General features: G+C 55.6%; 42 protein-coding genes (1 of these 42 running past the window's edge). 19 read left to right on the forward strand and 23 right to left on the reverse strand.

Annotated elements, in window-relative coordinates:
• The 5 genes in view from ACR0EL_RS08610 to ACR0EL_RS08630 are tightly spaced (at most 11 nt apart) and all read left to right on the forward strand, a layout consistent with a single transcriptional unit that may run on beyond the window.
• Nucleotides 1-665 carry the 3' portion of a sugar ABC transporter ATP-binding protein gene (locus ACR0EL_RS08610; protein ID WP_480499408.1) on the forward strand. Its footprint begins 868 nt before the window's first position, so the window shows 665 of its 1,533 coding nt (coding positions 869-1,533); its start codon lies beyond the left edge, outside the window; it ends in the stop codon at nucleotides 663-665.
• Between the two features lie 11 nt (nucleotides 666-676).
• Nucleotides 677-1,660, forward strand: coding sequence for an ABC transporter permease (locus ACR0EL_RS08615; RefSeq protein WP_480499410.1), 984 nt, complete (start codon nucleotides 677-679; stop codon nucleotides 1,658-1,660).
• Nucleotides 1,657-2,640 (forward strand): ABC transporter permease, encoded by a 984-nt coding sequence (locus ACR0EL_RS08620; protein ID WP_480499411.1) that lies wholly within the window; start codon nucleotides 1,657-1,659, stop codon nucleotides 2,638-2,640. Before ACR0EL_RS08615 ends, ACR0EL_RS08620 begins: the two co-directional genes overlap by 4 nt.
• Nucleotides 2,640-2,954 carry an L-rhamnose mutarotase gene (gene rhaM, locus ACR0EL_RS08625; RefSeq protein ID WP_480499412.1) on the forward strand — a complete coding sequence of 105 codons (315 nt, stop codon included), beginning with the start codon at nucleotides 2,640-2,642 and terminating at the stop codon, nucleotides 2,952-2,954. Before ACR0EL_RS08620 ends, rhaM begins: the two co-directional genes overlap by 1 nt.
• Nucleotides 2,951-4,333 (forward strand): FGGY-family carbohydrate kinase, encoded by a 1,383-nt coding sequence (locus tag ACR0EL_RS08630; protein ID WP_480499414.1) that lies wholly within the window; start codon nucleotides 2,951-2,953, stop codon nucleotides 4,331-4,333. The genes rhaM and ACR0EL_RS08630 overlap by 4 nt, the downstream gene beginning before the upstream one ends.
• Before the next feature lie 64 nt (nucleotides 4,334-4,397).
• On the opposite strand, the gene ACR0EL_RS08635 is transcribed toward ACR0EL_RS08630, so the two are convergent.
• The 5 genes from ACR0EL_RS08635 to cuyA form a co-directional block, all read right to left on the reverse strand.
• Nucleotides 4,398-5,150 carry an alpha/beta fold hydrolase gene (locus ACR0EL_RS08635; RefSeq protein WP_480499415.1) on the reverse strand — a complete coding sequence of 251 codons (753 nt, stop codon included), beginning with the start codon at nucleotides 5,148-5,150 and terminating at the stop codon, nucleotides 4,398-4,400.
• A complete protein-coding gene (locus tag ACR0EL_RS08640) occupies nucleotides 5,147-6,691 on the reverse strand; it encodes an ABC transporter permease subunit (RefSeq protein WP_480499416.1) in 1,545 nt (514 codons plus the stop codon). Before ACR0EL_RS08640 ends, ACR0EL_RS08635 begins: the two co-directional genes overlap by 4 nt.
• Complete coding sequence (locus ACR0EL_RS08645) at nucleotides 6,688-7,743, reverse strand: quaternary amine ABC transporter ATP-binding protein (protein ID WP_480499417.1); 1,056 nt, start codon at nucleotides 7,741-7,743, stop codon at nucleotides 6,688-6,690. Before ACR0EL_RS08645 ends, ACR0EL_RS08640 begins: the two co-directional genes overlap by 4 nt.
• Before the next feature lie 68 nt (nucleotides 7,744-7,811).
• Nucleotides 7,812-8,771 carry an ABC transporter substrate-binding protein gene (locus tag ACR0EL_RS08650; RefSeq protein WP_353012577.1) on the reverse strand — a complete coding sequence of 320 codons (960 nt, stop codon included), beginning with the start codon at nucleotides 8,769-8,771 and terminating at the stop codon, nucleotides 7,812-7,814.
• A 31-nt stretch (nucleotides 8,772-8,802) separates the two neighbouring features.
• Nucleotides 8,803-9,816 (reverse strand): D-cysteate sulfo-lyase, encoded by a 1,014-nt coding sequence (gene cuyA, locus ACR0EL_RS08655; RefSeq protein WP_480499460.1) that lies wholly within the window; start codon nucleotides 9,814-9,816, stop codon nucleotides 8,803-8,805.
• A gap of 194 nt (nucleotides 9,817-10,010) precedes the next feature.
• On the opposite strand from cuyA, the gene ACR0EL_RS08660 reads away from it, so the two are divergent.
• Nucleotides 10,011-10,913: a LysR family transcriptional regulator gene (locus ACR0EL_RS08660; RefSeq protein ID WP_480499418.1), complete on the forward strand. Its 903-nt coding sequence runs from the start codon at nucleotides 10,011-10,013 to the stop codon at nucleotides 10,911-10,913.
• A 440-nt stretch (nucleotides 10,914-11,353) separates the two neighbouring features.
• Here the strand turns inward: ACR0EL_RS08660 and ACR0EL_RS08665 are convergent, their stop codons facing one another.
• The 10 genes from ACR0EL_RS08665 to ACR0EL_RS08710 all read right to left on the reverse strand — a co-directional run bounded on the left by ACR0EL_RS08665 (nucleotide 11,354) and on the right by ACR0EL_RS08710 (nucleotide 18,403).
• Nucleotides 11,354-12,013, reverse strand: a complete 660-nt coding sequence (locus ACR0EL_RS08665) for a DUF2461 domain-containing protein (RefSeq protein ID WP_480499419.1) — start codon at nucleotides 12,011-12,013, stop codon at nucleotides 11,354-11,356.
• Nucleotides 12,014-12,025: 12 nt separating this feature from the next.
• Complete coding sequence (locus ACR0EL_RS08670) at nucleotides 12,026-12,370, reverse strand: TfoX/Sxy family protein (protein WP_480499420.1); 345 nt, start codon at nucleotides 12,368-12,370, stop codon at nucleotides 12,026-12,028.
• Nucleotides 12,370-12,768, reverse strand: a complete 399-nt coding sequence (locus ACR0EL_RS08675; protein ID WP_480499421.1) for an MAPEG family protein — start codon at nucleotides 12,766-12,768, stop codon at nucleotides 12,370-12,372. The genes ACR0EL_RS08670 and ACR0EL_RS08675 overlap by 1 nt, the downstream gene beginning before the upstream one ends.
• Nucleotides 12,769-12,792: 24 nt before the next feature.
• Complete coding sequence (locus tag ACR0EL_RS08680; RefSeq protein WP_480499422.1) at nucleotides 12,793-13,179, reverse strand: VOC family protein; 387 nt, start codon at nucleotides 13,177-13,179, stop codon at nucleotides 12,793-12,795.
• Between the two features lie 68 nt (nucleotides 13,180-13,247).
• Nucleotides 13,248-14,483, reverse strand: coding sequence for an RNA polymerase sigma factor (locus ACR0EL_RS08685; protein WP_480499423.1), 1,236 nt, complete (start codon nucleotides 14,481-14,483; stop codon nucleotides 13,248-13,250).
• Nucleotides 14,484-14,486: 3 nt separating this feature from the next.
• Nucleotides 14,487-14,858 (reverse strand): YciI family protein, encoded by a 372-nt coding sequence (locus tag ACR0EL_RS08690; protein WP_480499424.1) that lies wholly within the window; start codon nucleotides 14,856-14,858, stop codon nucleotides 14,487-14,489.
• Between the two features lie 121 nt (nucleotides 14,859-14,979).
• Complete coding sequence (locus ACR0EL_RS08695) at nucleotides 14,980-15,345, reverse strand: VOC family protein (RefSeq protein ID WP_353009464.1); 366 nt, start codon at nucleotides 15,343-15,345, stop codon at nucleotides 14,980-14,982.
• A 267-nt stretch (nucleotides 15,346-15,612) separates the two neighbouring features.
• Entirely contained in the window at nucleotides 15,613-16,227 is a 615-nt protein-coding gene (locus ACR0EL_RS08700; protein ID WP_480499425.1) for a GntR family transcriptional regulator, read from the reverse strand.
• A 59-nt stretch (nucleotides 16,228-16,286) separates the two neighbouring features.
• Nucleotides 16,287-17,318 (reverse strand): Gfo/Idh/MocA family protein, encoded by a 1,032-nt coding sequence (locus ACR0EL_RS08705; RefSeq protein ID WP_480499427.1) that lies wholly within the window; start codon nucleotides 17,316-17,318, stop codon nucleotides 16,287-16,289.
• Nucleotides 17,315-18,403, reverse strand: a complete 1,089-nt coding sequence (locus tag ACR0EL_RS08710; RefSeq protein WP_480499428.1) for an isocitrate/isopropylmalate dehydrogenase family protein — start codon at nucleotides 18,401-18,403, stop codon at nucleotides 17,315-17,317. The genes ACR0EL_RS08705 and ACR0EL_RS08710 overlap by 4 nt, the downstream gene beginning before the upstream one ends.
• A 135-nt stretch (nucleotides 18,404-18,538) precedes the next feature.
• Here ACR0EL_RS08710 and ACR0EL_RS08715 point away from each other — a divergent pair, with 135 nt between their 5' ends.
• The 7 genes from ACR0EL_RS08715 (at nucleotide 18,539) to otnC (ending at nucleotide 24,874) form a co-directional block, all read left to right on the forward strand.
• Nucleotides 18,539-19,546 carry a Bug family tripartite tricarboxylate transporter substrate binding protein gene (locus tag ACR0EL_RS08715; protein ID WP_353009457.1) on the forward strand — a complete coding sequence of 336 codons (1,008 nt, stop codon included), beginning with the start codon at nucleotides 18,539-18,541 and terminating at the stop codon, nucleotides 19,544-19,546.
• 69 nt (nucleotides 19,547-19,615) lie between these two features.
• Complete coding sequence (locus ACR0EL_RS08720) at nucleotides 19,616-20,365, forward strand: hypothetical protein (RefSeq protein WP_480499429.1); 750 nt, start codon at nucleotides 19,616-19,618, stop codon at nucleotides 20,363-20,365.
• 4 nt (nucleotides 20,366-20,369) lie between these two features.
• On the forward strand, nucleotides 20,370-21,881 hold the full coding sequence (locus tag ACR0EL_RS08725; protein WP_480499430.1) for a tripartite tricarboxylate transporter permease: 1,512 nt from the start codon (nucleotides 20,370-20,372) through the stop codon (nucleotides 21,879-21,881).
• A complete protein-coding gene (locus ACR0EL_RS08730) occupies nucleotides 21,881-22,168 on the forward strand; it encodes a putative quinol monooxygenase (RefSeq protein WP_480499431.1) in 288 nt (95 codons plus the stop codon). Before ACR0EL_RS08725 ends, ACR0EL_RS08730 begins: the two co-directional genes overlap by 1 nt.
• Nucleotides 22,165-22,962 (forward strand): N-acyl homoserine lactonase family protein, encoded by a 798-nt coding sequence (locus tag ACR0EL_RS08735; RefSeq protein WP_480499432.1) that lies wholly within the window; start codon nucleotides 22,165-22,167, stop codon nucleotides 22,960-22,962. The genes ACR0EL_RS08730 and ACR0EL_RS08735 overlap by 4 nt, the downstream gene beginning before the upstream one ends.
• Nucleotides 22,959-24,236 (forward strand): 3-oxo-tetronate kinase, encoded by a 1,278-nt coding sequence (gene otnK, locus ACR0EL_RS08740; protein WP_480499433.1) that lies wholly within the window; start codon nucleotides 22,959-22,961, stop codon nucleotides 24,234-24,236. Before ACR0EL_RS08735 ends, otnK begins: the two co-directional genes overlap by 4 nt.
• Complete coding sequence (otnC, locus tag ACR0EL_RS08745) at nucleotides 24,233-24,874, forward strand: 3-oxo-tetronate 4-phosphate decarboxylase (RefSeq protein ID WP_480499435.1); 642 nt, start codon at nucleotides 24,233-24,235, stop codon at nucleotides 24,872-24,874. Before otnK ends, otnC begins: the two co-directional genes overlap by 4 nt.
• 219 nt (nucleotides 24,875-25,093) lie before the next feature.
• Here otnC and ACR0EL_RS08750 read toward each other — a convergent pair whose 3' ends face one another.
• Both ACR0EL_RS08750 and ACR0EL_RS08755 read right to left on the reverse strand, forming a co-directional pair.
• Nucleotides 25,094-26,773: a BCCT family transporter gene (locus ACR0EL_RS08750; RefSeq protein WP_353009442.1), complete on the reverse strand. Its 1,680-nt coding sequence runs from the start codon at nucleotides 26,771-26,773 to the stop codon at nucleotides 25,094-25,096.
• 161 nt (nucleotides 26,774-26,934) lie between these two features.
• Nucleotides 26,935-28,587 carry an ABC transporter substrate-binding protein gene (locus ACR0EL_RS08755; RefSeq protein ID WP_480499437.1) on the reverse strand — a complete coding sequence of 551 codons (1,653 nt, stop codon included), beginning with the start codon at nucleotides 28,585-28,587 and terminating at the stop codon, nucleotides 26,935-26,937.
• Nucleotides 28,588-28,680: 93 nt separating this feature from the next.
• Between ACR0EL_RS08755 and ACR0EL_RS08760 the strand changes: the two genes are divergently transcribed.
• A complete protein-coding gene (locus tag ACR0EL_RS08760; protein WP_480499438.1) occupies nucleotides 28,681-29,613 on the forward strand; it encodes a LysR family transcriptional regulator in 933 nt (310 codons plus the stop codon).
• A 380-nt stretch (nucleotides 29,614-29,993) separates the two neighbouring features.
• Here ACR0EL_RS08760 and ACR0EL_RS08765 read toward each other — a convergent pair whose 3' ends face one another.
• The 6 genes from ACR0EL_RS08765 to ACR0EL_RS08790 all read right to left on the reverse strand — a co-directional run bounded on the left by ACR0EL_RS08765 (nucleotide 29,994) and on the right by ACR0EL_RS08790 (nucleotide 37,938).
• A complete protein-coding gene (locus ACR0EL_RS08765; protein WP_480499439.1) occupies nucleotides 29,994-31,394 on the reverse strand; it encodes a TRAP transporter large permease in 1,401 nt (466 codons plus the stop codon).
• Between the two features lie 11 nt (nucleotides 31,395-31,405).
• Complete coding sequence (locus tag ACR0EL_RS08770; protein WP_480499440.1) at nucleotides 31,406-32,038, reverse strand: TRAP transporter small permease subunit; 633 nt, start codon at nucleotides 32,036-32,038, stop codon at nucleotides 31,406-31,408.
• Nucleotides 32,039-32,105: 67 nt separating this feature from the next.
• Nucleotides 32,106-33,116, reverse strand: a complete 1,011-nt coding sequence (dctP, locus tag ACR0EL_RS08775) for a TRAP transporter substrate-binding protein DctP (protein WP_480499441.1) — start codon at nucleotides 33,114-33,116, stop codon at nucleotides 32,106-32,108.
• 125 nt (nucleotides 33,117-33,241) lie between these two features.
• Nucleotides 33,242-34,582, reverse strand: a complete 1,341-nt coding sequence (locus ACR0EL_RS08780) for a sigma-54-dependent transcriptional regulator (protein ID WP_480499442.1) — start codon at nucleotides 34,580-34,582, stop codon at nucleotides 33,242-33,244.
• Nucleotides 34,579-36,309, reverse strand: coding sequence for a sensor histidine kinase (locus ACR0EL_RS08785; RefSeq protein WP_480499443.1), 1,731 nt, complete (start codon nucleotides 36,307-36,309; stop codon nucleotides 34,579-34,581). The genes ACR0EL_RS08780 and ACR0EL_RS08785 overlap by 4 nt, the downstream gene beginning before the upstream one ends.
• Nucleotides 36,310-37,308: 999 nt before the next feature.
• A complete protein-coding gene (locus ACR0EL_RS08790) occupies nucleotides 37,309-37,938 on the reverse strand; it encodes a LuxR C-terminal-related transcriptional regulator (RefSeq protein ID WP_480499444.1) in 630 nt (209 codons plus the stop codon).
• 218 nt (nucleotides 37,939-38,156) lie between these two features.
• Here ACR0EL_RS08790 and ACR0EL_RS08795 point away from each other — a divergent pair, with 218 nt between their 5' ends.
• Genes ACR0EL_RS08795 through ACR0EL_RS08815 form a run of 5 tightly spaced genes read left to right on the forward strand, consistent with a single transcriptional unit; the run spans nucleotide 38,157 to nucleotide 45,114 of the window.
• Nucleotides 38,157-39,398 carry a pyridoxal-phosphate-dependent aminotransferase family protein gene (locus ACR0EL_RS08795; RefSeq protein WP_480499446.1) on the forward strand — a complete coding sequence of 414 codons (1,242 nt, stop codon included), beginning with the start codon at nucleotides 38,157-38,159 and terminating at the stop codon, nucleotides 39,396-39,398.
• A 28-nt stretch (nucleotides 39,399-39,426) separates the two neighbouring features.
• Nucleotides 39,427-40,623 carry a malate--CoA ligase subunit beta gene (locus tag ACR0EL_RS08800; RefSeq protein WP_480499448.1) on the forward strand — a complete coding sequence of 399 codons (1,197 nt, stop codon included), beginning with the start codon at nucleotides 39,427-39,429 and terminating at the stop codon, nucleotides 40,621-40,623.
• The gene (gene sucD / locus ACR0EL_RS08805; protein WP_480499450.1) at nucleotides 40,623-41,513 is read left to right on the forward strand and encodes a succinate--CoA ligase subunit alpha; all 891 of its coding nucleotides are present in this window, start codon (nucleotides 40,623-40,625) and stop codon (nucleotides 41,511-41,513) included. Before ACR0EL_RS08800 ends, sucD begins: the two co-directional genes overlap by 1 nt.
• On the forward strand, nucleotides 41,513-42,484 hold the full coding sequence (locus ACR0EL_RS08810; protein WP_480499451.1) for a 2-hydroxyacid dehydrogenase: 972 nt from the start codon (nucleotides 41,513-41,515) through the stop codon (nucleotides 42,482-42,484). The genes sucD and ACR0EL_RS08810 overlap by 1 nt, the downstream gene beginning before the upstream one ends.
• Nucleotides 42,484-45,114 carry a phosphoenolpyruvate carboxylase gene (locus tag ACR0EL_RS08815; RefSeq protein ID WP_480499453.1) on the forward strand — a complete coding sequence of 877 codons (2,631 nt, stop codon included), beginning with the start codon at nucleotides 42,484-42,486 and terminating at the stop codon, nucleotides 45,112-45,114. The genes ACR0EL_RS08810 and ACR0EL_RS08815 overlap by 1 nt, the downstream gene beginning before the upstream one ends.
• Nucleotides 45,115-45,249: the final 135 nt, after the last annotated feature.

Consider the following 45,249-nt stretch of genomic DNA (forward strand, 5'->3'; position numbering starts at 1 on the left):
TCACTCTGCGCCGCGGAGAAATTCTGGGCTTCTACGGCCTGGTTGGCGCGGGCCGTTCAGAGTTTATGCAATCGCTATTTGGAATAACGCGCCCCTCAGCAGGTAAGGTGACAATCGACGGCAAACGCGCGGTCATCCGGTCGCCTGCCGACGCCGTTGGCAAGGGCATCGTCTACGTGCCTGAAGACCGCGGCCGACAGGGCGCAATCACAGCGCTTCCGATTTTCCAAAACGTCACCCTGCCCTCGCTTGGCCGCACCTCAAAGAACGGATTTCTGAGGCTGGCCGAAGAGTTCAAACTGGCTCGCGAATACACCGAAAGGCTCGATCTTCGCGCGGCCTCTCTGGACACTGACGTTGGCAATCTCTCGGGCGGAAACCAGCAGAAGGTGGTCATAGCCAAATGGCTCGCCACCCAACCAAAGGTTATTATTCTAGACGAGCCAACCAAGGGCATCGACATCGGCTCGAAGGCCGCAGTTCACGAATTCATGGCGGAGCTGACTGCTCAGGGATTGGCGGTCATTATGGTCAGTTCGGAAATCCCAGAAATCCTGGGCATGTCCGACCGCGTTATCGTGATGCGCGAAGGTCGGATAGCGGCAGAACTATCAGACGACAAGATGACCCCAGAAACGCTCGTACGATACGCAGCGGGAATTTAGGAGGGACAAGCATGTCGAAGCAAATCCTCATGTCCCGCGAAGTCCTGCTGACCGGCGCAATACTTCTTCTTCTCATAATTATCTCCTCTCGGTTCCCGGCTTTCATTGCGCCATCGAATCTTGCGAACGTGTTTAATGACACTGCACCTTTGATCCTATTGGCCATCGGTCAGATGATCGTGATCCTGACGCGGTGCATCGATTTAAGTGTTGCCGCCAACCTAGCCCTCACAGGTATGGTCGTGTCCATGATCAATGTCGCTATGCCTGGGCTACCGGTACCAGCGATCATAGTCATCTCAGTTGTCTTTGGCGCGCTGCTCGGGATGGTGAATGGTATCCTTGTCTGGAAACTGGCGATCCCCCCTATCGTTGTCACCCTGGGGACGATGACGATTTTCCGCGGCACCATCTTCCTGCTTTCCGAGGGGAAGTGGATCAACGCACATGAGTTTAGCGATCCGTTCAAGGCATTCCCTCGAACAGTGCTTCTTGGGCTGCCACTGATGAGCTGGATTGCCATCGCCGCCGTTGTCATTTTCTCGATCATCATGTCGCGAACCACCCTTGGCCGAGCGTTCTATGCCGCTGGTGGAAACCCACATGCGGCGACTTATGCCGGCATCGACGTAGGTCGCACTCAGTTCTGGGCATTCACGATATCAGGGGCGCTGGCGGGTTTGACTGGATACCTGTGGGTATCGCGCTTTGCGGTCGCCTTCGTTGACCTCGCTGGAGGGTTTGAACTTAGTGTTGTTGCCGCCTGCGTGATTGGCGGAGTTGCCATCATGGGCGGTATCGGCACGGTTGTCGGGGCAATGCTTGGCGCATTGTTCTTGGGCATTATCAGTAACGCATTGCCGGTCGTGAACATCTCGCCCTTCTGGCAACTGGCGATCTCCGGCAGCGCAATCATTATCGCGGTTGCTCTCAATGCGCAGGCAAACCGCGAGAAGGGCCGGATCATCCTCAAACGCGCAGAGCATGCCACATGACCGACACCACACGCTTCATTCCGGATCGTCTTCAATCGCCGCTGGAGCGACGCCTGAAAAGCTGGGAGACCCTGCTTCTGGCTGTCGCCGTCGCGATCTTCATCGTGAACAGCTTTACATCGCCCTATTTCCTAAACGCTTGGAACCTGAGCGATATGACGTTCAACTTTACAGAAAAAGCGATGATCGCCTTTGCAATGGCGCTTTTGATCATAGCAGGCGAGATCGACCTTTCCGTGGCCTCAATCATTGCGCTCGCGTCCACGGCGATGGGCGCCGCTGTGCAGATCGGCTTGGGTACTGCGGGGCTTGTGCTGATTGGGCTGTGTGTCGGACTGATCTGCGGGGCGTTCAACGGATTTCTTGTGACAAAAATGAGGTTACCATCCATTGTTGTGACCATCGGTACGATGAGCCTCTTTCGCGGGATCAGCTACATCGTTCTCGGGGATCAGGCCTATCGCGGTTACCCGTCGGATTTCTCTTTCTTCGGACAGGGCTACGTCTTCTGGGTGATTTCTTTCGAGTTCGTGCTGTTCGCGATTATCGCACTGATCTACTTCGGACTTCTGCACAAGACGAACTTTGGGCGGGCGGTCTATGCCATCGGGAACAATCCGATCGGTGCCGAATTCTCGGGCATTCGCGTCGCTCGTATAAAATTCATCCTGTTCCTCCTGACTGGGCTCATGTCCGGCGTGGCAGCAATTTGTCTGACTTCAAGACTGGCCTCGACGCGCCCGTCTATCGCCTTCGGCTGGGAGCTCGAGATCGTCACTATGGTGGTTCTTGGTGGGGTGAGCATACTCGGAGGCTCGGGCTCGATCCCCGGTGTTGTGATCGCGGCCTTCGTTATGGGGCTCGTTACCTTCGGGCTCGGTCTTCTCAACGTGCCGGGCATCGTAATGTCCATCGTTATCGGCCTACTGCTGATAGGGGTCATTGCACTACCGCGCCTTTGGGAAAAGTGGAGGGCGTGATGGAAAAGTATGCGTTCAAGATGCGCCTCAATCCCGGTATGAAAGACAAATACAAGAAACGGCATGACGAGATATGGCCCGAACTTGTGACACTTCTGAAGGAGGCAGGTGTAACGGACTATTCCATCCACCTCGACGAGGAGACGAGTATCCTGTTCGGTGTTCTCTGGCGCCGGGATGACCACGGTATGGACGATCTTCCATCCCATGAGGTCATGAAGCAGTGGTGGGCGCACATGGCCGATATCATGGAAACCCACGACAATAACGAGCCCGTAGCCGTGCCGCTAACCACCGTCTTTCATATGCCATGACCAGTGGCAATATCGCCGTCATCGATATCGGCAAGACGAATGCCAAGCTGGCGCTGGTACGTCGTTCCGACCAGTCCGAGATCTCGGTAATCACGCGGCCGAATGCGGCCCTGCCCGGCCCACCCTATCCGCATTTCGATGTTGAAGGGCATTGGCAGTTCATTTTGGACGGGCTCGCATCCTTCCATACCGAGCACGGTGTCGCAGCAATCACAATCACAACGCACGGCGCAGCAGGCGCTCTCATTGCCAAGGATGGATCGCTGGCAGCTCCCATCCTTGACTATGAACACACAGGTCCAGACGATCTTGCGTGCGAGTACAATGCGATCCGTCCGCCATTTGCCGAAACCGGGTCACCCCGATTATCGATGGGTCTGAACCTCGGTGCGCAACTTCATTGGCAGTTTACGAATGACCCGTCGCTCCGAGAACGGGTTTTCCATATCGTGACCTACCCGCAATTCTGGGCGCATCGCCTGTCGGGCGTCCTCGCTACAGACGTGACATCTCTGGGGTGCCACACGGATCTTTGGAACCCGTTTCAGCATCAGTTTTCTTCCTTGCCTCAAACGCTTGGGATCGCTGAAAAGATCGCACCGCCTCGCAAGCCCGGTGACGTTCTTGGGACCATCACATCAGAGGTCGCCCAGCGAACGGGGTTATGTGTGGAGACGCCCGTTTTCTGCGGCATACACGATTCCAATGCCTCGCTATTGTCGCATCTCGTCACCCGAAAACCTCCTTACAGCGTGGTGTCGACCGGCACCTGGGTGATCGCAATGGCCGTCGGCGGTAAACCCGTCACGCTCGATCCTGCGCTTGATACGCTGGTCAACGTCAACGCCTTTGGCGATGCGGTGCCCTCAGCACGTTTTATGGGGGGGCGAGAGCACGATCTTGCCCTTGGTGGACCGGCTGTTCAGGCTAAGGCGTCTGATATGCTTGAGGTGTTGAGCAACGGCAGCATGCTTTTGCCTGCTGTAATATCAGAGACAGGGCCGTTCGCCGGACACCAAACGCATTGGCTTGGTGGGGAACCGCCGAAAGGGTCGGGCCAACGGAGTGCTGCAGTCGGGTTTTACCTTGCATTGGTGACGTCTCATTGTCTTGATTTAATTGGCCATAGAGGCCCTGTGATCATTGAAGGACCGTTCGCACGGAATGCAGCGTATCTTAAGATGCTCGGAGTGGCAGCCTCCTCTCCTGTTGTCCCAACAGAAAGCTCGACGGGAACGAGTCAGGGAGCAGCTCTGCTCGTGGCGCCCGTTGAAGCTCAACGACACCAGATACCCGCGCTTCCAGCCCTTGACAAAAAGGTGAGCGATACGTTTTTGCGTTATGCGACCGAGTGGATTAGTAACTTAATCAAGGATTGAATGGACGGCTTCCGTAGGTGCGCAACCAACCTTGGAGACAACGCAGCAGTGACCGAATGAAAAGTCACTTTGTCCACATGACAGGCCGTAGCGGACAGCGGTCCAAAAAGTCGGAGATTAAACGTATGAATAACTCAGGTCTCTCGGCATGTAGAGCGTGAGCGCAGCCTGGCACAACTGCTAACGATGTATTGGGAATTGCTTCCCAAAGTATTTGAATTTGGCTCCACGAATAGGTCCGATCTCGATCGCCCCAAAGTACAAGTGTTTCCTGCCGGATTCGGCTAAGGTTCTGCTCCCCTGACCAGGATTGCATCGCTTCAAGCCCAGCATTTATGGAGGCCAGTTTGGTCTGAGCGGCGATCCCAGCGCAGTGTTCGTATCCTGGCGCAGCTTCGCAATCCAGAAACCAAGTCGCTGCGATCCGACGTGCGGTGGTCGCCGGGCCGTCTTCCGCAGCGCGCTTTTTACTGTGCTCAATGGTCTCGAACCGCCCCGGCAAGACACCGACCGCGCCAGTTGCATATAGCACAAGACGGTCAATCCTTTTACCGTCGCGCAAGGCAATTTCCTGAGCGATCATGCCACCCATGGAGTGACCCAGCAGATGATATTTCTCGACTCCAAGGCCGCGAAGGTGCCGGACGACCCAATCTGCATATCCGCCAATACTGTCGATTGGCGGCAGATGTGCGTTTGCTCCGAAACCGGGCAGGTCAACTGCAATCACATCAGCATGCTGTTGCAGGGTATCGCGACACCCATCCCATTGTGCACTGCCCCCCATGAAACCATGAACAAGGACGAGTGGGATCACTTTCGCTGACCTTGAACGATCCTATCAAGGATCATCGCGCAGAAGAGAATGGCAAAGCCTGCGAGGATACCCTGGCCCACATTGGCATATTGCAGCGCCTCGAGGACGTCTTCGCCCAGCCCTTTCGCGCCAATAAGTGAGGCCACCACGACCATGGCAAGTGACAGCATGATTGTCTGGTTGATGCCTGCGCGAATCGAGGGGCTGGCGAGCGGCAGATCGACCTTGGTGAGAAGATACCATTTGTTGGCGCCAAAACTTATCGCAGCTTCACGCACGCTTTCAGGAACACCACGCAGGCCCAAAACAGTAAGGCGTACCACGGGTGTCCCGCCGAAGATCATAGTGACAATGACTGCCGCTGGCTTGCCAACCCCGAAAAAGGCAATCACAGGCACCATGAAGACAAAGGCAGGCATGGTCTGCATGAAATCCATGATTGGCTGGATGACAGCGTAAAACCGAGGTCGGCGCGCCGAGAACATGCCCAAGGGAATGCCAATCACGATGGAAAGCAGCGCCGCGGTGCCGAGAAGCGCCAAAGTGGTCATAGCTTTTTCCCAGAAGCCGAGAAGGCCCATGTAGGCCAGAAAGGCACCAGACCAAATAGCCATGCGCAAGCCAGCTGTGAGCCAGGTCAACAGAACGATCAGCGCGGCCACCACGATCCAAGGGGTCTGAACCAATGCAACCTCCATGGCATCCAGCAACCAGCGAATGGCTGCGGTGAGCCCATCAAAGAACGCCACACTGTTGGCGACGCACCAGGCGATAAATGCCTCTACGCCGTCAATACTGGCCAGGCGAATTGAGTTATCTGTCGGGAATTCGCTAAGAAATGAAAAACGACCCGGGAAACTGTAGTGGATCATTGCGGTCGCGACCAACAGGATCATGAAACCCGCGCTGAAGACAATCTGGCTGACCGGCATGCCAGAGCGAATGGTGCGATCTGAGAGCCAGTCAGAAAACCGGGCCTCCAGTGCCCAGTTTGCGGCCACAGCCTGTATGAGCTTGGCCACAAGCAAGATGGCAACACCGGTGAGTGCAATCGACGGACCTTGCGCAGCGAGCAACTCAGCCTCGGCGCGGAAGCCTTCTATGTTGGCCTCCAGCCCTTCGATCTGGCGTTGGATGGCCGCGGCTCGATCCGAGCCGCTCTCTTGGGCTGCCGCGAGCTGCTGGTAGCGCAAATCGAGCGTGCCTTCGATCGAGGTCACACGAGCCAGTGCGTCCGCTCCCAGATCTCCGAACAAGCCCCGCGCGATCTGCACAAAGCCGATCGCTTCGACGACAAGAAAGGCCAATGCCCATGACCAAAGCCCGCGCGCGCCGAACCAGATCGGACCAAAGAGCCCGGCCATCAAGTTGAAGGTTGCCGTAAAGCGTGCGGACGCCCCGATCTTGTCGAAATTGCGGATGTAGTAATCGTGGCTTGTGCGCACAAAAGTGCGGATATTCTCGCGGCGTTCCTCGGCGTAGGCCTGCGCGGCTTCGCTTTCTGTGTCTTCAAGGGGGTTCACACCAAGATCTTCGCTCATGACATTTCCGTCCCTTCAATCACAGTGCGCAACAGATCTGCGCGAGTGATGACACCTCTGTCCTCGCCACCTTCGGACACCAAAACCGGCCGTTCGTCGTCGATGGCACGCGTTATTAGTGCGGAAAGTGTCTCATTGTGGTCCACCCGGTCGATGTCAGTCGGCAGTGGGCCGTGCGTAGCGAGATAGCTGTCCAAGGGCTGCATCGCCGCGTGAGCATGCACCACCTTCAGCCGCGATATCCCGGCCACAAATTCAGCGACGTAGTCATCAGCGGGATGCATGACAATGTCCTCAGCCGAGCCGATCTGCACCATCTTGCCGTCACGCATGATCGCAATCCTGTCTCCGATGCGGACAGCCTCATCAAGGTCATGGGTGATGAAGATCGTTGTTTTCTTGAGGATTTTGGAAAGCCGGATGAACTCATCCTGCAACTGCCGTCGGATCAGGGGATCAAGTGCGGAAAATGGCTCATCCATCAACAGAACATCAGGATTGGCCGCGAGCGCACGGGCAAGCCCCACACGTTGCTGCATGCCCCCAGAGAGTTCGTGAGCGAATTTCGACCCCCACGCCCCCAATTCGACAATGTCGAGAATGGCGGCTGCCTGTCGCATACGCTCGTTCTTGGCGACCTGACGGATTTCCAGCGGCATTGCTACATTATCAAGGACCGAGCGGTGAGGCATCAGCGCAAAATTCTGGAACACCATCCCGATTTTCCGGTTGCGGAAAGCCTGAAGATCCTTGGTGCCGAGCGCCATGACGTCCGTGCCCTCGATCTCGATCTTACCAGCCGTTGGTTCGAGTAGCCGATTGAAGTGGCGCACGAGTGTGGATTTGCCGCTCCCTGATAAGCCCATGATACAGAAGATCTCACCGCGATTGACGTTGAGGCTGACATCGGCCACGCCCACCACCGCGTTGAACTCAGCAAGGACTTCAGCCTTGGTCAGCCCCCGCGCACGAATGGCTTCCAAAGCGGCCTCAGGTTTTGCCCCGAAGATTTTCCAGATGTTGGAAATTTCGATTACAGTCTCGTCGCTCATCCGCCCACCCGTACGTGCCTTCAAATGGGGCGGCACCGCTAGGTGCTGCCCGTTGTTTTAGGTCTGGCTCAGAGACCCAGCATCGAGTCTACACGCTCGGAATTGGCGTTAACCCATTCGGCCGCAACTTCCTCAGCATCGCGACCATTGGCACTGATCTCGAAGGCCAGCGAGCTCACGTCATCGGCGGTCAGGGAGAAGTTTGCAAAGAACTCCGCAATCGCCGGCGAGCGATCCCCTAGCGAGTTGGACCAGGCGATCTGCACTTCCTTCAGGGCGTCCTTGCTGGCTACCATCGACTTGTTGTACCAGTCAGGATCGTCGGAGGGCTGCACCATGACGTATTTTTCAGGGTCATAAGTCGGCTCTGTCAGCATCACCACGTCAAACATGTACCAGACAGCATGCGGCTCGTAGCAGTAGAAGGCATATCCTTCTTTTTTGGCGATACTGTCCTTGATGCGCGCGGTCTTCACAGCTTCCTCGGCGCGGATCGGATCGATGAAATCCAACAGGCCATAGTCGCGTACCTTCACCTCGTTCACATTGGCCGAGGCCCAGCCGGGGGCACCGATCCACATCTCACCCTTGCCATTGCCATCGCTGTCCATCGCAGCCGCCACATCGGGGCGTCCAAGATCCGCGATGTCGGTGATATTCATCTCTGCGGCAAAGTCTTTGGAGACGCAGAAACCCTGATTGCCCTGATAAGGGTTCGATGACAGCGTCACTGTGCCAGCACCATCAACGTATTGATTGGTGAACGCCTCCTGGTTTGGCAACCATACATCGGGGTGCACATCGATATCACCCTTACCCTGATCCATCGCTTGAAAGATCGTGGCATTGTTACCGGGCACATACTCCACCGTGCCGCCAATGCGGGTGGTCACGATCTCACCTAAGACATGGGCAATGGCCTGTGCTCCGGTCCAAGTGGGAACACCGATCTTAACCTCTTCAGCGGCGAGTGGCGCGCCAAGAGCTGAAACCAAAGCCGCGCTGATCAAGTATTTTTTTAGTTTCATTTGATATCTCCTTGTTGGTTTGTTGTAGATTTCAGGCCACGTAGCCAGGAAGTTCAAAGGTTTCGGGATAGCCAAACAGGGCTGCGCTTCCGCCGGTGTGCAGAAACACGACATTGTCCATGCCGTCGAAATAGCCTTTGCGGGTTTGGTCGATGAGACCATCCAACCCTTTACCCGAATAGACCGGGTCGAACAAAAGCCCTTCGGTGCGGGCCAACAGCTTAAGCGCGTCGATCATCCCTTTGGTCGGAAGACCATATCCTGCACCAACGTAGTCGCAATTTGCGCGCACATTTTCGCGCGCAATGGGCGTACCCGTTTCCATATATTCGACAGTGCGCACAGCCAGATCATGGACCATGCCTTCCTGTTTGTCCTGTGGGGCCCGCACGCCGATGCCCAGAAGGTGAATGTCACTTTCAAGGGCGGCAAGACCCGCGACCAATCCGGCTTGCGTGCCTGAGCTGCCGGTCGCATGTACCAACGCATCAATTTTCAACCCGGCATTGGCGGCCTGTTCGCATAACTCGCGCGCGCAATTCACATAGCCCAAAGCCCCGATTGGGTTCGATCCACCGCCCGGAATGATGTAGGGGTTTTTGCCTTCTGTCTTCATCCGCGCAGCGCAGGCTTCCATCTCGGCGTTCATGTCCGCACCACCGGGACGCTTGGAGACACTAGCGCCATGCAATCGATCTAACAGGACATTTCCATTCAGAATATAGTTCGGATCATTGGAACCCGTACGATCCTCAAGCAGGATGTGACACTCGATGCCAAGTTTTGCGGCCGCCGCTGCTGTTTGACGCGCATGATTGGATTGCGTCGCCCCCTGCGTGATGATTGTATCTGCGCCTTTATGGACCGCGTCAGCCATCAGAAATTCCAGCTTACGAGTCTTGTTCCCACCCGACGAAAGGCCGGTACAATCATCCCGTTTGACCCATAAACGCGGACCACCCAAAACCTCGCTCAGGCGATCCATTGGTTCCAAAGGCGTAGGAAGATGGCCAAGCGATACCCGAGGAAATTTCGCCAGCGTCAGCGATAACTCCTTGCACAAGCTCAAAACCAACTCCGGCCCGACCATCGCGTCACTGTCGGTCATTTGAATTGTCTCAGCCACCACACTCTCCCAACTTTTGCCTACAGCCAAACACTTTCAAAAGCAAAAGAAGAAAAACAGTGCATATTTCGCAGGCTGCCCATACATTTTCTTTGGGTACTGGGGAGGTGCGGATGAATATGCTGTGGTTTGATGATGTTCTGGCCCTTCTGGAAGAGCGGAACATGACGCGGGCCGCGGCCCGCAGAAACATCACCCAACCCGCGTTCTCAAGGCGTATTCGCAGTTTTGAGGAGTGGCTGGGGATTGAAGTTCTTGATCGCAAATCGAACCGGGTCGAGATCAGTCCGGCACTGGCCTCAAACGAAGCTGAAATCCGCTCTTTAATCGCAAGGCTAAATGACCTACGCACAAAAATTGCGCAACATGGCCCCACCGTTTCGATTGTAACTATCGCCGCGACACACGCGTCGGTCGTCTCCACCTTCCCCGATATGGCATTGCGTGCACGTGCCAGGTTCAAGGGGCTCCGGTTTCGGCTCAGAACTGCCAATCTGAACGATTGTGTCACTCTGTTCCTGCGCGGCGACACCAACATGCTGCTATGCTATGAGGCGCAAACCGTCGCCCCAATGCCGTTCGGAGCAGGCATTCGTCGCGGCACTTGGGGTCACGACTACCTCATTCCGGTCATTGGTGGCGGATTGCGCTATGCAGTGCGCGGAAACGGTGACTTGCCTTTGGATACCCCGGCGATCGTCTATCCCGAAAACAGCTACTTCGGCGAAGCATTGAACAAAAGCAAACTCCCTTTCGGAACCGCCGATTTCAGCAAATACCCCGTTTGCCAGACGGCCTTTTCAAGTGGTGCAAAGGAAATGATCCTGAACGGTCTCGGTGTTGGTTGGTTGCCGTTCAGCATGGTGCATAAGGAAATTGAAAGCGGCGAGTTGATCTCCCTACGCAACCAATTGGGTCAGGAGAAGCTCGACGTGGTGGTCTATGCTCACCACCAGACCGAGATAGCGAGAACGTTGCTTAATTTTTGGACAAACAAACCGCTTTCAAAGTCTTGAGCTGAAAAAACGCCAATCAGTGCAAAAGTCTATAGCCATCTGTCGGAACCAATTCTTGACTGCGGAAGGCTGTGCGAAATTGCCATGCTTCCTGCAGATTCCTATTCCTTAGCTGTCCCGATTTCTTGAATATTCAATGATCGCCTTGGGCTCTCTGCGATCATTAGATCGGTCGCTGCAAGCCGCCAGTCAGGCTAAGGCAGGGAACGGCCCATTGCGGTCGTTCGACTTTGACTATTGTTTCTGCGGTGTAGCCCGTCGAAAGAGACCTTCGCTGCACCAGTGAAGCTAGAAGACGGACGCAGTTCCGAGGGGCGGGCTCCGCAGCGGTTCACTTATCCGCACCAACAAGGGTGGCCCATTCCTGCCGTTCATCCAACCAGAGCCAAGTAGCGGTGCGCTCTTCAAAGCGGCCATATGCTGCGTTCGCAATGGTGGGGTCACTTGATCCGTGAAAGCAATTGAAACACCGGCATTAGTTCAGCCAGCTTGGTTGCTGTTCGTTCCGTTAGGTCTGGTTCGTGAACAAAGTTAGAGGACATGGCATCCATCCAAACCGCAAAGCCTTTGCGCCGCAACGCTTCCTCATGGGGATGATCTTTGTCAAAACCGGGCGGGATGCGCTTCAACTGTGGGTCACCGATCCGGAAACCCTGTTTCCGCATCTCTATGGTGGTCTGGGTTAACTCTGCGCCCAGAGGACCCGCCATCGCATCGCGGAAAACGCCCAAAGCCCCTTTGTCGTACTGGAACACCCCACAACCGAGGGACAGCTTTTCTGGGGAAAGGCCGAAGAACCACATTGGCGGCTGAACCGCCTGTCCTGTCGGTAGGAACGCAAGGTGCAGATGCGCGTTGTAGGGTGTCTTGTCTTTGGAAAACCGAACATCGCGATGAATCCGAAAGATCTTACTGCTATGATCCTGACCGGTCAGGTCACGTAGTGCCAACGCCATATCTTCGGCGAACAGCTTGCTGGGTGCCTTGATGTGGCTCTCATACGTCACCTTGTTCGCTGCAAACCAGTCCTTGGTGTTGTTGGCCTTCAGTTCTTTCAGGAAGTCTACTGCCTCGGCGGTAAAACAATCGAATTGGGCCATAAGATCCTCCGTTCAGTCTTTCTTGGGCAACGCCGCGGCGTGTTCGAGGCACAAGTTCAGCCACCGTAGCAACGCTGCCCCATCGCAATCTGTTTCGTCCACACGGACAAAACCACCCAGCTTGCGGATGCCGTGAATCACAGCGCGGGCCGTGGGGTCCTGCAATGCCGTGGGCTCGTTCACCTTTCCCACCCTGAACATGAACCGACCCACGCCATCCTGATGTCGGCGCGCACCACAAAGCATGTTGCCGTTCAAAAAGAAGCACGTACCACCCATCATTCGTTTTTCGGAAATGCCCACATGCGCGGCCAGAGCGTCTCGCATGCGGGCGTTGAGTGTTTCATCCACGGGCATCAGATGCCGATCCAAAGCTGCCAGAGGATTGCCAGCGCAAGCACCAGCATTGCCATAGTGGTGAGCGCTGCGCCAATCGCGCGCCCCTTGCCATTCACCGAAGTGCTGAGGCTGAAATAGTGGATAAGACGGGCAAGCAGCAGCACGCCACCGCAGGTGGCGACCAGCCAGGGTGCAGTTCCCGCAATCTCAGCCCCTGCCAGGGCCAGCAGCGCAAGCGGCACGTATTCGATGAAATTTCCATGCGCCCGCATCAGCCGCAGGAGGCTTTCATCCTCACCGTGAAGCAAAGAAATTCCCGTCTTGGTGCGACGCACACCAACGGCAATCGCCATCGGAATGCTCATCAAAACAAACACTGCCGTAACGGCCAGTGCGATCTGCGGAAACTGTCCCATGTGATGCCTCCTCTTTGATCGCGCTTAAGACGCCATGCTCTCATATGTGATGAGCGCAAACCGTGCCCCTAGCGGGTCAGTCAGAGTGGCCATGCGGCCGACCCCCGGCATATCCATCGCCGGCTGAACAATTGCGGCCCCTTTGGCCTCAGCCTTGGCGACACTGGCCTCCACGTCGGCAACCGTAAAAAAGATCGTCCAGCTGCCGTGATCTTCCGGCATCGGGGAAAATCCGCCAATCGCGGTTTCTCCCACAACGGCGGCGGAATAGCTTGACCCATCCTGCATGGGCATGTCGTTGATCGTCCAGCCCAGGACCTCTTGATAGAAGGCTTTGGCTTTGCCCTGATCGGGACCGGAATGTCCGATCCAACCGGAGTTCCCGATGGTGGTCATCTCAAGAATACTCATGTGCTTCTCCCTTGGTTGCGCCCGCCACATACGGGTCTGATCCAAGGACGCACGACGCACCGCGATCCCTACATGTTGCGCAAACTTTCTTGGCTGATTGCAATTTTCTCTGCAATTGCATCACGTTCGAGAGCCGTAGGGCCAAGTGCAATAACGGTTTCAAACGCAGAAATCGCCGCGCGGTGGTCACCCGTTTCTTGCAACAAGCCACCGCGCATTGCATGGAACCAGCGATACGCAGACAAATCCTGTTTCAGAGGCTCCATCGCTTTCAGCGCATAATGCGGGCCATGCAGCCTGGCCTGCGCTGCAATCTGGTTAAGTCGGACGACAGGCGTTGGTTGCAATGCATAGAGGGCAGCGTAGTGACTTTCAATCGATGACCAGTCTGTGTCATCAACCGAGGCCGAATGGGCATGGGTCGCTGCGATTGCAGTCTGAATGATATAGACACCATGATGTCCTATCCGCTGGGCCTTTTGCAAAAGACCAGTCGCCTCGGCAATGTTCGTACGATCCCAAAGACTGCGATCCTGATCGTCCAACGCGACAAGCTTGCCTTCTGGATCAATGCGCGCATGTCGCCGCGCGTGTTGAAACAGCAATAATGCCAGCAATGCGGCCTGTTCCCCCATCGCCGGAAACAGTGCCGCAAGCAGACGTGCCAAACGGATCGCCTCTTCACACAAGGTAAGCTTGATTTGCGTTGGACCGGCCGAGGTTGACCACCCTTCATTGAACATCAAGTAAACCATCAGAGACACCTCACCCAATCGCGCACCCCGTTCTGCTGGGCTGGGTGTTTCGAAAGCAACCGGGTTGCTCGCGATCTTTTTTTTGGCTCGGGTAATCCGCTGTTCCATGGTCTTCGGCTTGATTAGAAAACCGCTCGCGATTTCATCGACGCTCAGCCCCAGGACGACCCGCAAGGCAATGGCAATCTGATCTCGACGTTCCAGTTCGGGATGGCAGCAGATGAACAGAAGCCGCAGAACATCGTCGCGCATTTCGTCCGGGTCCGGGGTTTCGGCAGGCATCGGCTGAAACTCCTCACTGTGGCGCGACAGGATTGCCGCGCGGCGCTGCGATTTGCGCAAATCATCAAGACCCGCGTTGCGCGCCGTCGTAAGCAACCACCCCAACGGGTCGCGCGGAGCTCCGTCTTTGGGCCAAACCGTCAGAGCCTTTAGGCAGGCGTTGGCAAATGCCTCTTCCGCCATATCGATATCCCGAAACAAACGGGTCAGGGCTGCAAGGGCACGCGGTCGGTGCAGAGTGAAAGTGGCCTCGAGCCAGTCCGACATGTCCTATTCCGACGAGATCACACCGCCAGCCCAGGCCACCGGTCGCACCTCAAGCCTTGCTACAGGGGATGAGATCATTTTTGCGTATTCCAACGCCTCATCAAGGTCTTTGAATTCGGCAGCATAAAACCCAAGGAAGTTCTCCTTGGTCTCGGCGAATGGGCCGTCGGTGATCAATGGCGCTGAGCCTTCGGTCGAAGCGGGCTCGACCATCACGGCAGAGGTCGGCGGCATCAACTTCATCGACACGAACTCCCCACGCTCAGATAGCGCGGTTTGCAGTGCGCCGTGGCCTGACATCACTTCGTTCTGGCGATCTTTGGGCAGCGCTTCGAACACGCCCGGCTCTCCATAAATCGTGATTGCGTATATCATTTTCGCCTCCATGCTTCATTCACATGGTGCAAGGACGCGCGAGGACATGCAAATCCGACAACTGATCCACAATACGAGATCGCAAGATGGCCATTTGGAACCACGAGACGCTAATCGAATGCTAGGCGGGTTCCCAAAGTTCAATTGGGTTTCCTTCCGGATCATTGAGCCACGCAAACTTGCCATTTGGATAAGGCGAATCTGGATCGCGACGGACTTCAACACCCTTAGACTCGAGTTGTGCGATCATTTTCTCAATGTCGCGTACACGAAAATTCAACATAAATGCCTTTTCTTGGTTCCCGAAATACTCTGTCACTTTTTCGAACGGGGCGAATACAGTCTCGCCTGCTTCCTGCGTCCAACACGGTGATTCATAATCGTTTGGTACGAGGTCAATGCCCAAATTGTCACGATACCATTCTGCCAAGGCGACGGGCTTGTCTGCCCTGAAGAAAAACCCGCCAAAGCCCAGTACTTTTTCCATATTCGATTTCAAACCCAGATACACTACCCGAGAAGGCTACTCCAATATGTGGAGTTTGATAAGCGCGGCCCGTACACTTTTTAAGCAACACAGCAGCTGACGACGTGTCATGGTATGCTGCCATTCTTGAGCGCATCCTCACCCGAAAAGCGTTTCCAGGCCATAAATCACACCATCCGTGCCCGAAAAATAGTGGTACAGTTGTGAGGGACTAAGACAGTGTTAAAAAGCTTTAAATTAGACGCCTAATGGACAGACACGAGTAGATCAGAGGCTGTTAAGCCGATGCTTTTCGAGTATCCCACAAAGCATAGCCTGTGCTTGTAGCCTGTGTTCTCGATGACGTTCACGGGCGGCATCTGGACGGCCTTCGCTAATCGCTTGAAAAACAATCCGGTGATCTTCATTGGATTTAACGGGTAGAGGTCTAATGAACAACGTCGTTGCTCGCGCGCGACGGACCTGGTCGCTCATCATTGCCACAATAGCTTCGACCCGTTTGTTGCCGCCCAACCGAACGAGCTCCTGATGAAACAACTCGTCGGCCTCTGCCCAAGCTTCCAGGTCTTCGGTTTCGATGGCTTGGTCCATCTTTGCAATTGATCCAGCAAGTACCGCCAATTCAGCTTCTGAATACCCCGCTTCGGCAGCGCGCTGTGCTGCAAGGCTCTCTAGCTCAGTCAGTATCTCGTAAATTTCACGCATATCGTCTGATGAAACCGGCAGTATTCGCACACCTTTGCGAGGCCGCATTTCCAGCAGCCCTTTACTCTCCAACATCAGCGCAGCTTCCCGTATCGGGGTGCGGGACATTCCCAGCGTTTCGGCGAGTTCCGACTCTAGGTGGTCAGTCCCGGCTGCAAGCTCGCCGGACAGGATCATCCGCCGCAAGTCCCTTACAGCGCGCTGTGTATTGGAAAGAGTTTTGGTGTCCTGGTCCTTCACGGCGTCTCCAACTTTACCTTTCGTCCCTCCGCAGCCGAATGATAGATTTTCTCTTCGATGCGGATCACGTCCAAATAGTCTCGGGCCGTGTTTTCCAGCGGCGTGCCCCTTAAAAGGCCTGAAACAACGTGACTTTGCAAGGCGTGGACGCAATCTCCGCCAAATCCATCATGAACGCTGGGCGGTAGAATCTGCTGCCGCTCCTGTTTGCCAAAATTGCGAAGTTCTACTGAACCGTCGCCACTAAGAACCAGTGATCCTTCAGTGCCTTCAATGAGTGCTTCGCCCATGGTCTGACGCAGATTTTCTGCGCGGTGGTCTAGGCACCTGTTCCCATCGAAAAGAGCTTTCAAACCATTGGGATGATCAAACAGGATGTAACCTGCATCCTCGCCCGCGATAGCGGGGTTAACCTGGCGCAAGTCTGCGTAGACCGCGCTGGGCGCATCGAACAAAAACCTGAACGTGTCCACCCAGTGAACTGCTGTTTCGTGAACCAAGAAACGCGACATTTCTTGAAAGTATGGCTGTCGGTCAAGATATGCGTTTGGCCCTTGTCCATCCCCGGGGCGAAGTCGGAAAGTCGCTTGTAGGGGCGTTCCAATTCGACCCTCGGACATCGCCGCTTTGATCGCACGATACCAAGGCTGAAAGCGAAAGTTCTCATGTATGATAATCGTTGCCCCCGCCATTTCAGCCTCTGAAACGACCTGCTCGGCTTCATCGAGGGACTTGCAGAAAGGTTTTTGACAGATGAGCCACTTGATGCCCAAGCGCAAGGCAGTTCGGATCGTGTCAGCCTGTGCTACTGGTGGAAGAATGATGTCTACGAGGTCCGGTTTTTCCAGCTCCAGCATTTTCGACAGATCATTATAAGCCGTCAGTCCAGTTTCCTTGGCCTTCCTAATATCGCGGTTACAGGATGCAACTGGAACTGCTTCGGGCATTCGTGCCCAGCTTTCATAGTGGAACTTGCTAAAGTATCCCGCTCCTACACATGCAACTTTGATGCCTCCTTGAGTAGTCATGCTCGCAACGCTTCCATGACCGATGCGGCGGCGTCCTGCGTGCCAGCTGTGCCACCCAAGTCTCGCGTCAGGTTGTGACCGTTTGTTGTTACCTTTTCCACGGCTTCGCGTAGACGCGCACCGTCGCTGGACAGTTCCGGGTGGTCGTGGGTCAAGCCCAACCACTCAAGCATCATTGCCGCTGATAGGATCATCGCAAAAGGATTAGCAATATCTTGTCCAGCAATGTCGGGCGCGGAACCATGGCAGGGTTGGAATACAGCGTGGTTCAACCCAATATCTGCGGATGGCGCCAATCCAAGACCACCCATGAGACCGGCGCCCAGATCGGAAAGTATGTCTCCGAACATGTTCTCGGTGACCAGAACATCGAACTCCCACGGCTTTTGGACCATCCAAAGAGCGGTAGCGTCAACATAAGCGTGATCAGCTTGCAAATCGGGGTGGTGAGCGGCTTCAGCATCAAACATAGATCTGAAGAATGCAAAAGCGCGGAATACATTGGCTTTGTCGACACATGTAACCCGCCCCTGTCCTCGCCCGGAAGCTTTCCGATTTTGGGCAAGTTCAAAAGAGAAACGGAATAGTTTTTCGGATACCTCGCGGGTGATCAGGAGGGTTTCACGCGCTTCGTGCTCTGTGACTTCACCCGAGCCTTGAGTAAAAAACAGCCCTTCGGTGCTTTCGCGAATGAGGACAAAATCAATCTCTTTTCCATCAGGAAGTGATAGTGGTGTCCTTTGCCCATTGCTGACCTTTACTGGACGAACGCCTGCAAATAGTCCGAGCTGTTTTCGCAGGTCGATCTGCGGCGAAATCTCGGTTCCGTCAGGATAGCGAACATCGGGCAAACCCATTGCAGATAGAAGAATCGCATCAGCATTGCGTGCAGTTTCAAGCGATCCGGGAGGAAATGATTCCCCGGTTTTTGCGTAGTGAGAAGCGCCTGCCGGCGCGTCCGTGAACACGAGGTTATAGCTGGGATTGTTGTCGGAAATCTGGCGCAGAATTTTAAGCGTAGGAGCCATAATTTCAGGACCAATTCCATCCCCGTGGAACACTGCGACATCGTAGGTCTTTTTCATCTTCGCCCGTTTCCTTCCCGTTACGCATTCATAGCGCGACAGCAGCTTTCACTACAGTTTGTTGACAATGCATTCTTTAATGTATACGCAAATAAATGCAATAACAAACGCGAAGTTGTTTTGGGAGGACTGGAAATGAAATCGAAGCTTGTGAAGTTGGCGGCCGCAGCCGTGATTGCGACTGGGATCACAGGGGCTGCTTCTGCGCAGGATTACCCGTACCGGGATATTACCACAGCCGTGGTTTGGGGAGCCGGTGGAGGCACGGACACGATCAACCGGATGATCATGGCCGAGATGGAAAAGCACCTTCCGGTCTCGATTAATGTAATCAATCAAACAGGCGGCGTCGCAGGCTCCAACGGTATGGTCTATGTCATGAACCAACCAGATGATGGCTACACATTGGTAGGTTTGTCCGAATCGAACGTTACCGCTGCTGTGCAGGGCGGTTGGGATAAAAAATTCGATTTTTGGTACCCGTTTATTGTCGGCGGTTCGCCTGATCTGATCTCGGTTCCTGCTGACAGCCCCTATAATACTCTAGAAGAGCTAGTCGACGCTGCGAAGGCAGCACCGGGCACAATTCCGGCTGCCGCCTCGGGTGCAGGGTCTATTCATCACCTGAACCTTCTGGCGATCGAAAAAGGCTCAGGTGCCGAGTTCAAGTTTGTACCCTACAAAGGGTCAGCACCTGGGCAGGAAGCTGCTATCGCAGGAGAGGTTGCGCTGGTTGTGACCTCGTTGGCGGAACAGGCTGCGTTGATCGAAGGTGGGCAATTGAAGCCGCTTGCGATGCTGACGCCTGAAGACGCGCAGATTGCTGGAACGACGGTCCCGTCTGCCTTCGGCATCTATGACGGTCTCGATCAGTATCTTCCGCTCAAGCAGGCGATTGGTTTTGCCGTACACAATTCGGCCGGGGATGATGTGAAATCCGCTCTGAGCGATGCGTTTGAGCAGGCGATTGCTTCTGAAACCGTCGCTGAATGGGCTGCGGCAAACAACTACGATGTCGGTGGCCAGCATGGTGCCGAAGCGCAAGAGTTGTTCGCCACTCTGGAAGCCACGTTTGCCTATACGCTTCAGGATCTGGGTGCGACCACAGTCGACCCCGCATCGTTGGGTATCGAAAAACCCTGATCTGAATCCGGAGCTTTATGGAAAGGGTGCCTCTACCCCCTCGGCACCCTTTCCAATGGGAGGCGGCATATGGACAAGAGCGACGGAAAACTGGTCATGCGGACGCGCGATTTCTGGGCGTCGATTGTCCTGATAGCAGTGTCAGTTTTTTTCCTTTGGAAAACATCAGATATACCCCTTTGGGGTGAAAACCGCGCAGGCGTAAGTGGTTCGGATTGGTACAACTCAGCCGCAATTGTTCCACTGTTCATCTTTGGCGGGTTGCTTGTTTTGGCTTTTGTACTGTTGACCATTTCGATCCGGTCGGGAGGCGCCCGGACTGCGCTTAGCGCCGTAGGGATCGGGTGGGACAAGTCCGAAGCCTACCGAGCATCAACAATAGGCTTAATCCTTCTGGCCTATGTCGTTGGGCTGGTTCCCAGAGTGGATTTTATTTTGTGCTCGGGCTTGCTGATCACGGCGTTAACCTTTGGCTTCTACGGCGGTCATGCGCGGCGTGCTTTGGTGGCCTGTATCGCAGTTGTCATCGCCGGTTTGTTTGCATTCGCCGTGTTTCCTGCGCAGGCGGACTGGAATGCGCACGGTGATGATTGGTTTACATTGGTCGTTTGGGTCGCGTTGACACTTTTGGTGTTGACCAAAGCGGCTTCGGAACGCGTTTTGCGGTTCGTTCCGTTGGTGGCAATACTTGCCCCGCTCATCCTTGTTTGCGCCATGGCCTTTGTTTTTCGGCAGAACGTGCCGGCGCGCGGCGGGCTGATCTTCAAGCAAATCGAATACCACTATTACGTGACACTTCGTCCGTTATGGAAAGACTGACAGGATGGACTTTATCCTTTCGCAACTTGCTGGGTTCGGGGCTGCCTTCGTAGGCCTGGCAGTGGACCCGCTGACCTATCTGTATTTGATCGCATCCGTGTTCCTGGGCATCACGTTCGGCGCATTGCCTGGCCTTACGGCAACTCTGGCAGTGACGATCCTGACGGGCTTCTTTGGCAACAAAATCCCACTGGATTATTCACTCATCGCATTGCTCGGCGCCTATGTTGGCGCGATTTACGGCGGTTCTTACCCGTCTATTTTGCTGAACATACCTGGCACAGCAGCCAGCGCGGCGACGGCCATGGATGGTTACCCTTTGGCTAAAGCGGGTCGAGGGGGCGAAGCACTTGGGCTGACCACAACGGCGAGTTTTATTGGCACAGTTATCGGGACCATCACGCTGTTGATTTTCGTCTGGGCGCTGCTTCTGGTTTCAAAGAACATCGCAAGCCCGGAGAAAGCCCTGCTTGCCCTTTTCGGCATTCTGCTTTCTGGCACTTTGATGAGCGAAGACCTGGTGATTAAGGGATGGATCGCCGGTCTGATCGGGCTTGCGATGTCCATGGTGGGTCTCGATCCACTGTTGTCTGAACCTCGCTATACCTTTGGCTGGTCTTACCTGATGAGCGGATTTCAGGTCGTGCCAGTTTTGATGGGGGCATTTGCCATCCCCCAAATTATCGACGGTTTGAGGCACGTCGAGGCCGGGAAGGTTCTGGCCCTGAAAGGTCATATCCTTCCGAACCTTCGCTCTATAAGACGCTACCTGCCCACCATTGGCCGGTCAGGAGTAATTGGGACGGGGGTAGGAGCGCTTCCCGGAGTAGGCGAAGATGTAGCTGGTTGGGTCAGCTACGGTGTTGGCAAGACGGTATCCGCCGAGGGCGACAAATACGGAAAAGGCTCGTTGGAAGGTCTGCTCTGCTCTGAGACCGCAAACAACGCCTGCATTGGGGGCGCCCTGATCCCGCTTTTGGTGTTGGGCATTCCCGGCTCACCACCCGCCGCGGCTTTGATGGGGGCCTTCAAGATCAACAACGTGATCCCGGGTCCGACGATTGACCCCGAGATCATTCTGCGCGTGGTTGCGATCCTGGTGCTGGCCTCCCTGACAATGTTCTTGATGGGGCTTTTCACCGCTCGGGTATTCATCAAAATACTTGCCATCCCGCAGACTATCTTCTTGCCCGTCGTGATGGTTCTGACAACGATTGGGTCTTTCAGCGTTGGTGGCGGCATTAACGATCTTTATCTGATGCTTGGTGTGGGCGCAGTTGCCTATTTCATGAACCTGATGAAGTACCCAATCGCGCCGTTGGTGATCGGGGTTATTCTGGGCAGCCTGTTTGACGAAACCTTCCGCCGGTCGCTGTTCTTGTCGGACGGGGATCTTTCAGTCTTCTTTTCACGACCCGGTGCAGCCATTCTGCTGGTGCTCAACATTGGTCTGATCCTCAGCCAACTGCCTGTTGCAAAGCGCGCTTTCTCACGTCTGAAAGGACTTTCTGTCTGATGTTTGCGGTTACTGTCACCTTCACCCTCAAGCCCGGTACGAGAGACATCTTTTTGCCGCTGATGGTCGAAAACGCTTCAACCTCTTTGCGTGAAGAACCCGGATGCCAGCAGTTTGACGTTTGCCTCGGCGACGATCCCGAGACAGTTTTTCTCTATGAGATTTATGATGACAGCATGGCGTTCTCCGCCCACCTAGAAAGCGCACATTTTCAGTCTTTCGATACGGCAGTGGCTGATATGATCGCCACCAAGGTAGTTCACCAGTACTCCGAGGTCATCCGATGAACGATTGGGAAATCCACGCCGTAAAATACGCGGATCGAAATGCCCGGACGCGCGCTGACAGTTTCATCATCGATGATAATCACGACGCGCCTCATGCGATGGACTATTTCGTTTGGGTGCTCAAACGCGGCGACAAAGTCATTCTGGTCGATACTGGTTACGACTCCGATGAAGCCGCCGCTCGCGGTCGTCCTATCGCGATGGACCCTCGCGAGGCTTTGCGGCCCCTAGGCATTGCACCGGAAGCGGTGACTGAGGTCATCGTGACCCATCTTCACTATGACCACGCAGGGGGGCTGCATATGTTCCCTAACGCGAAGTTGCACATACAGTCGGCGGAAATGGCCTTCGCCACAGGCCCCTGCATGTGCCATGACGACCTGCGTGCGCCTTTCACAGCTGGCCATGTCTGCGAGGTCGTACAGCGTCTCTATTCAGGCAAAGTCGTGTTCTACGATGGAGAAGCCGAGATTGCAGATGGGGTCACGGTGCACTGCATCGGTGGGCATTCGCGCGGCTTGCAATGCGTTCGTGTAAGAACGGCAGCCGGGTGGATGGTACTCGCCTCTGATGCTTCGCACTACTACGAGAATTTCATGGCGCGCAAAGCCTTTCCCATCGTCGTCGACCTGCAAGACATGATGGATGGTTTCGAGACGCTCGAGAGGTTGGCCTCGCATCCTCGACTTATCGTGCCCGGCCATGATCCACTTGTGCGTGAGATTTTTCCCGTCGGTGCGGCACCGCATATCCATAGGTTGGATCCAGGACCGACGAGGGACATTGAATTATGAAAATCGGTGTCATTGCAGACGACTTCACTGGTGCGAGTGATATTGCGAACACCTTGGCCAAGGGCGTTGAGCCGGAAGGTGGATTACGAACGGCACAATTTCCGGGTGTTCCGAATATCCCGGCCGACGAAGAGATTGAAGCGGGTGTGATCTCGCTCAAAAGCCGCACCGCACCGGTTGAGGAGGCCATTGCAGACAGTTTGAGTGCTTTGCGGTGGCTCGCGGATCAAGGATGCCAGCAGTTCATCTTCAAGTATTGTTCGACCTTTGATTCCACGATGGAGGGAAACATCGGCCCTGTCGCGGAAGCGCTGGCCAACGAACTGGATGCACAAAAGGTGGTTTTCTGTCCGGCCTTTCCGACAACGGGGCGTACCGTCTATCAAGGTCATCTTTTTGTGCTCGGCAAGCTGTTGCACGAGTCCGGGATGGAAAACCACCCACTTACTCCGATGACGGATGCCAACATCAGGAGATGGTTGCAGCATCAGACCGAAGAAGTGGTTGGGTTGGTGTCGATCGACGCCGTGAAGCAAGGATCAGAGGCGATTCTTGATGCTTTGCAGAACGCAAACGAACGCTTTTTGATCGGTGATGCGATTTCGGACGAAGATCTGTTGGCGTGGGGTGAGTCTCTAAAAGACGCTAAACTCATTACAGGGGGATCCGGGATAGCATTGGGTCTACCCAGAAACTTCGTCAGAAAAGCTTCGTCCAAAAAAGGTGGCATTGTGTTCACAGGTATCACTGGGCCCGCCGCGATCCTTGCTGGGTCTTGCTCAGGTGCAACCCGTGGGCAGATCGATGTTCACGCGAAATCCCATCCGACCTTCGCCATTGATGTTCCAGGCGTCATGTCCGGGGAAGTGACCACGCAAACGCTTATGGATTTCTTTGGAGCGCATCCGGATCAGGCGCCGCTCGCATATTCATCGGGAAGTCCGGATGATGTGCGTGCGATCCAAAGCAAATATGGTCAGGAAGCTGTGGCGGAAAAGCTGGACAGTCTTTTTGCAGATACAGCACGAGAACTTGTTCAGAAGGGCTACAAGCGATTGGTGGTGGCAGGAGGGGAGACCTCGGGAGCTGTTGCCAAGGCCGTCTCTGAGGCACTTGGGTCTCTCGCCATGTCAATTGGGCCAGAGATCGACCCGGGCGTGCCAGCCTTGAGCGTTGGAAAAACTGAATCCATTGCGCTGGCTTTAAAGTCTGGAAACTTTGGCGCTCCGGACTTCTTCGCGAAGGCCCTCAGAATGATGGAGGCAGGCAGATGAGTTCTGAAGAATTGGCTTTACGACAACAGATGTCGGAACTGTGCGCCTCACTGTTTGCACGTGGCTTTTCCGTTGGCACTGCGGGCAATGTCTCCGCGCGTTTACATGACGGGGTTCTCATGACGCCAACGAATTCCAGCTTGGGCGATATCGACCCCGAGCGCATCGCCAAGATTGATTTGGATGGCAAGCACGTCTCGGGAGACAAGCCGACCAAAGAGGTTTTTCTGCATCAAGCCTTCTATGAGACGCGGCCAGAAGCTGGTGCAGTGGTGCATCTGCATTCGACCTGGGCCACTGCACTGTCGTGTCTGGAAGACACCGATCCTAATGACTGTATTCCGCCGCTGACGCCGTATGTGGTCATGCGCGTAGGAACGGTCAAACTGGTCTCATACGTCAAGCCGGGCGACCCGAAGTCTGGTGATTTAATCCGCGAACTGGACGGCAAGTATAGCGCTGTTCTATTGGCCAACCACGGTCCTGTGGTCTCGGGAAAGAATCTCTTCTCGGCGGTCTGTGCAGCAGAAGAGTTAGAAGAAACAGCCAAGCTGCTAGTAGCTTTGCGCGGCCTGCCAACCCGGTTGCTGGATGTAGCTCAAGTTGCAGAACTCAAAGAGACTTTCGGAAGGATGTAGTTGGACACCGGAACGGCGAATGTACATTTTTTCGGGAAAATCGTGCAATACTGTATGCAAATACTGTGCAGAGTTACGGCCAAACTTCCAAGATTTTCTTGGATGATATCAATGTGACAAATCCGTCGTAATACCTTCATTTTAGTAGATTTCTCTATAGGCTTTTGTCCTATTTGTGACCCCAGTTCTGTCCTGGGGTCACAGTTGGATACGCCAATGCTATTCAGCTGGCATCGTTGATGTTTCTGGATCAATTGTTGATGCGACACCGGCGGCTTCGCGACGTCCGTCGTTCCAGATTGCTTTGATCAAAGCGATGCACATCAAAGCCATGACGATAGAGAACGGCAATGCTCCGATCACCATCGCGGTCTGAATGGCCCCGGTCCCGCCCGAGATCAGTAGGCCGCCGACCACCAATGCCAGTGCGGCGCCCCAGAACATGATGTGCGGACGAGCCTTGGGCCCTTCGTCACCGGCTGCGTTGATCGTATTGACGATCAGAACTGCCGAGTCCGCTGAGGTGACAAGGAACGTCATCAGCAGGATCACGATCACGACGGCCATCGCCCAGGCGAGGAACTCTGCGATCGGTGCGAGCATATAAGTGGTCATGGCAAAGATCTTGTCGCCATTGGCCGCATCAAGGATAACGCCATTTGCGCCGCCGTTCAGCTCTAAGTCGATGGCAGTACCACCGGCCCAAGCGAACCAAACAAAGCACATCAGTGAAGGTACGATCATCGCACCCAGCACAAACTCACGGATGGATCGGCCGCGCGAGATGCGCGCCAGGAACAACCCGACGAAGGGTGCGAACGCGATCCACCATGCCCAATAAAACACGGGCCACCAGCCCTGCCATTGCGCCAACAGGAAGGCCTCGGATCCTTCGACACCGTCCGAAGCATAGACGTTGAAGCTGAGCCATGGCAGAGCGACGAGATAGTCCCAAATGCCAACAAAGAAGGCCTTTGCACCAAAGAAGGTAGCGCCGAACAAGATGAAGAAACCCAGCAGGAATATCGACAGCGCCATGTTGATGTTCGACAACCATTTGATGCCTTTGCCTACACCGGACAAAGCCGACAAGGTCGAGGCCCCCATGATAACGAGCAATGCGACGATAATGCCCAGCGTCGTTGCCGAACCGTCCCCGTTTGCCAAGCCTCCGATCCCAATTCGCGTCAAACCTGCCACAAACTGCTCGACACCAAAGCCAAGTGTCTGCGCCACACCAAGAATCGTCGCAACAACGGCAACGATATCAATGATGTGACCAAGGTTGCCCGAAAGCGCTTTGCCAAACAACGGTGTAAGGGATGATCGGATCGTCAGCGGCAGTCCACGGCGGTAGCTAAAGAACGCCAGCGCGAGACCTGCAATCGCGTAGCACGCCCAAGCGCCCAAACCCCAGTGCAGATAGGACCAAACATAGGCTGTGCGCACATTGTCCGCATCGAGGGCAGTGGTGACGCCTTGAATAACCGATGGGTTGTTCTTGAAGTGGGCCACCGGCTCTGCAACGGCCCATGTTAGCATCCCAACGCCGATGCCAGCGCCGAACATCATCGAAAACCATGAAAAGTTGGAGAATTCCGGCTTTTCACCTTCGACGCCCAGGTTCAGGCGTCCTGCGGCTGGCCAGATTGCCAAACCGATACAGACGATAACAAAGCCAGTTACAACCCAAATGTACCATGCGGCGAACTGTGCCAGAATGGCTGCGTTCCAGTCCCCGAGAATCCTGCCGGCTTGGGTCGGCCACACGATGCACCACACGACCAGCAAACTGATGATGATCTTACTGACCACTGTCACATTGACGCTGAACCCCCGATAAAAACCGTTGTCTGCGGTCTTAATCGGAAGTTCCGAAAGAGGTGGCTTTATCGCCATAATCAACTTCTCCCTTTTGTTGATCTGTTTGTCTTAGCAACCAGCTGATATTGAACTGATTGCCCGCTATTGCCCGAAAAAGACATGAAGCTGACGAAGCACGATGTGCGCTTCGTCAGCTTCATGCAGTTCGGGGAGAAACTCTTCATCTTTTGAAGCACTTAGGATTCAAGTGCCAACTTATGCACATGAATCTCGTTGATCGGGTGGCTCTCTGCGCCGATTACTCCGGGACGGGAATGGCGATAGAGCGAGCGCCAGTAGGGCTGGATTATCGTGCCATCGTCGCGCAAGAACTGCTCGATTTTCTCCATGTGGCCACGGCGCGTTTCCGCATCAGCTATGGCTGACGCCTCTTCCAACATCGCGTCAAATTCCGCGCTTGCGAGGCCGGTTTCGTTCCAAGCCACACCTGATTTGTATGCCAGGGTCAGCACCTGCACACCCAGCGGTCGATGCCCCCAGTCCGTTGAACTGAACGGGTATTTGTTCCAATCGTTCCAGAACGTATTCCCCGGTAAGACTGTGCGTTTGACATTCAAACCGGCATCACGCAGCTGGGCGGCCAATGCATCAGTTGTGTTGCGGCGCCAGTCATCATCGATGGAAAAAATCTCATGCTCAAAGTCGAGCATGTTGAGTTCTTCGAGCAATGCCCGTGCGCCCTCGACGTCTTTTTCGGGTGCTCCAACATCTGCGTATTCAGGGTGTATGGGACAAACATGGTGGTTTTCACCCAGCGTCCCGCGGTTGGCGTACCCAAGTTCTAGCAAAATGGCGTTGTCACAAGCCATTGCTAAAGCGCGTCGTACGCGCGCGTCTTCATAGGGCTTTAGTCCGTCCACTTCAGCATCTCGGTTTGTTCGCAATACCATGGTGTTGGCCGAAACGGACTCGCTCTGGTTCCAACCGATGCTTTCGTAAATATCGACAAATTCACCGACCGTTTCATAGGTCATGTCGATTTCTTCAGCTTCTGCCGCAGCCAAATGCGCTGCGCCATCGGTGCCGTAATCGATAAACTCGATCCGATCTAGATAGGCACCTTCGCCCCACCATTCGTGATCTGTGTTTTTCTCTAGAACGACTTTTTCACCAACTAGATATTCAACCAGTTTGTATGGCCCTGTACCAACCGGGTCATTCGCGGGATCACCAGACCAACCATCGGGCACGATTGCTGCCGGGTACTCTGTGACGGCGGGGATAATGGTGATGTCAGGGCGCGTCAGCTTCAGTTTCAACGTCAGATCGTCGACCACCTCCAAAGCACCCTCCGCCGGGCCATCTCCGGCTTCGTTCTGCAAAGAACCCATACGCGCGGCCATGGAATTGCCTTCCCAGCTACCGTCACACCATCTACCGAAGTTATACGCGACATCCTTTGCTGTCAGCGTGCCACGGCCATCGTTCCAGTTCACGCCTGGCCGAATACGCAGAACATATTCCGTCGCATCGTCGTTCACTTCCCAGCTCTCAAGCAACCGGGGCTCGAACGTGCCGTCCGCGTTGTATTGGACAAGGTATTCCAAAAAACCACGCACTACGTTTCCAAGCTGTGGCCAGTTGTAAAGCGGCGGATCAAGTTGAGCGCGCACAACCTGCTGAATACGAATGGTCCCACCTGGCTGGATATCGGCTGCAGCCTGCACAGGTTGCGACAATCCAATCATCGAATAGGCCGCCGAAGCTGAAAGACCCAACGCAGTGGCGCGTGTCAGAAACTCGCGACGACTGAGGGTGCCGTCAGCAACTTCAGTGGCATGCATGGCGATCGCAGGATGGACGGATTGATCACAGCTAGGGCTGTTCATTTTTGGGCTCCCTTGTGTTTTGAGGCTGCTTAAGAGCCCCTTTTCAACATTTTTTGATACATATCCGGTCCTTTTTGCAGTACCTGAGTGGTTATGGATGACATTAGCAGGATTAATACCAATCTCAGCCGAAATCTGGTGGCGCTATATGCCTTTGAAATGGTCGCTCAACATGGGAACTTTACCAGCGCGGGCGAAGCGCTTGGTCTAACGCAATCCTCGGTCTCGCAGCGGATCAAGGGGCTGGAGGCCGATCTGGGTGTTGCTTTATTCAAACGCGAGCACCGAGGTGTCTCGCTGACAAATGAAGGCCTCAGGCTGCTTAACGTAGTCAGCCCGGCGATGCGGCAAATGGGCTATGCAGTTGGCTCTTTGATTGAGCGCAAGTCGAAACCCAGGGTTCGGATTTCAGCTGATTTTGCGTTCTCGACGTTCTGGCTTCTGCCTCGCTTGGGTTATCTGCGAGAAGAGATTGGGGATGAAATTGAGATTCAGATTCTAGCTTCAACCGTGCCACCCGGCCTGGATGATACGGATTGCGACATTCAGATCCATGTTGCACCCAAAGACCAAACCAAAGCCGACGAAATACTATTGTTGGAAGAGGTAGTGGCGGCGGTATGCAGCCCGCAGCTATTAGAGAAGATTAGACCAATCCGATCACCCGCGGACTTACTGGATGTTCAACTTCTGAGCTTGTCAAAACCTGCAACCGCTGCTTGGCAAACCTGGCAAGGCTGGTTTGATAGTCTAGGCATAGTGGGTGAAAGAAAGAGGAATTATATAAGCTTTAACAACTATGATATGGTGACCCAAGCCGCTTTGTCCGGCGATGGCGTAGCCTTGGGTTGGATTGGCTTGATCGACGAACTGCTCAGCAAGGGTTCTCTGGTGACCGTTACGGACGACTTGGTCTCAAGCGACGCAGGCTATGTCATGTCACGGAGCCAAACCAACACGGGTCGAGGTCCGAGGCTTGTGTTTGACTGGATCGCGGATCAAGTTCTCTCAATACCTGCCAAATAGCGCGTCGTTGAATTGTTCGGCTGACGCGACCGCGAAGTCAGAAAAATTCGAATAACGACCACACCATAGAAACGCTTGGAAGCGACATTGAAGGCTCGCATTTTAGCGCCCTTCGAAATTGTAAAGGCTGGTCGCCAATGTCAAGGTTGTGACCCGACTTACCGAACAGAGCTAGCGCACGCCCTTTAGCTTTGTGTGGTAGACCTGGGCTCTTCACTGACGTCGGTGCCAGCGCTGCATCTTGTCGAGAGATCCGTCTCACTCAGTTAAAGACGGCCCAAAACGGACACTCAATAAGTGTCATGTATTCTGCAGCGGAGCTGATTGATGCAGGCCTTAGCTGCACCGGCAAACCACACACCAAAATCAACCCATGTGGTTCAAACCTGTCCTGGAAGCCATAGAACGATTGCAGGGAAAGCAACGAGCATCGCAATGGTCGCAGCATCCGCCAGAAAGAAAGGCGTTACACCCTTAAAGACATCCTGAACACTTAGGTCATCGCGCACGCCAGCCACTACAAAGCAATTCAGCCCGATAGGTGGGGTGATCAGGCAAAACTCGGCCATTTTGACAACCAGAATGCCAAACCAGATGGCACACATGGGCCCGGACATACCAAAGGTACTCTCGGCTGCGCTTACGGCTTCACCACCGTTCAGAGCCATGACGGCTGGGTAAACGACCGGCAACGTCAGCAGCAGCATACCTATCGCATCCATGAACATACCAAGCACCGCGTATGCCAGAAGAATACAGATCAGGATTAGCATCGGAGACATCTCAAGCGAGGTAATCCAGTCGGAGAACGCACTTGGCAGTTCGGCAAAACCAAGAAAACGAACGTAAACCAAAACGCCCCAGATGATCGTGAAAATCATGACGCTCAGCTTGGCGGTTTCCAAAAGCGCGTCTTTGAGTTCGGCCCAGCGCATGCCCCGGTACAGCGCCATCAGGAACACCACAAATGCTCCAATTGCGCCGCCTTCGGTTGGCGTACCCCAGGCATCGCCGCCGAACGGGTTGTAGACAAAGAAGATGATGGTGACGACGACAATCACGATGGGCAATGCAGGCGGCAACGAGAGGAAACGTTCTTTCCATGTGAATCCGGTGACTGCGGGACCAAATCCTTTGATCACGACGGCCATGCCGATGATCAGCAAGCCATAAATCACAGCCGAGAACATGCCCGGGATGAATCCGGCCAACAGCAGTTTGCCCACGTCCTGCTCCACGATAATCGCGTAGATGACCAAAATGGCCGAAGGCGGGATGAGCGAGGCGAGTGTACCACCTGCAGCGACGACACCTGCAGCAAAACGCTTGTCGTAGCCGATCTTCAGCATCTCGGGGATGGCGATACGGGCGAACACAGCGGAAGTGGCGACCGAGGCCCCAGATACCGCCGCAAACCCAGCGGTTGCGAAAACGGTCGAAACCGCCAGCCCGCCGGGGACCCATGCCAGCCAACGCTTCGCGGCTTCGAACAAGGCTTTGGTCAGGCCTGCGTAATAGGCGAGGTAACCAATCAGGATGAAGGTCGGGATAAGGCTCAACGCCTGGCTTGAAATCTTGGAGTGCGGCACCTGCCCCGCTGTTTTGACAGCCACAGTCACGGCCTTCCCGAACCGCGCCGGGTCATACCCAAACTTGGCCCAGAAGATCCAGATCAGACCAACCATGCCAGCTGTAGCGGCGGCGAAGGCCACGCGCATCCCCAGCACCACAAGAACAAGCATACCGCCCGAAACGATCAAACCAATATCAATGGGTTCCATCAGAATTAACCTCAGTTGTCGTGGCCCGAGACGTGCTCGGCTTCCATTGCAGCTTGAGTGGCTGCGTCAGCTATCAGCGGGACAGCAATAGGGGCCTGATCGGGGTGCCGGATCGCACGACCGTAGGCCCAGAGCTGTAGAACAAGCCTTAGGCAAAGCACGCTGAAGGCGACGGGGGCCAACAGCTTTGCGGGCCACAGCGGAATACCTATGTCGATCGAGCTGTCGCGGCTCCAGAGTGGAGCACCAAAGTCAAAGCTGCGTGCGAAATGCGCCCAACTCCCCCAGATCAGCAAGGCGATGAGCGCCAGAATGACAGCGGTCGTGATGAACTCAACGATATAGAGCGTCCGGCCTCTGAGCGCTCCAACAACCATGTCCATTCGGATATGGCCGCCATCACGCTGCGCATAGGAAATCCCCATGAAGGCGATCAATGGCATGGCCTGCTCGATCCAGTCCACGTAACCGGGAAGTGGCGCATTGGCGAAGTTCCGACCACCAACGGAGACTACGGCCATGACCATCAGCGAGAACACTGCAAGACCGCTGATCAGAGCCAGAAAGCTCTCCAGTTTGTAGAGACGTTGATCGAGAATGCTGAGACGGCTGTCGTCAGACAGCACCTGGGATGACCCGGCCATCGTTTTACTCCGCTGTCGGGGAAAAGGCACCCGACGCCAGCTTGGCCGACGCCGGGCTGTGAGTGGATTAGCTGCCGTTTGCGATCTTCCCAGTCACAAGGTCATAAAGCTCTTGTGCTGGCAGGCCACGCTCGGTGTTTTCTGCAATCCAGGCCTCGGCCGCGGGGGCGGCAGCAGCTTCCTTGAACGCTGCAATTTCTTCATCGCTGAAAGTGACCCGTTCGATGCCGCGTTGATCCAACTCAGGACCCCACGCTTCCATCGTTTTGGTCTGGTAGTGGCTCACGTAGTGATCCAGTGCCTCGTCCACCGATCCCAGCAGCGCTTCGCGGTGTTCGTCAGATAGGTCTTCCAGCGCCAGCGTGTTCACCACGACGGGGCAGTTGACGGTTCCGGGGTTCAGGTTCGTCGTCCACCACGTGCCGTTTTCAATAGTCCCGAAGGACATATGCGCATGTGGCGCAAAGCTGACCGCTTTGACGATGCCACTATCCATTGCCTGACGCACTTCGGACGCAGACATCGAGGTCGGAACTGCCCCAACTGTCTCCATCGCTTTACCGATGCCACCTGTCGCCCGAACGCTCAAACCTTCAAAATCGGTTAGAGATTTCGGCGCGTCGCCCACGCCAACAAGGTTGTACTGCGGCAGTGGCGACGGCATCAGCAAAGTCGCGTCCCAGCGGGCCAGATCCTCGACAACGGCCGGATGTTGATAAACGGCCATCGACAGGTCGACTTCCCGTTTAAGGGATGTCACGCCCAGAAACGGCAGTTCCAAGACAGTGATCGAAGGGTTCTTGTCGCGGTGATAGCCCGCGCAGAACTGGGCCATTTCAAACGCACCGATCGAAATCCCATCGAGGTTTTCTTTGTTCTTCGACAGACCGCCATAGCTGATGTTGAGTGTGAACTCACCGTCCGTCTTTTCGCTCACCAGTTCGGCAAGTTTCTCGACGTGTTCGGTAAAGGCACGACGCTTGCCCCACAGGGAAACGTTCCATTCGACAGCCAGCGCTTCGGATGCAACGGTCAGTGACAGGGCAGCAATGGCCGCCCGGTTAAGATGTTTGCGCATAATGGCTCCTCCCAGATCACGCAATTCGCTTGGGTGGAGTATCCAGGATGGACAGCAGCCTGCCCATGAAGGAAAATGCGCGTGAAACTTCGGAGTCCCTGCGGATATCCGCAGAGTGATTTCTCCTACAACAGCGCCTCTTTATCGAGACCGAGTTTGACGATCTTTTCATTGAGCGTCCGGCGGCCAATCCCTAGCGCTTCGGCGGCGGCATCCATGCGGCCTTTGTGTGCCTTGATGGCTTTGCCGATGAGCTCGCGCTCAAAAGCAGCAACCGCTTCGCGCAGCGTATCCGGTACTTCGTCAAAGTGTTGATCGCTATGTATAGCCTCCACGACCGACCCTCCTCCGCGCCGGGCCGCCAAAATACGCCGTTCGCAGACATGACGCAACTCACGCACATTGCCGGGCCACTCATGGGCCAGCAGAGCGGCCAAATCGTCCTGATCGAGTTCTGGCGCGTCTATCTCATAAACCTGCGCGTATTCGCTCAAGAAATGCGTTGCCAACAGAACCAGATCATCCCGTCTTTGCCGTAGCGGAGGTAAGGACAGGACGACAGTATTCAATCGAAACAATAGATCCTGACGCAGGCGGCCTTCCTCGGCGGCCAATTGAACGTCTTCGTTGGTTGCTGACAAGACCCTGAAACTTACCGGCACCGGCGACACAGCCCCCACCGGTAGCACCTGCTGATCTTCGATGACCCTTAATAGCTTGGCCTGAGCCGCTGGTGGGCATGAGCAGATTTCATCCAGAAACAAGGTTCCGCCCGAAGCTGCCACAAGCCTTCCGTCGGATTCGCCCACGACGCCGAACATTTCCGCCTCAAACGTATCAGCCGACAATGCGGCGCAATTCAGCGCCAGAAACGGTGCCTCGGGCGAACGGCCCAAATCATGTAAAGCATGAGCTACCAGCTCTTTCCCGGTGCCCGTATCCCCCTTCAACAAAACCGCAACCGATGTATCAGCAAGATCAAGTACGTCTTGTCGCAAGTCTGTAATGGTGTCTGTTTGGCCCAGCAGGATGCGGTCAAGGCCTGACAGTTTGAACAGCCGATCTTTGAGGCGGGCATTACTTCTTCGCATCCGGTTCTGTTCAGCCGCGTGCCTTAGCACCGTAAGCAATCGACGTGGTTCATATGGCTTTTCGATGAACCCATACGCCCCGTCCTGTATGGCCTGAACCGCCATGGGAATGTCACCATGCGCCGAAATCAATACCACCGGAGGCGCCACATCCCTGTCCAGGCTGGCCAGCAATTCGAGACCCGACATGCCGGGCATACGCACATCGGATAGAATGACATCGGGCGAGGCGTTGGCCAGATGTTCCGTCACCTGTGTCGCACGTGGCAAGGCGCTAACTGTCCAGCCGGCGGCTTCGAGCAACTCGACAAGGGACTGTCGCATTGATTTGTCATCGTCAACGACCAGAACTTTGAAGGGTTGCTGCTGAGTCATTCGTCCGTTTCTTCATTGATTGAGGCTATCGGGAAGCTGACACGAAAAATTGTTCCGCCGTCATCACGATTTCGGGCCGTCATTGTGCCATCGTGATCTCTGACAATGCTGGTGGAAATGGCCAGTCCCAAGCCCATGCCTCTCCCGCTTTCTCTTGCAGTTACAAATGGCTCTTGCAACTCAGCCAGCGTTGCCTCGCCCAACCCGTGACCGTTGTCCTGAATTTCCAACACGACCTCATCATCAATAGCCTTGACGGCGATATGGATTTCAGGCGCATCCGCTTCATCCATAGCGTCTATGGCATTGCGCAAAAGGTTCGTGATGACCTGTTCGATCCTTAGGGCACTGCCCCGGATAAAGACCGGATCGGTCGGCGCATCAATTGAGGTTTTCACCCTGCCCTGCTCGATGTTTGGCGCAACCAAAGCCACAGCGGCATTGACCGAAGTGCATAAGTCTACGTCGTCGAACGCCTCATTCTCTGACCGTGCAAAGAACCGCAATTGGCGCGTGATCCCTTCCATCCTGTCGACGAGGCTTCCGATTTTTTGCGGTAGCTTGGTCTCACCTGAAGATGAGATCTCTGCTGCCACAAGGTGATTGCGCATCGCAGCGATGGGCTGGCCCAATTCATGTGTGACAGACGCGGAGAGTTGCCCCAGAGCCGCCAGTCGGCTTGCGCGCTCCAACTCGCCTTGGGTGCGTTTGAGGCTCCGCTCGGCTGTCTTGCGGTCGTCGATTTCGATAGCGAGCCTTTCGTTTGCCTCCCGCAGTTTTGCTTCTTCCTCTTCGGACCGCGCCAAGGCCGCGCTAACGCGTCTCGCGCGTTGTATCTGGAAAAAGATAAATGCGAGCCCCGCCAAAAGGACAAAAACTGCGGTTACAAGCCAACTGCGGGCTACGGCCTGATCGTCACTTGCAAAATAGTGAAGCGACCAGCCATGAGGCAAATCCGTAGCCGCAAGATGCAAGCGCTTCGTCCCCGCAATTCTGGCCTGCCCTCCCGGCAACTCAACCCAATCCAACGCATCCAAGTCTTGCCCCGGAAACTGCCTGGCATCTCGAATCCGTTCTTGCTGTGGTTCTGATAATGGTGTCAACGCGCGATATTGCCAATCCGAGTTCGAAGAAAGCAAAACGACGCCGTCTTCATTGGCCAAAAGAACCTGTTCGCCCGAGTTTTTCCAACTATCCTGAAGACTAGAAAAATCGATCTTAATCGCTATGACGCCAGTTGAAGTTCCCTGGTCGTCAAGCACTGCGTTGGCGATGAAGTATCCTGGCAGACCAGTCGTCGCCCCGATGGCATAGAAACGGCCCTGTTCGCCAGAAATGGCGCTTTGGAAATACGGGCGGAAAGCGTAGTTCTGGCCAACAAAGCTCCCTTTGTCGCGGTAGTTCGATGCGGAAATCGTGATCCCGTCTTCGTCCATCAGGTAGATCGCATCCAGACCGGCCTGGTCTGCAAAATCCTCGAGGCGTCGGTTTAAGGTTCCGGTGCCATCGCCTTCGGCTGTTCCAATTACAAAGGAGTCTTGTGACAGCACGTATGTGAGATGGGAAAAACGTTCGAGTGCGCTATTCACCGAGCTTTGGTAGAGAGAGAGACGGCCCTGCGCTTTCGAAAGCTCTTCTGAGACGAAGTATTGGTAAGAAACCAAATAAAGGCCAATGCTGGCGGCAATGGCTACTAAAATACCTACAATATAAGAAGCTGATCGCATTGACTGCCCATGAACTGCGACGCCATAGGATCACAGTAGGTTTTAGCCGTCCATCCCAAGAGTTCTATTCCGACATTTGGATGTTCAAGCCAAACAAGAATGACCGGGTAACTTGAGATCGCAAGCAATGAACAGACCTGCCGAAAATAGCTTTATTCCCTGCATAAGTAGACGCAGCCCAAAGGAGACATTCGCCAACCGGCCTCGCTTCTGTAGTGGTAGATCGCAAAGCAGTCATTGAAGTTCGCGCCAGCTAGCGAATGGGTGCGCTGTTCATCGTCTTTCTTGACTTTAGCGTCGCACATTCGACAGGCTCTGAATGCGTCCAGAGCATAAGGCCGCGCCAGACGCTCTATTTCACGTCTGACAGCAATTGCCGGCACCGGACCATTCCGGGGTAGGCCGAGACACCCTTGCACCGGAGAGCAAGATGCCGTCCTTGAAAACGCGCTGATCGGCCCCACTGAAGTGGTCCGTTTTGATTGTTAGTGCGCGGCTAACCTTTGGTCCATCTGGACGACGGTTTCTGGTGCAGGTGGGAGATACCGCCACACTACTTGTGCCAACGGTAGTGGGTCTGCTCAGTTGAGCGCACCTCGCACATCGCATCGATCCGCGTCATTCCCTGCCCAAAAAGCACCTCAACTCACCTCTAAAATGCAATGAACCCCCTTGCCAAACGTTTCATATCGCCCAGATCATTCCCTTCGACAAAGATAAGCTTCAGTAGGCCCTTACGAATCGCGTTCTTTGAACCAACACACGGAAAACTGTTTTCATTGGCCAGGCGGTCGTAAACGTCGTCATAGGCTTCCGCGTACCATCCCTGCGCAGTAGCCGCCGCATAGATGAAGGACTGCTTTTTATTTGTTTGGTTAGCAAATCCCGGATTCTGGTTTCACAAAAATCTAAAAGCTCTAAGTATCTGATTTTGCCGGCAATCCAGTTTCACCAAAGGGGTGATCCGACAGTACACGCTCGGCTATTGGAGCAATTCAATTAACCTGAGGCTGCGCCAGAAGAGTAGAAGAATGCAATCGCTTGAGCCCTATTTTTTACTGAGAGCTTTTCGTAGATATTGGACAGGTGAAACTTGACCGTGTTGGTTGAGATTTGCAGGTCTTTCGAAAGATCGCGGTTCGATAGCCCCTTGGCCAGTGCTTCAAGTATGATGCGCTCTTTACGAGACAAGGTGTGGATCGGGTCTCTCTGCATTTTCCGAACGTCGATGAATGGGAACACCATTTTGCCAGCCGCTACGTCTGCACAGGTTTCCAACAGATGCTCAACCTCACCCGACCGCGAAGCGAACCCCGCTGCGCCAGCCTGCATTGCGAGGCGCGGAACATCTCCTGCTTCATCACCGTAGACGACAAAACGGGGCGCGCTCTCCTGCTCACGCAAAACTTCGATCAGTTTGGCCGCACCCAGGACCGGCAAATTCCAGGCAATTACACAAACCTTGACCGGAACTCTCATCACCGCGCCCAGAAACCCTTCGGCGGTTGCCGATGTGGCCACCAGAGAGAATCGCGGATCACGTTCAAAGATCTCTGACATGGCCGACAACACCAGCGGATTATTGTCGGCAAGCATTACGTCAATCGGTTCCTGAGCAGGCTCTGCCATTGATTTTACACCCAAAATCCAGAAATGCTACCCATTAGTGTAGGGCATTTCTTAGTATACTTTTGCATTCTTGCCAAAATGGGTAGGTTTCTACCCATCCTATTAGAAGGCCTAAAGCAGTAGTAAGTTACGTTGCGCGATGAAGCAAGCGACGCTTTTCTGATCCACAACACGATATTTGGGCGTGGTCGACCACCCCGACGGTCAAGGAGGATCGAATGACTTTCCAGATTTACCCTACGCTCGAAATCCCCGAGACGCTGGCGGCTGGTCCGGGGCCGGGCAACACCGATGTCCGCGTTCTTCAGGCCTTCTCCAAAGCCGGAGTTGCGGATCACATGCAGGGCGACGTTCTGCGCGGCATGGTCGAATGCAAGCACATGTTGCGCGAGATCTGGGGCACTTCGAATACATATACGTTCGCGGTCGCAGGCACGGGCTGGAGCGCACTGGACACCATGTTCTCCGCCGTCATGCCTGGCGACAAGGTTGTTGCATTTAACAACGGCACCTTTTCAGGCATTGACACCCTGACCCTGCGCATCAAGGCGGCAACGCCGGAGGAGCATGTCGCCAACCCTCTGGACCCGCAGGCCGCCAGTGTCACCGTCATCGACGTTCCGCATGGCCAGTCAGTGACCGGCGAAATGGTCGAGGCCGCACTGGCCGAGCATAAGCCCAAATGGGCCTTCATGGCGCATTGGGAGACGGGTTCGGGCCGTATCAATGATCTGCGCGGATTCTCGGATGCCTGTGAACGTCATTGCGCAATGGGTCTGATCGATGCCGTTTCGTCTTTGGGTGTCGAAGATTTCCGGATCGATGACTATCCGGGCATCGCCGGCTGGGCATCGTGCCCGCAAAAGGGCCTTTGCTGCTTGCCATTGACCTATGCACCGGTCAGCTTTTCCAAGGACTACATTGACAGCCTGAAATCAACTGGCGCCTACAGCTATGTCCACAATCCCATTTTCGAGGCCCGTCATTGGGGAATCGTCGACGGACAGGACGTCGAGAAAGGGACATATCACCGGACCCATTCCGGGTACGCAGTGGCTGCCTTCCATGAATCCCTTCGTCTGACGCTGACTGAAGGATTGGCGAAGCGGTCAGCTTCGTACCGTACGCATGAAAAGGTGCTGCGTGACGCCGTAACCGCGATGGGTTGCGAAGTGACTTCGGATATGCCCAGCCTTCTGGTCCTCAACCTGCCGCCGGAGCTGGCCGGGCGCGAGATGGAGCTGGTCCAGAATTGCCGGGCGCGCGGGTTCGGCATCTGGCCAACCCTCAGCGCACCGGTACAGGTCCGGATCGGCATCCTCAATCAACTGAACCGCCAGGCGATCAGCCAGATCATCCGTCTGTTCGCCGAAGCCATGCGCGAATTGGGTGGCACCGTCGACTTCGAAGAGATCGAGGCATTGCTCGAAAGCCGTTACGGCACGTCGATCGCTGCTTGAACGCACTGCATAAACGGGAGGAATGCAGATGGATATTCATGAGTATCAGGCGAAGGAAGTTCTTTCGAACTTCGGTGTTGCCATACCGTCCGGCGCGTTGGCCTATAGCCCTGAACAGGCAGCCTATCGCGCCCGAGAGCTTGGCGGAGACAAGTGGATTGTCAAAGCACAAGTCCACGCAGGCGGCCGCGGCAAAGCGGGTGGCGTCAAGCTGTGTAACAGCGAAAATGAGATTCATACGGCCTGCGACGAGATGTTCGGCCGCAAGCTGGTGACCCACCAGACCGGACCGGACGGCAAGGGCATCTATCGTGTCTATGTCGAATCCGCCGTGCCGATCGATCGCGAGATTTATCTGGGTTTCGTTCTGGACCGCTCCAGCCAGCGGGTGATGATTGTAGCCTCCTCAGAAGGCGGCATGGAGATAGAGGAAATCTCGGCGGACCGCCCCGACAGTATCGTGCGTTCCATCGTGGAACCCGCCGTCGGGCTACAGGAATTCCAAGCCCGCGAGCTCGCGTTCAATCTGGGCCTTGAGCCCCGTCTGGTACAGCAAATGGTCCGGACGCTGCAGGGCTGCTATGCCGCCTTCAGCGAACTGGACGCAACCATGGTTGAGATTAATCCGCTGGTCGTCACTGGCGATGACCGGGTTCTGGCGCTGGACGCCAAGATGAGCTTTGACGACAACGCCTTGTTCCGGCATCCCCAGATTTCCGAACTGCGCGACAAAAGTCAGGAAGACCCGCGCGAAAGCCGCGCGGCAGACCGAGGGCTGTCTTATGTGGGCCTTGAAGGCAATATCGGCTGCATCGTGAACGGTGCAGGTCTGGCCATGGCCACGATGGACACGATCAAGCTGGCCGGTGGCGAGCCTGCGAACTTCCTCGACATTGGCGGCGGCGCCTCGCCGGAACGTGTCGCCAAGGCCTTCCGTCTGGTTCTGTCCGACAACAATGTTCAGGCGGTTCTGGTCAACATCTTTGCCGGTATCAACCGCTGCGATTGGGTCGCCGAAGGCGTCGTACAGGCACTGCGTGAGTTGGAGATCGACATCCCTGTCATTGTACGTCTTGCCGGGACCAACGTCGAAGAGGGTCAGAAGATCCTCGCCAAGTCCGGCCTGCCGATCATCCGTGCCACAACGCTGATGGAAGCCGCCGAACGGGCGGTGGGTGCCTGGCGGAACGACCTGACACAAAACACCAAGGTGAGGGCTGTATAATGAGCATTCTTCTCGACCGCGACTCTCGCGTAATCGTTCAGGGCATCACCGGACGCATGGCGCGCTTTCATACCAAGGACATGCTGGAATATGGCACCAACGTAGTCGGCGGCGTCGTTCCCGGAAAAGGTGGCGAAGCCGTCGAGGGTGTGCCCGTGTTTGACACCGTGAAACAAGCTGTCGAAGCCACCGGCGCGGATGCGAGCCTTGTGTTTGTCCCGCCCCCATTTGCGGCAGATTCGATCATGGAAGCCGCAGATGCCGGTATCCGCTATTGCGTTTGCATCACCGACGGCATTCCGGCTCAGGATATGATCCGCGTCAAGCGCTACATGTACCGCTACCCCCGCGATAAGCGCATGGTATTGACCGGCCCGAACTGCGCCGGAACCATCAGCCCAGGCAAGGCGCTGCTGGGGATCATGCCTGGGCATATCTACCTGCCCGGCAATGTCGGCATCATTGGCCGCTCGGGGACGCTGGGTTATGAGGCTGCGGCGCAGCTGAAAGAGCGCGGTATCGGAGTTTCGACCAGTGTCGGCATCGGGGGTGATCCGATCAATGGTTCCTCGTTCCGTGACATTCTCGAACGCTTTGAGTGGGATGAGGACACCGAGGTTATTGCCATGATTGGCGAGATCGGCGGGCCGCAAGAGGCTGAAGCGGCTGAATACATCCGCGATCACATTACCAAACCCGTCATTGCTTATGTTGCCGGTCTGACCGCACCAAAAGGACGGACCATGGGCCATGCCGGTGCGATTATCTCGGCTTTTGGAGAAAGTGCATCGGAAAAGGTCGAGATTCTGTCCGCCGCCGGTGTGACTGTTGCCGAAAACCCTGCCGTCATCGGTGAAACAATCGCCCGTGTCATGGGAAAGGCTGCGTGATGGTCAAGCCTTCGGTTCTTGTCACCCGTCGTTGGCCTGCCGCCGTCGAGGCGCAACTGGCCGAGAACTACAACGCCGTGCTCAATACCGGGGACAAACCAATGTCCTCGGCCGAAATACGCGATGCGCTAAAACGCTATGACGCGGTTTTGCCTACGGTCACGGATACGCTCAGCGCCGAGGCGCTGGACGTGCCTGCGGCCCAGACCAAAATACTCGCCAATTACGGCGTTGGATACAGCCATATCTGCGAACCATCGGCGCGCAATCTAGGGATGACCGTAACCAATACACCGGATGTCCTGTCCGAATGTACGGCCGATCTGGCCATGACATTGCTGCTGATGGTTGCCCGTCGCGCGGGCGAAGGCGAGCGCGAATTACGCGCTGGAAACTGGTCCGGTTGGCGTCCGACCCACCTAGTCGGCACGAAGGTCAGCGGCAAGACGCTTGGCATTATCGGCTTTGGACGGATCGGGCAGGAAATGGCGCGGCGCGCGCATCATGGCTTTGGCATGAAAATTCTGGTGCAGAACCGCAGCGCAGTGTCAGCCGAGGTGCTGAAACAGTTCAGCGCAACGCAGGTCGAAACGGTCGATGATTTGCTGCCACAATGCGATTTCGTCTCGCTGCACTGCCCCGGAGGATCGACGAACCGACACCTGATCAACGGGCGTAGGCTCGACCTGATGAAGCCTGATGCCTTCCTTATCAACACCGCCCGCGGCGAAGTTGTGGACGAGCACGCTCTGGTACAAGCCCTCATGTTCGACACGATCGGCGGCGCGGCGCTCGATGTCTTTGACGGCGAACCCCGGATCAGCCCGGACCTGCTGCAGTGCGACAATCTGGTGATGTTGCCCCATCTGGGGAGCGCCACGCGCGAATCCCGCGAAGCCATGGGGTTTCGCGTTCTCGACAATCTCGGCGATTTTTTTGCAGGTCGTACTCCGCGGGATCAGGTGATCTGATGCAAGCGCTGGCGCGGAGTATTCAGCCCACCCCGGAACCTTCGAACTATGCCGAAGGGTTGCGTTCGGAATTGCGGGTGTTGTGGCGGAACATCTTGCTGAAACGGGCGCCCCATGTGGCGACCTGGGCCGAGGCCACGCCGTTGCAACGCATCCCCGCCGGGCGGGAAGCAACACCATACTTGCAGGCCTTGTCGATCTGGTTTCAACTGTTGCGCATCATTGATGAAAACGCAGAAGTCCGGGACCGTCGCCTGACCGAGACCCAAAGCGGGGCCGAAGCGGTCGAAGGCGGATTCGCCGAGGTTTTGTCTGACCTGTCCCTGACGGATCGCCAGACGAAAAAGCTGACCGCTGATCTGTGCGCCGGTCCCACCCTGACCGCGCATCCGACCGAGGCCAAACGGGTCACTGTTCTGGAAATTCACCGTCGGATTTACCGCAACCTTGTCGGTCTTGAAACCCAACGCTGGACCCCGACCGAACGCGCCGAACTGCTGAATGGCCTGGAGGGTGAGATCGATCTTCTGTGGCTGACGGGTGAACTTCGACTGTCGCGCCCAAGCCTGCACGATGAAATCGAATGGGGGTTGCAATTCTTCCGGGATGCAATCTTTGACGCCGTCCCGCAGGTCATGGATCGGTTCGATCAGGCCTGCCTGCATGTGCTAGGCCAGACCCTGAATGAAACACCCGATATCCGCTTTCACAGCTGGATCGGCGGCGATCGGGACGGCAATCCGAATGTCACGACCGAGATGACCGCGCTGGCTTTGCAACGCGGGCGCGAAACGGTTCTGGACCTTTACCGTCAGGCCCTTGATCAAGCTGCAAGCAGGCTGAGTATCAGTGCACTCATATTGCCGCTGCCCGAACCCAACAAAGCGCGTATACAAGAAATAATCGACCGGGTTCCGGATGCTGGCCGAAATCGGAACGAACCGTTTCGGCAGGCTCTCAATGCCATTCGCCAGCGGCTGACAGATGGCGGCTATGGTCACATCTCACAATTCGTGAGCGATCTTGATGCGCTTGATAACGCATTGTGCGCGGTCAACGCCGATATTCTGGCGCGACGGCATATCCGCCCTCTGCGCCGTGCCGCGACGGTTTTTGGGTTCCGAACCACAACGTTGGATATCCGTCAGAATTCGACCGTCACAACTGATGTTCTGGCCGAAATCTGGTCACAATCCGGGCAGGCTCCGGACTATGGCACGGCCGAATGGTCTGCCCGTTTGCGAACCGAATTGTCGGATCAGAACCTGCCTTATCAAAGCCGCGATGCGCTGAGCGATCAGGCACAGGAATTGCTCGCTCTTCTGGCGCTGGTCCACAGCGTACGATCAGGGCCAGATCCCAAGGCAATCGGCCCGTTCATCCTGTCTATGACCCGCTCTGCCGATGATATGCTTGGCGTCTACCTGCTGGCCCGTTATGCCGGGTTCGGGTCCGAGACACTAGATATTTCGGTGGTCCCGCTATTTGAGACGATTGCCGATCTGCGGAACGCCCCGGCGATCTTGCTGGATGTCCTGGGCGTTCCGCTTGCCCGCCGCAGCCTCAAAACCAACGGTAACGTGATTGAGGTGATGCTGGGATATTCGGACAGCGGCAAGGATGGCGGCTACTTCTGCTCAACATGGGAACTGGAACGTGCCCAACGCCGGATCGTGTCGGCACTGGCCTCGCAAGGCTTCAAGGCCACATTTTTTCATGGTCGCGGCGGCTCGGTCAGCCGGGGCGGCGCACCTACAGGACGCGCCATCGCCGCGCAACCCAGCGGAACAATTGCCGGGCGATTGCGCGTAACCGAACAGGGCGAGGTTGTTTCAACCAAATATGCCAACCGCGGAACGGCTGCAGCGCATCTGGAATTGCTGCTTTCAAGCACGCTACGCCATACCGCCAACCCTGGCGAAACCCCTGCCCGGCCCGAGTTCGACGATGCGCTGGATGCCCTGTCGGAACTGTCGCAGACGGCCTACGTCTCGCTTCTGCAGATGCCGGGTTTTCTGGATTATTTCCAGCAAGCCAGCCCAGTCGAAGAACTTGCCCGCCTGAAAATCGGGTCCCGCCCGACCCGCCGGTTTGGCGCAGCCAGTCTGGATGACCTGAGGGCCATACCATGGGTTTTTGCATGGTCGCAGAACCGTCACCTGATCACCGGTTGGTACGGGTTTGGCGCCGCCATGATCAGCTTTCGTAAATTCCGTGGAGCGCGCGGTGATGAAGTGCTGCAGGACATGTTTAATGACTCTCGCCTGTTCCGCCTCGCCGTTGATGAGATGGAAAAATCGCTCTATCAGGCGGATATGGATATCGCCGCACAATACGGCGACCTTGTCCCTGATACTGAGACCCGCCAGCGCATCTCGCGGGCTATCAAAACGGAATACGACAGTGCCTGCAGCGCAGTGCAGTTTCTGACCGGCGGTCAGACCATCGGTCACCGTTTTCCTCGTCTGTGCGAGCGGTTTGATCGTAAACGGGCCGAACTGGCCCGCATTCACGCGCTGCAGGTCGAGCTGCTGCGACAAGCCCGAAGCGAGCCGCAGGCAGGATCGGTTCCTGTGCCTTTGCTGCAATCCATGAACGCCATTTCCGCTGGCCTCGGCTGGACCGGCTAACCCTTTTCAGGAGGTTTCAACGTGAACGCCCCGCAACGCACCCAGGGTTTTTTCACCCAGTCCTTGTCCGACCGTGACCCTGAGCTGTTCGGCTCGATCACATCCGAGTTGGGCCGTCAGCGCGACGAGATCGAG

The organism is Ruegeria sp. AH12 (assembly GCF_056541465.1).

What these genes read in the sequence shown, in the direction of transcription:
- ACR0EL_RS08615 (WP_480499410.1), top strand. Translation starts at nt 677, where the DNA reads ATGTCGAAGCAAATCCTCATGTCCCGCGAAGTCCTGCTGACCGGCGCA.
- ACR0EL_RS08620 (WP_480499411.1), top strand. Translation starts at nt 1,657, where the DNA reads ATGACCGACACCACACGCTTCATTCCGGATCGTCTTCAATCGCCGCTG.
- rhaM (WP_480499412.1), top strand. Translation starts at nt 2,640, where the DNA reads ATGGAAAAGTATGCGTTCAAGATGCGCCTCAATCCCGGTATGAAAGAC.
- ACR0EL_RS08630 (WP_480499414.1), top strand. Translation starts at nt 2,951, where the DNA reads ATGACCAGTGGCAATATCGCCGTCATCGATATCGGCAAGACGAATGCC.
- ACR0EL_RS08640 (WP_480499416.1), bottom strand. Translation starts at nt 6,691, where the DNA reads ATGAGCGAAGATCTTGGTGTGAACCCCCTTGAAGACACAGAAAGCGAA.
- ACR0EL_RS08645 (WP_480499417.1), bottom strand. Translation starts at nt 7,743, where the DNA reads ATGAGCGACGAGACTGTAATCGAAATTTCCAACATCTGGAAAATCTTC.
- ACR0EL_RS08650 (WP_353012577.1), bottom strand. Translation starts at nt 8,771, where the DNA reads ATGAAACTAAAAAAATACTTGATCAGCGCGGCTTTGGTTTCAGCTCTT.
- ACR0EL_RS08660 (WP_480499418.1), top strand. Translation starts at nt 10,011, where the DNA reads ATGAATATGCTGTGGTTTGATGATGTTCTGGCCCTTCTGGAAGAGCGG.
- ACR0EL_RS08665 (WP_480499419.1), bottom strand. Translation starts at nt 12,013, where the DNA reads ATGGCCCAATTCGATTGTTTTACCGCCGAGGCAGTAGACTTCCTGAAA.
- ACR0EL_RS08670 (WP_480499420.1), bottom strand. Translation starts at nt 12,370, where the DNA reads ATGCCCGTGGATGAAACACTCAACGCCCGCATGCGAGACGCTCTGGCC.
- ACR0EL_RS08675 (WP_480499421.1), bottom strand. Translation starts at nt 12,768, where the DNA reads ATGGGACAGTTTCCGCAGATCGCACTGGCCGTTACGGCAGTGTTTGTT.
- ACR0EL_RS08680 (WP_480499422.1), bottom strand. Translation starts at nt 13,179, where the DNA reads ATGAGTATTCTTGAGATGACCACCATCGGGAACTCCGGTTGGATCGGA.
- ACR0EL_RS08685 (WP_480499423.1), bottom strand. Translation starts at nt 14,483, where the DNA reads ATGTCGGACTGGCTCGAGGCCACTTTCACTCTGCACCGACCGCGTGCC.
- ACR0EL_RS08690 (WP_480499424.1), bottom strand. Translation starts at nt 14,858, where the DNA reads ATGATATACGCAATCACGATTTATGGAGAGCCGGGCGTGTTCGAAGCG.
- ACR0EL_RS08695 (WP_353009464.1), bottom strand. Translation starts at nt 15,345, where the DNA reads ATGGAAAAAGTACTGGGCTTTGGCGGGTTTTTCTTCAGGGCAGACAAG.
- ACR0EL_RS08700 (WP_480499425.1), bottom strand. Translation starts at nt 16,227, where the DNA reads ATGATCCTGTCCGGCGAGCTTGCAGCCGGGACTGACCACCTAGAGTCG.
- ACR0EL_RS08705 (WP_480499427.1), bottom strand. Translation starts at nt 17,318, where the DNA reads ATGACTACTCAAGGAGGCATCAAAGTTGCATGTGTAGGAGCGGGATAC.
- ACR0EL_RS08710 (WP_480499428.1), bottom strand. Translation starts at nt 18,403, where the DNA reads ATGAAAAAGACCTACGATGTCGCAGTGTTCCACGGGGATGGAATTGGT.
- ACR0EL_RS08715 (WP_353009457.1), top strand. Translation starts at nt 18,539, where the DNA reads ATGAAATCGAAGCTTGTGAAGTTGGCGGCCGCAGCCGTGATTGCGACT.
- ACR0EL_RS08720 (WP_480499429.1), top strand. Translation starts at nt 19,616, where the DNA reads ATGGACAAGAGCGACGGAAAACTGGTCATGCGGACGCGCGATTTCTGG.
- ACR0EL_RS08725 (WP_480499430.1), top strand. Translation starts at nt 20,370, where the DNA reads ATGGACTTTATCCTTTCGCAACTTGCTGGGTTCGGGGCTGCCTTCGTA.
- ACR0EL_RS08730 (WP_480499431.1), top strand. Translation starts at nt 21,881, where the DNA reads ATGTTTGCGGTTACTGTCACCTTCACCCTCAAGCCCGGTACGAGAGAC.
- ACR0EL_RS08735 (WP_480499432.1), top strand. Translation starts at nt 22,165, where the DNA reads ATGAACGATTGGGAAATCCACGCCGTAAAATACGCGGATCGAAATGCC.
- otnK (WP_480499433.1), top strand. Translation starts at nt 22,959, where the DNA reads ATGAAAATCGGTGTCATTGCAGACGACTTCACTGGTGCGAGTGATATT.
- otnC (WP_480499435.1), top strand. Translation starts at nt 24,233, where the DNA reads ATGAGTTCTGAAGAATTGGCTTTACGACAACAGATGTCGGAACTGTGC.
- ACR0EL_RS08750 (WP_353009442.1), bottom strand. Translation starts at nt 26,773, where the DNA reads ATGGCGATAAAGCCACCTCTTTCGGAACTTCCGATTAAGACCGCAGAC.
- ACR0EL_RS08755 (WP_480499437.1), bottom strand. Translation starts at nt 28,587, where the DNA reads ATGAACAGCCCTAGCTGTGATCAATCCGTCCATCCTGCGATCGCCATG.
- ACR0EL_RS08760 (WP_480499438.1), top strand. Translation starts at nt 28,681, where the DNA reads ATGGATGACATTAGCAGGATTAATACCAATCTCAGCCGAAATCTGGTG.
- ACR0EL_RS08765 (WP_480499439.1), bottom strand. Translation starts at nt 31,394, where the DNA reads ATGGAACCCATTGATATTGGTTTGATCGTTTCGGGCGGTATGCTTGTT.
- ACR0EL_RS08770 (WP_480499440.1), bottom strand. Translation starts at nt 32,038, where the DNA reads ATGGCCGGGTCATCCCAGGTGCTGTCTGACGACAGCCGTCTCAGCATT.
- dctP (WP_480499441.1), bottom strand. Translation starts at nt 33,116, where the DNA reads ATGCGCAAACATCTTAACCGGGCGGCCATTGCTGCCCTGTCACTGACC.
- ACR0EL_RS08780 (WP_480499442.1), bottom strand. Translation starts at nt 34,582, where the DNA reads ATGACTCAGCAGCAACCCTTCAAAGTTCTGGTCGTTGACGATGACAAA.
- ACR0EL_RS08785 (WP_480499443.1), bottom strand. Translation starts at nt 36,309, where the DNA reads ATGCGATCAGCTTCTTATATTGTAGGTATTTTAGTAGCCATTGCCGCC.
- ACR0EL_RS08790 (WP_480499444.1), bottom strand. Translation starts at nt 37,938, where the DNA reads ATGGCAGAGCCTGCTCAGGAACCGATTGACGTAATGCTTGCCGACAAT.
- ACR0EL_RS08795 (WP_480499446.1), top strand. Translation starts at nt 38,157, where the DNA reads ATGACTTTCCAGATTTACCCTACGCTCGAAATCCCCGAGACGCTGGCG.
- ACR0EL_RS08800 (WP_480499448.1), top strand. Translation starts at nt 39,427, where the DNA reads ATGGATATTCATGAGTATCAGGCGAAGGAAGTTCTTTCGAACTTCGGT.
- sucD (WP_480499450.1), top strand. Translation starts at nt 40,623, where the DNA reads ATGAGCATTCTTCTCGACCGCGACTCTCGCGTAATCGTTCAGGGCATC.
- ACR0EL_RS08810 (WP_480499451.1), top strand. Translation starts at nt 41,513, where the DNA reads ATGGTCAAGCCTTCGGTTCTTGTCACCCGTCGTTGGCCTGCCGCCGTC.
- ACR0EL_RS08815 (WP_480499453.1), top strand. Translation starts at nt 42,484, where the DNA reads ATGCAAGCGCTGGCGCGGAGTATTCAGCCCACCCCGGAACCTTCGAAC.